The organism is Rhodococcus sp. T9N (genome assembly GCF_024436645.1).
GTDB classification, from domain to species: domain Bacteria; phylum Actinomycetota; class Actinomycetes; order Mycobacteriales; family Mycobacteriaceae; genus Rhodococcus_F; species Rhodococcus_F qingshengii.
This window is the reverse complement of sequence record NZ_JAMSKS010000031.1, coordinates 1-56,975: the sequence shown is the minus strand read 5'-3', so window position 1 is coordinate 56,975 and position 56,975 is coordinate 1. Positions and strand designations below refer to the sequence as shown.

The window sequence follows — 56,975 nt, the reverse complement described above, 5'->3', positions numbered from 1 at the left end:
ATGACCTGTTTCCTGACTCCCGACGGTTCACCGTTCTACTGCGGCACGTACTACCCGCCGACGCCTCGCGGCGGAATGCCTTCGTTCACACAGCTTCTCGAAGCGATAGCCGACACCTTCACGAATCGGCGCGACGAGGTCGACAACGCGGCACAGTCGATCGTCACGGAACTTCAGCGCGCGTCGGGCGGGATTCCGTACGGCGGAGCACCCATCGACGCCGAGCTGCTGAACGCGGCGGGTCGGTCGATCCTCGGCGACGAGGACGTCCCGCGCGGGGGATTCGGTGGGGCACCGAAGTTTCCACCGTCGGCACTACTGGAGGGGCTGCTCCGACAGTACGAGCGAACGGGTTCGGGCGAGATCCTCGGCGGCATCGAGCGCACCGCCGAAGCAATGGCACGTGGCGGGATCTACGACCAGTTGGGTGGCGGTTTCTCGCGGTACTCGGTCGATGCCGAGTGGGTGGTTCCGCACTTCGAGAAGATGCTCTACGACAATGCGCTGCTCCTGCGGTTCTACGCGCACTGGGCGCGGCGCACCGGATCGGACCTCGCCACTCGCGTCACCGAGGAGACCGCAAGGTTCCTGCTCTCCGATCTGCTGACCGAGAACGGTTGCTTCGCTTCGGCTCTCGATGCCGACACCGACGGCGTCGAAGGCCTCACGTACGTATGGACGCCGACGCAGCTGGTCGAGGTACTCGGCGCGGAGGACGGGCAGTGGGCGTCGGAGTTGTTCCGGGTCACCGATACCGGAACCTTCGAAGAGGGTGCGTCGGTACTGCAGTTGCTCCGTGACCCCGACGACTGGTCGCGCTGGCAGACGATCTCCGACGCTCTACGCGCCGTCCGGGCTCAGCGTCCACAGCCCGGCCGCGACGACAAGGTGGTGACGGCCTGGAACGGGCTGACCGTCACGGCCTTGACGGAAGCCGGACTTGCCCTGGACCGACCCGACTGGATCACCGCGGCGGCCGAGTGCGCAGGCGCTCTTCTCGACCTTCACCTGGTGGACGGTCACTTGCGTCGCGCTTCCCTCGGCGGGGCTGTCGGCGCCCCGACGGGCGTGCTCGAGGATTACGCAATGTTGGCCACCGGCCTCCTGGCTCTATACCAGGCAACGGGATTGGCGCGGTGGCTCGATGCGGCGCAGCAGTTGCTCGACGTCACTGTCGACCACTTCGCTGATCCGTCCGAGCCGGGAAGCTGGTTCGACACGGCCGATTTCGCGGAGTCGCTCGTGACTCGGCCCCGAGACCCGTTGGACGGCGCGACGCCGTCCGGTGCGTCGAGCGTCGCGGAGGCTCTGTTGACCGCAGCGGCGTTGACCGATGCCGAGCGCTCTTCTCGTTACGCCCAGGCCGCGGCGGACGCGCTGGCGAGGGCCACGCTGCCGCTCGAGCGTGCGCCTCGGTCGGCGGGGCACTGGCTCGCGGTGGCGGAAGCGTCGTTGCGTGGTCCGATACAGGTGGCCGTCGTCGGGGAAGGTTCGCTGTTGGCCGATGCCCGGCGGCTTGCCCCGGGTGGTGCAGTGGTTGTCGGCGGAGCGCCGGATTCTTCACCGCTGCTTGCAGATCGACCCCTCGTCGACGGAGGTGAAGCCGCGTACATCTGTCGGGGATTCGTGTGTGATCGGCCGGTGACGACGGTGGTGGAACTGGCGAGTCAGTTGAACACGACGAGCCATACCGCGATGTAGTGGCAGATCGCTGCGACGACCGTCGCGGCGTGGAAGAACTCGTGATGCCCGAACGTCGTGGGCCACGGGTTTGGCCATTTCGTCGCGTACAGAATTGCGCCGACGCTGTAGAAGATTCCGCCGACGAGCAGCAGCACCATAGGCGCCACACCGACCTGGTGCGTCAGTTCACCGACCACGGGAACGATCGCCCAACCGAGGAGCAGGTAGAGCGGGACTCCCACCCATTTCGGGGCGGTGGGCCAGAGCATCTTGAGTGCGACGCCGGCGAGCGCGCCTGCCCACACGATCGCGAGGATGATCTTGCCGGTGTGAGTCGGGAGGCCGAGCATGGCGAACGGTGTGTAGCTGCCGGCGATGAAGAGAAAGATCATCGAATGGTCCGCACGCTTCATCCACGTACGGCCCTTGACCGTCTGCCACTGGATGCGGTGATACGTCGCACTGATGCCGAAGAGGCCGCAGATCGTGACGCTGTAGATCGCGGTTGCCCAAGCCGCTTTGGCGCCGACCTGAGCGCCGGCTACGGAGACGAGAACGATGCCTGCGACGACGGAGACACCGAGCGCCCACAGATGGATCCAACCGCGCATGCGTGGTTTGACCGGAAGCTCGTCGAGCCCGAATGCCGTCATGTGCAACCCCTCTCGTTCCGTACTGTTGCGAACCGCGTAACCTACGGTACCGTAGGTTACGCATCAGTAGCATAACCTACCTGCGGGTTTTCCACGCGTACAAAAACCGTGACGGCGCTCGCATGTGCCTGTCACTGCCGGGCGTAGTCTTTGACACCATGGTGATGTCACGGTGAATCTGCGCGGACTGCTGTACAGCATCTACGAGCGACGACTCCTCAGTCATCTCGACGGTCTCGCGCACCCACGGCACGTAGCCGTGATGTGTGACGGAAATCGGCGATGGGCTCGCGAGAACGGCTTCACCGATGTCAGTCACGGGCACCGCATGGGCGCGCTCAAAATTGCCGAATTGCTCGAGTGGTGCGACGCCGCCGGAATCGAGATGGCAACCATCTACCTGCTCTCGACCGAGAACCTGCGCCGCGAGCCGGAAGAGCTCGACACCCTCCTCGAAATCATCACCGACGTCGTCGAAGAGATCTCCGGGCCCGGCAAGAACTGGAGTGTGCAGATCGTCGGGGCTCTCGATCTTCTGCCTCCCGAGCAGTCCAGGCGCTTGCGGGAAGCGGCGGCGGGGACGAGCGGCCGAACCGGGACACATGTCAACGTCGCGATCGGATACGGCGGGCGTCAGGAGATCGCCGACGCCGTCCAATCGCTCCTGCGCGACAAGATCGGTGCGGGCCTGAGCGGAGACGAACTGATCCAGGCCGTCACGGTCGACGGCATCGACGGGCATCTGTACACGTCGGGACAGCCCGATCCGGATCTGGTGATCCGCACCTCCGGGGAGCAGCGGCTCTCCGGATTCCTGTTGTGGCAGAGCGCCTATTCGGAGATCTGGTTCACCGAGGCGTACTGGCCCGAGTTCCGTCGAGTCGACTTTCTTCGAGCATTGCGCGATTACGCGGCGCGCCACCGCCGGTTCGGTGCCTGAGCCGTCTCAGAGCTTGCGCAGCCGCAGCCGGTTGATCGTGTGATCGGCGTCCTTGCGCAGCACCAGGGTTGCGCGGGGGCGGGTGGGGAGAATGTTCTCCACCAGGTTCGGGTGGTTGATCGAGTTCCAGATCTCCTTCGCCGCGATGGTCGCGTCACGGTCGGAGAGGCCGGAGTAGTGGTGAAAGTGGGCGTTCGGATCGGCGAACGACGTGTTGCGTAGCGCGAGGAACCGCTGGATGTACCAGGCTTCGATGTCCTCGATGCGGGCGTCGACGTAGATCGAGAAGTCGAACAGATCGGAGACCATCAGACGCGGGCCGGTCTGCAGGACGTTGAGGCCCTCGATGATGAGGATGTCGGGCTGGCGGATCAGGTGGTACTGGCCCGGGATGATGTCGTACGACGTATGCGAATAGACCGGCGCCGCTACCTCTTCCGCCCCGGACTTGACTTCGGTGACGAAGCGCAACAGCTTGCGGCGATCGTAGCTTTCGGGAAAACCCTTGCGGTGCATGATGCCCCGACGCTGGAGTTCCTTGGTCGGATAGAGGAATCCGTCCGTGGTGACGAGGTCGACGCGCGGATGGTGATCCCAGCGGGCCAGGAGAGCTTGCAGCACACGAGCAGTCGTGGATTTTCCGACCGCGACCGAACCGGCGACGCCGATGACGAAGGGCACCTGACGGTCGGGATGCTTCTCGCCGAGGAAGGTCGCGGTGGCCGCGAACAGTCGTTGGCGTGCCGCTACCTGTAGGTGGATCAGACGTGCGAGGGGGAGATAAACCTCGGCAACTTCTTCGAGATCGATCTGCTCGCCGAGACCACGCAAGCCGTACAACTCGTCCTCGGTCAACACCAGTGGCGTCGACTTACGCAGTGTCCGCCACTGCTTGCGGTCGAACTCGACGTAGGGACTCGATTCGTTGGTGCGCGCCATCAGCCCAGCTCACCGGCACGTAGTGAACCCGGGGCCCGGCGGACGAAACAGCTATGCGAGCAAGCCAGGCGCGTGTGCGCACGATCCGAGTGCATAGTCGGATTGTGCTCGGTGCCACGTCCGGGACTTTCGCCGGGTGGCATTCCGGAGCGAGCGACTAGGCTCGGTGGTTATGGATCCAGACACACTTGTTCGCCAATACCTGCTGCTCGGACTGGGTTTCGACCGTCTCGAAGACGGGTTCGTCGACGCGTTCACCGGTGACCCGGTGCTGCGTAAGCAGATCGAGAGCGCCCCGAAGCCCGATCCGCGTGAACTTGCCCGCACGGCACGTGAATTGCGGGGCGAGTTGGCCGGAAGTGGTCTGAATGCCGAACGCTCCCACTTCGTCGACGTACACCTTCGCGCCCTGGAATGCTCCGGGCGCAAGTTCGCGGGTGAGGACATCGGCTTCGTGGACGAGGTCGAGGCGTACTTCGACGTCCGAATCGAGAAGGGAAACGAGGACGCCTACAGCGACGCTCACCGGTTGATGGGTGAAGTTCTGCCCGGTCCGGGACCGCTGGCGCAGCGGGTGCAGGCCCATCGCAAGGACGACGAGATCCCCGCGGCGAAACTGAACGAGTGCGTCGAGGCAATGTCGAGTGCGCTGCGCGATCTGGTCCGCGGCACGTTCGGGCTTCCCGCGTCGGAAACCGTCGAATACGAAGTGGTGGGGGACAAGCCGTGGTCCGGCTTCAACTACTACCTCGGTGACTACCGCTCCAAGGTTGCGATCAATTCGGATCTGCCGCAGTTCATGGCCAACCTGCCGCGGCTGATCGCGCACGAGTCCTACCCCGGCCATCACACCGAGCATTGCCGTAAGGAAGCCGGTCTGGTCGGTTCGGGCCAGCTCGAGCAGACACTGTTCCTGGTCAACACGCCGCAGTGCATCATGGCCGAAGGCCTCGCGGATTTGGCGCTGGAAGCGATTGTCGGCCCGGACTGGGGTTTGTGGGCGCAGGACATCTACGCCGACCTCGGCTTGTCTTTCGACGGGGAAAAGGCGCAACGGCTCTCCGCCGCGTCGGGGCAACTGCTGAGTGTCCGGCAGGATGCGGCGCTGATGTTGCACGACGAGGGGCGCAGCCTCGACGACGTGGCGCTGTTCCTCGAACGGTGGTCGCTGTCGACGCCGGAACGCGCTCGCCAATCGCTCAAGTTCCTGTCTTCGCCGCTGTGGCGGGCATACACCAGCACGTATGTCGAGGGATACCGGCTGCTCGGGGGCTGGCTGGACGAGGTGCCGGTGGGCGCGGAGCGCACCGAACGCTTCCGCAGGCTGCTCGACGAGCCGCTGGTCCCCAGCTCTCTGCGTGCTGCCTAGTGCCGGGTGGAGACGGCGGGAGCGAACTTCGTAGACTGGACGCATTCGTTTCCGCATCCAGCTTGGAGATTCCTCGATGACCGCTGTGCCCGGCTCCGACGTCAACTCTGCATCACTCGCCGAACTCGACCCCGAAGTCGCCGAGGCGATGGCTGGTGAATTGGCTCGTCAGCGCGACACGCTCGAGATGATCGCGTCGGAGAACTTCGTTCCCCGCTCGGTTCTGCAGGCTCAGGGCAGCGTCCTGACCAACAAGTACGCCGAGGGCTACCCGGGGCGTCGTTACTACGGCGGTTGCGAGCACGTCGACGTCATCGAGGATCTGGCGCGCAACCGTGCGAAGGAACTCTTCGGTGCAGAGTTCGCGAACGTTCAGCCGCACTCGGGCGCACAGGCCAACGCTGCTGTTCTGATGGCACTGATGAACCCGGGTGAGAAGCTGCTCGGCCTCGACCTTGCACACGGCGGTCACCTCACGCACGGCATGAAGCTCAACTTCTCCGGCAAGTTGTACGACGTCGCGTCCTACGGCGTCAGCAAGGAAGATCACCGCATCGACATGGACGAGGTGCGCTCGATCGCCCTCGCCGAGAAGCCGAAGGTCATCGTTGCCGGCTGGTCCGCGTACCCGCGTCAGCAGGACTTCGCGGCGTTCCGTGCGATCGCCGACGAGGTCGGGGCGTACCTGTGGGTGGACATGGCTCACTTCGCCGGACTGGTTGCGGCAGGCCTGCACCCGTCGCCCGTCCCGTACGCAGACGTCGTCTCCTCGACCGTCCACAAGACCCTCGGTGGTCCGCGTTCGGGCCTGATCCTGGCGAAGAAAGAGTGGGCCAAGAAGCTCAACTCCGCTGTCTTCCCCGGTCAGCAGGGTGGACCGCTCATGCACGCCATCGCGGCCAAGGCAGTCACCTTCAAGATCGCTGCCGGTGAAGAGTTCAAGGATCGTCAGGCACGCACCCTTTCCGGTGCGCGCATCCTTGCCGAGCGTCTGGGCAACAAGGACGTCGCAGACCAGGGCATCAGCGTCCTGACCGGCGGCACTGACGTCCACCTCGTGCTCGTGGACCTGCGTAACTCGCAGCTCGACGGCCAGCAGGGTGAGGACCTTCTGCACGAAATCGGCATCACGGTCAACCGCAACGCTGTTCCGTTCGATCCCCGCCCGCCGATGACCACCTCCGGTCTGCGTATCGGTACCGCAGCGTTGGCCACTCGCGGATTCGGCGATGCCGAGTTCACCGAGGTCGCCGACATCATCGGTACCGCTCTGGCCGGCAACGCGGATCTGCCGGCGCTGCGTGCGCGCGTCGCCAAGCTCGCCCTCGACCTTCCGCTGTACGACGGTCTCGAGAACTGGGGCCTGCTCAGCAAGAACGTCTAGGTATTCCTTCACCGACGGCCCGGTCCCTTTCGAGGGGCCGGGCCGCTGGTTTTTTGCCAGTCGCGGATTGTGGCATCGGTCACATGACCGATGGTGGCCGAGTTCGGCGCTTCCTAGCCTGAGAGCATCACCCCTCCGGCGAAGGAAACCCCATGACCGAACAGAATCTGCATTGGCTCTCCGCTACCGAGATGGCGGCGTCGGTCGCGTCGAACAGTCTCTCGCCCAACGAGATTGCCGAAGCGATGATCCAGCGCGTCGACGCCGTCAATCCGTCGATCAACGCGATAGTGCAGTTCGATCGCGAGCAGGTGACGCGCGATGCGGCCGAACTCTCACGGCAACAGGAAGCGGGCGAGAAACTCGGCCCGCTGCACGGCGTTCCGTTCACGATCAAAGATCTGACGGCAGTCGACGGGCTGCCGACCACGTTCGGGATGAAGCCGATGGCCGACAACATCGCGACGGGAAATGCCGTCGTCGTGGACAGGCTGCGAGGCGCCGGCGGACTGTTCCTGGGAAAGACGAACACTCCCGAAAGTGGTTACTACGGTGGCACGGACAACCACCTGTACGGGCCGACGCACAACCCGTGGAAGCTCGGCAACAGCGCGGGCGGGTCCAGTGGCGGTGCGTCGGCTGCCGTGGCTGCAGGCCTCGGGCCACTCGCCGAGGGCAGTGACGGCGCGGGATCGGTGCGTATCCCGTCGGCGCTCTGCGGGGTCGTCGGGTTGAAGCCGACCACCGGCGTCATCCCGCAGACCATCCTGGCCGGGCGCTTCTACAACTGGGCGTATCACGGTCCGATCACCCGGACTGTTGCCGACAACGCGCTGATGCTCGACATCATGGCCGGGCCGGACAATGCGGACCCGCTCTCGATCGAGCGTGCCGAGACCTCGTACGTCGAAGCCTCGAAGGGCGACGTGAAGGGCCTTCGCGTGGCGTGGTCGACGAATCTCGGTCTCGGCCATGTTGATCCGGAGGTGCTGGCGGTGTGTCTCGACGCGTTGTCGGCATTCGAGGAATTGGGTGCCCGGATCACCGAGGCGACCCCGCAGTGGGGAAATCCGTCGGAGTCGATGTGGAACGGCATCTGGGTTCCCGGTTTCGCTTCCGAATACGACTTGCTCGACTGGGAGAACCAGCGCGGCGAGGTCGACGACAACCTGATCGAGATCATGCACGAGGCCGAGCGGCTCACCGGTGTCGACGTCGGGCGGGCCGACGCATTCCGCGGCGTCATGTGGGACACGTGGACCGCGTTCATGAACGACTACGACGTGTTGGTCTCGCCGACCTTGGCTTCGGCCACGTTCCCGCTCAGTCAGTTCGCGCCGTCGTGGCTCGAAGGTGCGTCGTTGCGTGAGCAGTTGCTCGATTGGCTCTTCACCTACCCGTACAACATGCTCAACAACCCCGCGATCACCGTGCCGGCCGGATTCACCGCCGACGGTCGACCGGTGGGGCTGCAGATCGCCGCACGCCACCGCCAGGACGCACTGGTCCTGCGGACTGCCGCGAACTTCGAAGCGGTGCGTCCGTGGGCGGACAGGAAGCCGGCCGGTTCACTGGTGGTGGCCTAGCTCACACGATTGGCTAGATTGGTGTGATGACGTCTGTACTGCCTGATCGCGGCGCTGGACCTGACATGTTCGCGCCGCGATCGCCGGCGGCCGGGGCATACGGCATTCTCGGCCTGTGCGCCGAAGAACTCCGCGCACGTGGACTCGCGTACTCGGCTGCGGCGGTCACGTACCGGGACCCGTCGAGCGGACGGCATCGGGCTCTGGCGAGTTCCGGATACGACGCCAGGGTGCTCGAGTTCCTGCTCGACGACTTCGTCGCCGATCGCAATCTCTTCGGCATCATTCGCGAGGCTTCGGGCGTGCCCGTGTTCTGGCAGGACGTGCCACGATTCGAGCAGGTCGAGATGGTTACCGATGTTCTGCGGCCGTCCGGGTACGCCGAGGGTGCCTCGGTCGCATTGGGGTTCTCCGGCCGTGAGGTGACCGGATTGCTGCACATGAGCTTCGCGGATTCCGGCGTCGTCGATCGCGTACGGGAGGTGGTGGCGGCGTCCAGCGCAGCCTGCTCGCGCGTCGTGGGGGACCAGGTGGCGCTCGATCGTGTCCATCTGAGCCCACGGGAGATTCAAGTACTGCAATTGGTGGCCAGGGGCGCGGGCAATGTCGAGATCGCCGAGGAGTTGTTCGTCAGCCGTCGCACCGTCGCCACCCATCTCGAGAACATCTTCGTCAAGACCGGAACCAATTCGCGGGTTCAGGCAGCGGTGCGCGCCGCCAAGTGGGGTCTGATCGAGTCCTGAGTGACGCCGAATCACACGAGTGGCATTTTGTTACCTGGCGTTCACCAGATGTGCGGCTCGTTCCGTGGCGCGAGTGTCCGATCCGCAGTACCGTCGGCAGTAACGAGTAACCAGAAGTTACTTGTGCGGGAGGTTCTGATCGTGACTGAAACACTCAGTACGAGAGGGCCGGCGCCCGGCCCTTGTTTCAGCTGACACAGCGTCACCTGACACCAGAGCCGTCCGGCCCAGCGAGCTGAGTTTGCGCGGGTGCCGCGCAGACCTAGGAGCCCAACGTGACTGCATCACGCTCCGTCTCTGCCCACTCGGCCCGGGCTGATCAATCAGCCGGGAATCATTCGGGAGATGCACTTCGCACGTACGTCTTGGATACCTCGGTACTACTGTCCGATCCATGGGCTGTCACTCGATTCGCCGAACACCACGTGGTACTCCCACTGGTCGTGATCAGTGAACTCGAAGGCAAACGGCACCACCACGAACTGGGATGGTTCGCCCGAGAATCGCTCCGCATGCTCGACGATCTACGGATCGAATACAGCCGCCTCGACCGTCCGGTGCCGATCGGCACCGAGAACGGGACACTGCAGGTCGAACTCAATCACACCGACCCTGCGGTCCTGCCCGTCGGATTCCGCACGGACAGTAACGATTCGAGGATTCTGGCGTGTGCGCTGAATCTTGCTGCGGAGGGCAAGGATGTGGTCCTCGTCAGCAAGGACATTCCGCTTCGTGTGAAGGCAGGCGCGGTGGGACTACCTGCCGACGAGTACCACGCTCACGACGTCGTGCCCTCCGGATGGACGGGCATGACTGAGCTGGACGTCGCCTCGACGGACATCGACGAGCTGTTCAACGAGGGTTTCCTGGACCTCGACGAAGCGCGAGATCTGCCGTGTCACACGGGTCTTCGCCTGCTCGGTGGTTCGTCGAGCGCCCTCGGTCGGGTGACTCCCGACAAGCGCATCCAGTTGGTGCGCGGTGAGCGCGAGGCGTTCGGGTTGCACGGCCGCTCCGCCGAGCAGCGCATTGCGCTCGATCTCCTCATGGACGAGAGCATCGGCATCATCTCTCTCGGTGGTAAGGCGGGCACCGGTAAGTCGGCCTTGGCTCTGACGGCAGGTCTTGAAGCGGTTCTCGAGCGCCGCACTCAGCGCAAGGTTGTCGTCTTCCGTCCGTTGTATGCCGTTGGCGGACAAGAACTCGGCTACCTTCCCGGTAGTGAGAGCGAGAAGATGGGCCCGTGGGCTCAGGCCGTTTTCGACACTCTCGACGGGTTGGCCTCGCCAGAGGTTCTCGAGGAGGTTCTCGCCCGCGGAATGCTGGAAGTGTTGCCGCTGACGCATATTCGCGGTCGGTCGCTGCACGATTCGTTCGTGATCGTCGACGAAGCGCAGTCGCTCGAACGAAATGTTCTGCTGACAGTGCTTTCTCGTCTGGGAACCGGCTCGCGAGTGGTCCTCACGCACGACGTCGCGCAGCGTGACAACCTGCGAGTGGGCAGGCACGACGGAGTTGCGGCCGTCATCGAGAAGCTCAAGGGGCACCCGCTTTTTGCGCACATCACACTCACGCGCAGTGAGCGTTCGCCGATCGCCGAGTTGGTGACCGACATGCTCGAGGAGTTCGGCCCCACTTCCTGAGAAGTGATCTCCCCGTGCGGACTTCGGTCTGCACGGGGAGATGCCTGGGTTTGAAGTTGTTCAGTTTTGCAGCGGTCCCAGTTCGTTGTCGAGAACTTCCTGCACCACACGCATCGCCGCCAGTCCGGCCGGAGCGCCGCAATACGCGCTCGCGTGGATCACGGTTTCGACGATCTCGGTGCGCGTCAAGCCGTTTCGCAATGCCCCACGTACGTGGCCTTTGAGTTCGTTCTCGGCGCGCAGCGCGATCAGCATCCCCAGATTGATCAGACTGCGACTGCGGCGATCGAGTCCGGGACGCGTCCATACCGAACCCCAGACGTTGGCCGTCACGAAGTTCTGCAGTTCTTCGCTGTCCGTTCCCCGGGTGCGCTCGAAGGCGGCGTCGACGAAATCGGCCCCCATGACTTCGGTGCGCACAGCCAATCCGGCGTCGAAGGAGTCAGGCGTGGTGTTTTCGGACATGGCAGGTTCGCTCGCTTTCGGCAGGTGATTTCAGGCCGGAGCAAGCCTACTTCGTGTCCCGGTCCCGACGACTGCGCGGCCGACCGCGGTCACCACGCCCCACGCGACGTCTCGCAGACTGAAGTAGTCCCGCCAGACGCAGACCTTGCCGTCGCGCAGTTCGAAAGTTCCGCATACCCAGAACTCGATGCGCAGCGGTCCGACGGTGAGGATGTCGGTGCGTTCGGTGAGCACCGTGGACTCGTCGCCGACGATGTGGTGCATCTCCGCCTCGAATTTCAGTGAAGGCTTGGTGACCAGACGAAGCGCTCGCACGACGGTCTTCTTGCCTCGCAGGGTGGGGAGCGAGACGTTCTGCCAGACGATGTCGTCTGTCATCAATTCGGCTGCGGCGTCCACGTCGAAATCGGTGAGGGCCGCGAACATTGCGTTCACCGTGGCTGTCGAACTACTCATGGGGTGTCCTTGGCTGATTATTCGGCCGGTGTTGCCCGGATGAAGGTACCGAGATGATCGTGATCGAAGTACTCCAAGGTTAGCGAGTTTCCGTCGAAGGTGGCCTTCGAGACCGTCCCGGCCGGTGCGTTCTCGCCGCTGAGCGGGAACGTGAAGGTGTTTCCGTCCCAGTGGGTCAGAGGGTACGTCGCGGCCGCGGGACCCATGGTCAAGGTCAGCGCACCGTTCTGCTGCGTCACGAGCGCGGGACCCCAGTACGGATTGCCGTAGTCGCCGGTCAATTGGTCTGTCGGTGGCGCGGGAGCGGGGGAGGCCGGCGGCGTCTTCCCGGCAAGTTCGCCCTCAGGGTCGGCTTGTGAGGCAAAGGACGCTTCGTACAGCGGGCGCCACTCGCGGGTGATCTTCCCGAACTGCACCAGATCGGCGAATTCGGCGGTCAAGGTCTCTGCGACGCCGGTGGGCGTGCCGTTGGTCAGAACGACTATGCCGACGTCAGCGGAGGGAATCGTCACGAAATTGGTCCCGGCACCGAGCAGGAAGGCGCCGGAGTGGCTGGCGGTCACACGGCCTGCCGCGCTGTCGGAAACGTTGAACCCGTAGCCGTAGAAGCCGGAGCGTTCCCCGATTTCCTGCGCATGGCGCGAGACGATTTCCGGGTTGACTGCGGGCACGAGCGCCTCCGTCTGAACGACCTGCTGCCCCTGATACCGACCGCCAGACAGCACCATGTCCAACCACTTGGCCATGTCGTTCACCGAGGAGCTGACTCCACCGGCGGGGGATTGGGCGTCGGCGTCCCGAACCGGCCCTACCTTGTACTTTCCGTCTTCGAGGATGTGGCCGACTGTTCGATTTTCTCGGGCTTGGTAATCGGCGAACCGCGAAGACGTCGAAGTCATACCGAGCGGACCGTAGATCGTGTTCTGCGACAGCGTTTCCCAATCGGTGCCCGCCGCGGCTGCAACGGCCTCTGCACCGGCTGTGACGCCGAAGTTCGTGTACTCGTATGTGATTCGGAATGGATTGAGCGGTAGTTGGCGAAGTTTTTCGAGTACCTGAGCCCGGTTGTAGCCCAGGTCCTCCAGCCCGTCGCCGGCGTGGTCCGGTAACCCCGACCGATGCGTGTAGAGATCGGAGATCGTGAGGTGGTCGGTCACCCACGGATCGGCAAGCGCAAACCCCGGCAGTTTCGAGATCACCGGAGTGTCCCAGTCGACGGTCCCGATTCCGACTTCGTGGGCGACCACCGTGGCCCCGACCGATTTCGACACCGATGCCAGTTGGAACACGGTGTCGGCATCGACGGTGGCGCTCTTACCCAACTCGCGAACCCCGAATCCCTTCGCGTACACAGTCTTACCTCCGTGCACCACGGCCACCGCCATGCCGGGAACACCGGAACTTGCCAAGAGGTCGTTCGCGAGGCCGTCGAGCTTCCCGACCGCGTCGTCGATTTGCCCGTCCGGGATCGGCACCCCGGCGTCGAGACCCGGGCTGGCGTCGCTGACGACCGGCCCGGGCGCCGAGGTGGTGTCTGAATCGGACGAGCATCCGGCGAGCAGGGCGACCGTCAGTACTACCGGAACCGCCGCTGCCGACAGTCGCGAGCTGTTTCTACTGGTGATGGACACGAGATTCTCCCTAGCAGGGTTGTCGTCGGTACCACTCGGTCAATCCAGTATCGGGGAACGGCGGGCTGATATTGGGACAAATCGGGAAACCTTGTAGCTACTTCGGGGTCTTGGTTGTCAGACTGCCGAGAATGGAGCCTTCCGTGACCGGCTTCCAAGGGAGCAACAACGCGACCAGCAGAGCGGTGATCAATGCTGCTCCGACCGTGAAGTACGACGCGATGGCGAAGCCTTCCAGGCATGCGGTCTTCATCGTGTAGATCAGACTGTCCTTCTGCTGCTCGAAGAGCGGACTGATGTCGCGGGAGCGGATTTCGATGACGCTGAGCACGGACTCACGAGCGAAGCCTTTCTCCTGCGCCGACATCACGGCGTCGGGAATGGCGTCGACGATCGGAGCCACCTTGGACGTGTAGTACGAGGCGACGATCGAACCGATGACGGCGACGCCCAGGGTCCCGCCGAGCTCACGCGTCGTGTCGTTGACTGCCGAACCTGCCCCCGCTTCGTCGAGGGGCACCGAGGACATGATGGAGTCGGTCGCCGGTCCCTGGACAATTGCGAGGCCCAGACCCATGAGGACCATCGAGATCACGACGGGTCCGAGGTAGGGCGTCTCGACGGTCGTCCGACCCGCCAGGTACATCCCGCCGCTGAGTACCAGGAGGCCGAACACCATCACTGCAGTCGTGCCGAGTTTCTGTGCCGCCAAGGTGGCGACTGGGGCGCCCACGGCGACAGCTGCAGCGAAAGGCAAAGAGTGGATGCCGAATTCGAGCGGCGAGTACTCCCGAACGCCCTGGAAGTACTGCGTGATCAGGAACAAGAATCCGAACATGCTGAAGTAGCTGACAGCAATAGCCAAGGCGGGGAAAGAAAACCGCCGGATTCGGAAGAGATTCATGTTCAGGATCGGCGCGTCGGTGCGCAGTTCCCATGCGACGAATGCGGCCAACAACACTGTCGCAGAGAGGTATCCCGTGATGCTGAATGTCGACACCCATCCGCGATGTGGTGCGTCGATGATGGTCCACACCAGAATGACGATGCCCAGTAGCGACAAGATTGTTCCGACGAAATCGAATCGGCCGACGTGGAGCGCCTTCGATTCCGGAACAACCAGCAGCACACCCACGATGACCAACAATGCTGCCGGAACATTCATCCAGAACACCGAGTGCCAGGAGAAGTGCTCGAGAAGCCAGCCGCCCGCAGTCGGGCCGATGGCAATCGCGAAGCCGGCCATTGCGGTCCAGGCCGCGATGGCGATGGCTCGTTCTCTGGCGTCGGTGAAGATGTTGGTGATCATGGCCAACGTAGCCGGAAAGACAGCTGCGGCAAAGACACCCATGGCGGCTCGCGCCATGATCACCTGTTCGAGGTTGGAAGCCAAGGCGCCGACGAGCGACATCGCACCGACGCCGATCAAGCCGATGATCATCACTCGGCGGCGTCCGAAGCGGTCACCCAGGTGGCCGAAAGTGAGTAGGAACCCGGCGAAGGTCAACGTGTACGCGTCGACGATCCACTGCAGGTCGCTGACGCTGGCGAACAAGTCGACGCTCATCGTCGGCAGTGCGACGTTGACCACTGTGTTGTCCAGCACGACAAGGAGTTCGGCGAGGCAGATGAAGATCAGCGCAGTGAATCGACGGGACTTGGTCATCATGGGCGCCGAGGGCGCCGGTGCAAGTGTGTGAGACATGTTTGTACGCCATCTCTGCTCCTGCGCGGACGGCAGCAGCGGTTGGAAGAAAGAGGGTTGGTCAGCTCGGGGCCGAGACCAGAGCCTTGAGGTGAGCGCCGATGCGATCGAGAGGCGCCGTGGTGTGCTGAGCTTTTGCCATCAGCGTCGCGCCTTCGATTGACGCGATCACGACGGTTGCCCACTGTGCTGCAGTCTCGGACGGCTGTCCCTGCTGCCAGAAGAACGATGTGAGAAGCGATTCCCACGAGGTGAAGGATTCGCCCGCAGCAGTTAATGCCGCCGGCGTCGACGCGCCCTCCACTGCCGCGGCTGCGACCGGACAGGAGGAGGTGAAATCGCTCTCTACCAAGCTGTTTCGAAATATCGTGACAACCGCGTCGATGATCTCCGGTGGGGAAGACTGAGCGATCATCGAACTGATGGCGGCACTGACGCCCCGGCCGAAGTAGGCAACTGCTTCGCCGGCCAGCTGTCCTTTGCCCTCGGGAAAGTAGTGGTACACCGACCCGCGGGGAGCTCCCGAGCGTTCGACGATCTCGGTGAGCGAGGTCGTCGCGATCCCGTGTTCACGGAAGGCATTGATGGCGCCGACCAGCATCAGAGTGCGGGAATCGGAGTCGGCCATCCCGCCATCGTATGCAATCGCAGTGCTGTTCGAATCATCTGGTGCCGCTGATTCTCTTGGTACTCCCCACTTGCGACGCGCTGCGGCGATCGGACAACGCGTCTGCGGGCCGGTCATGGCAACGAGGCGTCTCGAGGTGTGTTCATCACTGCCTCCCAGTATGTCGATCGGTATAGGAACGAATCTGAGACTAGATGTAACCGACAGACACAGTCAAGTGTTGTGTGCAGGTGGTGGGTATCGACGGAGATTCTTGGTGGCAAGACTCCTCGAACAGTGCTTATATCGTGCGGTATAAAGCTGTTGCTTCGAGCACCAGCTTCGGAGGAGAGGAAACGACATGCCGGTACCGACGTCAGTTGCACGAAAACGAAGAATCGAAGTCGCAGTCGGGAAGTATTTCGCCAATCCGCTGGTCACCGGATTGAATCGGATCGGTTTGATGCCGTCGTTGATGACCGAGATCGAGACGGTTGGACGCCGAACCGGTCTGACCCGCCGAGTGCCCGTTGCGATCACCTACGACGGTGACGAGGCGTGGGTCATTGCGCAGCATGGCACCGGCACGGGGTGGGGTGCCAATATCTCTGCGATGCCGAAGGTTCGGATCCGTCGCCGCGGCGAGTGGGTGGACGGACAGGCCCAGATCATGCCGGACGACGACGTGCCGGCGCGGGTGAAGACATTTGCGTCGGGGAAGATCAGATCGGCGCTGACGGCCTCTGCCTTTCGCGGATTGCAGACCGACCCGGTCAGTGTTCGCATCAAACTCGCACTCGATTCGTCAACCGATTGAATCAACGGGAGTTGAAATGGCCGGTGCGGAATGACCCGGTGCGTTCTCGTCGTTGACGAATGCAGCGGTGGCGCGATCGCCACTCCACACGACGAAGGAGCAGGATCATGCGCATCGGAATCATCGGAGCCGGTCAGATCGGTGGCACGCTCACACGTAGGCTCGCTGCGCTCGGTCACGACGTGCGCGTCTCGAACTCGCGGACACCGGACACGCTTGCAGAACTGGAAGCCGAGACGGGTGCGAAGGCAGTCCGCAGCACCGAGGCCGCCGAGGGTGCCGAGCTGGTCATCGTGAGCATTCCGCAGAAGAACGTGGTTGATCTACCGGCGGGGATTCTCAGCGGTGCGGTCGCAGGTGCCCCGGTCATCGAAACCAACAACTATTACCCGCAACAGCGTGACGGTCTGATCGCCGCCATCGAGGACGGACAGACCGAAAGCGGATGGGTGCAGGAACACCTGGGTGTACCGGTGTTCAAGGCGTTCAACGGAATCTGGTGGAAGCATCTCCTCGAGAAGGGGCTTCCCGAAGGTGCAGAGGGGCGCATTGCGCTACCCATCGCCGGCGACGACGACGCGAACAAGCAGGTCGTCTTCGATCTGATCAATCAGTTGGGCTTCGATCCCGTCGATGCGGGAACGATCGACGATTCCTGGCGTCAGCAGCCGGGAACTCCCGTGTACGGCAAGGATTTCGATCGCGAAGCGACGCTGAAAGCATTGGCCGAGGCGAGCCCCGATCGCACCGACGAGTGGCGGGCAACCACTACGGTGTAGGGAAAAGTGTGGCGGTTTCCGAAGTGGAAACCGCCACTCTTTTGTTTGTTCAGTCCTTGACCTTCGCCATCGCCAGAACGTCGAGACGCTTGTCGAGTTCTTCCTCGCTCAGCTTGTCCGGGACGAGTCCGCGCTCGATGACGACCTGACGGATCGTCTTCTTCTCTTTGAGCGCCTGCTTCGCGACGGCTGCGGCTTCCTCGTAACCGATTGCCGAGTTGAGGGGCGTCACGATCGACGGCGAAGATTCGGCGAGTGTCTTGAGGTGCTCCTCGTGCGCGACCAGTCCGCTGACGCACTTGTCGGCGAACAGTCGAGAGACGTTGGCCAGCAAGGTGAACGACTCCAGCAGGTTGCGGGCCATGACCGGGATGTAGACGTTGAGTTCGAAAGCTCCGGCGGCGCCACCCCACGCGATGGCGGCGTCGTTTCCGATCACCTGAGCCGCAACCTGAGTGGTTGCCTCGGGCAGGACCGGGTTCACCTTTCCGGGCATGATCGAGCTTCCCGGCTGCAGATCAGGGAGTGCGATCTCGCCGAGTCCGGTCAGCGGACCCGATCCCATCCACCGAATGTCGTTGGCAATCTTCGTCAGTGAGACGGCGATGGTCCGCAGCGCGCCCGATGCCTCGACCAGTCCGTCACGCGCGGCCTGCGCTTCGAAGCTGTTCTTCGCCGGAGTCAGCGCGTCGACACCGGTCGACTTGACCAGTTCGGCAACAACTTTGGGCCCGAATCCATCCGGAGCATTGAGACCGGTGCCGACTGCTGTTCCGCCGATCGGCAGCTCGCCGAGGCGGGGGAGTGTTGCGTTGACGCGCTCGATGCCGGCCTCGATCTGACGTGCGTAGCCGCCGAACTCCTGACCGAGCGTGACCGGCACAGCGTCCATCAGATGGGTGCGTCCGGATTTGACGACGGTCTTCCACTCGGTCGCCTTCGTGGCAAGCGCAGCATGCAGATGTTCCAGTGCCGGAACAAGATCGGTGACCGCTGCTTCGGTAGCTGCGACATGCGTGGCGGTGGGGAAGGTGTCGTTGGAGGACTGCGACATGTTGACGTGATCATTGGGATGTACGTCCACACCGGCGGCCTTCGCGATGGATGCGATGACCTCGTTGGCGTTCATGTTCGAACTGGTTCCCGAGCCGGTCTGGAAGACGTCGATGGGGAACTGATCGTCGTGCTTGCCTTCGGCGATCTCGTTCGCGGCGGCGATGATTGCGTCGGCCTTGTCCGCGTCGAGGAGTCCGAGGTCCTTGTTGACCTGCGCACACGCTGCTTTCAGCAGGCCCATTGCGCGGATCTGGGTGCGCTCGAGCGGGCGCCCGCTGATCGGGAAGTTCTCGACTGCACGCTGGGTCTGTGCTCGCCACAGTGCGTCGATGGGCACCCGAACTTCGCCCATGGTGTCGTGTTCGATTCGGAACTGTTGATCGTTGCTCTCCGTCATGGCTCCACATTGCCACTTTTCGAGAGCGGGTAGGGGACTACGTCCCCCGTGAGCGGTTAAGGAGTGCAGGGACTCCCTAACCACTCACGGGGCGGAGCCCATCAGAACGTCGGGGGAACCGCGCCCTCTTCGCCGTCGAAGTCGACGGAGCTGTACTCGCGCAGCTTCTCGAGACGGTGGTACGCGTCGATCATGCGAACGGTGCCGGACTTGCTACGCATCACGATGGACTGCGTGCTGGCGCCGCCGCCGTAGTAGCGGACGCCGCGCAGGAGGTCACCGTCGGTGACGCCGGTGGCGCAGAAGAAGACGTTCTCGCCCGAGACGAGATCTTCGGTGGACAGGATCCGATCGAGATCGTGACCGGCGTCGATGGCCTTCTGACGCTCTTCGTCGTCGGTGGGGGCCAGCTTGCCCTGCAACGATCCACCCATGCAGCGCATGGCTGCTGCGGCGATGATGCCCTCTGGCGTTCCGCCGATGCCCACGAGCATGTCGGTGCCGGACTCCGGACGCGCTGCGGCGATCGCGCCGGCAACGTCACCGTCGGAGATCAGACGGATACGAGCGCCGGTGTCGCGAACGTCCTGGATCAGCTGGTTGTGACGCGGGCGGTCCAGGATGCAGATCGTGATGTCGGAGACCGACGCCTTCTTGACCTTGGCCACGCGCTTGATGTTCTCGGCGATCGGTGCGCTGATGTCGATGACATCTGCGGCATCCGGCCCGACAGCGATCTTCTCCATGTAGAACACGGCCGACGGATCGAACATCGCGCCGCGCTCGGCAACAGCCAGAACAGAGATCGCGTTGGGCATGCCCTTGGACATCAAGGTGGTGCCGTCGACCGGGTCGACGGCGAAGTCACAGTCGGGGCCGTCGCCGTTTCCGACCTCTTCGCCGTTGAACAGCATCGGCGCTTCGTCCTTCTCGCCTTCACCGATGACGACGATGCCGCGCATCGAGACTGAGGAGACGAGCTGACGCATGGCGTCGACGGCTGCTCCGTCGCCGCCTTCCTTGTCGCCGCGGCCTACCCAGCGGCCGGCAGCCATAGCACCGGCTTCGGTGACTCGGACCAATTCGAGTGCGAGGTTACGGTCCGGGGTCTCACGATGAGTGCTGCTGGCCGTCATGTGCGGTGCCTCCTGGCGCGGTCGCGGTCGACGGGGTGTGTCGACGCAGTGGTTTCTTCAGGCGTCATTGTCCCAGATGGGAGCGGCTACGTGCGCTGTCGGGTCGCCGCAGAGACGTTTTGTCTCGCTCGAGGGGGACCGGGAATCGTATCTACTGCGGAGTACCTGGATACTGGGGGTGTGGCATCGAAGAAACCCCGCATTCTCGAAGACAACAAAGACATGGTCTGGTCTCTCGTACCGTTGGTGCTGTTCTGCATCATCATTGCGGGCATCGCCAGCCAGTGCACGTTCAGTCCTGGCGGCCCGACACAGGGGCCTATCCCGAGCGTCGACGTGGACGCAGCTCTGAACTACGACGCGAAGGAACTCGGATTTCCCATCCGTAATCCCGGTGTTCCGGACGGGTGGACTCCGAACTCCGGCAGTCGCAAGATCATCTCCGGCGACGGCGGCGGAGATTCGAGCACTGTGGGATTCATCACGACCAGTGGTCGCTACATCCAGCTGACACAGAGCAACGCCGAGGAATTCCCGTTGGTGTCACATGTTGCCGGTGGACAGCGATTCGCGACCGGAGTCGAGACCGTCGGTGCCGATACGTGGAACGTCTTCGGCGGCGAAGGTGTCGAGTCGATCTGGGTCACGGACGTCGGGGATGTTCGCCTGTTGCTCACGGGCGCGGCGACGCCGGAAGAGTTCCGGATTCTTGCCGAGAAGGTCGGCGCAGCGCAGCCGATCACGCCATAGGATTTGCGGTCGGAGCGGACGCTACTCGTCCGCTTCGGCCAGAGCCTTTTCGACGCGGGCCCTCGCGCCGGCCAAGTGCTCTTCACAGCGCTTGGCCAACGCTTCGCCTCGCTCCCACAGTGAGAGTGACGCGTCGAGGTCCAGACCGCCCTGTTCGAGAATCTTCACGACGCTCACCAGTTCGTCCCGGGCTGCTTCGTAGCCGAGTTCGTTGATGTCGGTGTCGGTGGCGTTGCTCATTTTTCTCTTCCCATCACTGCGGCGCGAACGGCGCCGTCTGCAAGTCGAACTCGAATCTGGGTACCGGGTGGCGCGTCCTCGACCGAGCGCAGAACCTCCGGATCGCCTTCGGCGACAACACGTTGCACGACTGCGTATCCGCGGGCCAGCGTCGCGGCGGGGCCCAGCGTGGTGAGCCGGGCGCGCAGATGCTCGATCGTTCGGGACTCGGAGTCGATCAACCGAGTCACATCGCGTCGTCCGGCGGCTTGGAGCCTTTCGACCTCCTCGGCGCGACGGTCCACCGCGAGCAGCGGCGATGCCATGACCGGTCGAGTGCGCAACTGTTCGATCAGATGAGACTCACGCTTGACCCAGCTGCGCAGTGCCGCAGCGCTGCGGTCACGCAGATCCGCAACCAGGGCAGCTTCCGCAACCGCGTCGGGTACGACGCGCTTGGCCGCGTCCGTGGGTGTGGCTGCGCGCAGGTCGGCGACGTGGTCACTGAGCGGGCTGTCCGGCTCGTGTCCGATGGCACTGACGATCGGCGTCGTGCAGGCCACGATGGCGCGGCACAGCGCTTCGTCGGAGAACGGCAGGAGATCCTCGACGCTACCGCCGCCGCGAGCGAGGATGATGACGTCGACTACCGGGTTGGCGTCGAGTTCCTTCAGCGCTTCGATGATCTGGGGAACAGCAGTCGGACCCTGAACCGCGGTGTTACGCACTGCGATGGCAACTGCTGGCCAACGACGATGGGCGACTGAGACGACATCCTTCTCGGCCGCACTGGCTCGGCCCGTGATCAGGCCGATCGTGCCGGGCAGAAACGGAAGCGGCCGTTTGAGCCGCGGATCGAACAAGCCCTCGGCGGCGAGCAAGGCGCGCAGTCTCTCGATGCGGGCAAGCAGCTCACCGATACCCACGGCGCGAATCTCGGTGACACGCAACGACACCGTTCCGCGTCCGGTGTAGAACGAGAGCTTGCCGAACATCACGACTCGCGAGCCCTCGGTCAACGGCACCGGGGAGTTGTGCAACAACTGCGGTGAGCACGTGATCGACAGCGACATGTCTGCCGACGGATCACGCAGGACGAGGAAGGCCGTTCGGGTGCCGGGGCGTGCATTGATCTGGGTGATCTGACCTTCGACCCAGATACTGCCGAGCCGATCGATCCAGCCGGCGACCTTGGCGGAAACCGTGCGGACCGGCCACGGCTGCTCAGCGCTACTGGCGCCGGACGATCGCTGCGATGAAGCGGGGGGCGTTGCGGAAGTCACTTTGCCTTGGCTGTGGTGATGCGGTTAGTGAGCATGGTCTGGAACGGTGCCCGGGCGAGCGTCGCATTCTCGTAGTCCAGGACTGCGGTCAGCTCGTCGATGCTGAGCGTCCGGATGCGCGCACGGAGCTGTGCGAGTGTGAGGTTGGGGTAGTCGAGTTCGGTGACGATCTCGGGCTCTTCGGCAGGTCCGTCCGTCGTAGCTGCCGTGGATTCGGACTCGGCGACGGGTGCGGGTTCCTCGATGGGGGCAGTCGGCTCGAGCGAGTAGAGCGCGAAGCGACCGGCGTTGGTCGGGGTGTCAGCGGTGGTCGATCCGGTGGAAGGCGTCGGGTCAGCAGGCGCATCGACGTCTTCGTCGAAGACCGCCCACTCGGGCTGTTCGTCCTCGGAAGACCAGTTGATCAGTGCAAATGCCTGATCGCCCTTGATCGCCAGCGAGGTGATCGACTGCTGCACGCGCATGCTTGTCTGCAGCATCTGGCTCACGGCGGTCATCGGCAGGGCGACGGCGGTGGTGGGCAACTTCTTTGCCTCTTCCATCGCGGTGACGGCGAGTCCCGCGGCAACGCGCGCCACGAACGGTGGTCGGATCATTCCCACAGCTTGCCGCAAAGCTCCGACAATCGGTAGCCGACTTGCCTGTGACGGCTGTACTCGTTTACTTCGGAACCTTCGATCGGAGCCCGAAACCGAGGTGTTCACGTTTGCCGGAGTGTCTCACGTTCGAGGTGCCAGTAGGCTGATCACATGTCTTCGGCTGTTCCTCTCAATCTCGGTATCGCGCACTCGGCTGATTCGCCGTCCACCCGCAAGGGCAGCGCCAAGCGCGTGCTCCTCGCCGAGCCTCGCGGCTACTGCGCCGGCGTCGACCGCGCGGTCGAGACCGTCGAGAAGGCCCTCGAGAAGCACGGCGCACCCATCTACGTGCGTAAGGAGATCGTCCACAATCGCCACGTCGTCGAGACGCTCGAAGATCAGGGCGTGATCTTCGTCGACGAAACCGACGAGGTTCCCGAGGGATCGTTGCTCGTGTTCTCGGCGCACGGTGTGTCGCCGGCCGTCCACGACTCGGCTGCCGAGCGGAACCTGCGCACGATCGACGCGACGTGCCCCCTGGTCACGAAGGTGCACCAGGAAGCGAAGCGATTCGCCCGCGACGATTACGACATTCTGCTCATCGGCCACGAAGGCCACGAGGAGGTCGAGGGCACCGCAGGTGAGGCTCCCGATCACGTCACCATCGTCGACGGCCCGGATTCGGTCGACGCGGTCACGGTTCGTGACGAGTCGAAGGTCATCTGGCTTTCCCAGACCACACTGAGCGTCGACGAGACGATGCAGACCGTCGCGCGCCTGCGTGAGCGCTTCCCCAATCTGCAGGACCCGCCGTCCGACGACATCTGTTACGCCACGCAGAACCGTCAGGTCGCGGTCAAGGCGATGGCTCCCGAGTGTGATCTCGTGATCGTGGTGGGTTCGCGGAACTCGTCCAACTCGGTTCGCCTGGTCGAGGTCGCGCTCGGGGCGGGCGCTGCCGCGTCGTACCTGGTCGACTACGCCCGTGAGGTCGATCTCGCGTGGCTCGAGGGTGTCCAGACCGTCGGCATCACGTCGGGTGCATCGGTACCCGAGGTGCTCGTGCGCGGCGTGATCGAACTTCTTGCCGAGCACGGATACAACGACGTTCAACCCGTCACCACTGCCAACGAGACTCTGGTGTTCGCCCTTCCCCGTGAATTGCGAGCAGCGCGCACGTCCTGAAACAAGAAAATGCGGGGCACCTTCCATCTGGAAGGTGCCCCGCATTTTTGTGCTACCGAGCGCGTCTGTTCAGGGCTCTTCGCGATCGCGGTACCGAACTCGCGGCGGCGGATACGCGGGAAGATCGACTCCGGGTGGGCGGCGGCGAGGGGGCAGCGGCGGCGATACGTCGTCACCCGAAGCGAAGAAGGGCTCCATCCGCTCCTCACGTCTGGGCGACGAAGTGGGCTCGGGCGCCCGGCGGCGACCGTACGACGGGTAGTCGTCGTCTGCCACGGGCCGACTGTCGGGCTGGGGGCGACGCGTAGGCGGTTGGTGCGTGCGATCGACCCTGGGTGGCTGAGGGCTTCTCCGAGGCGGCAGCGGACGCTCGTCCTGGATCGGCTCGCGCCTGGGGGTGCTTCGGTAGGCGGGCTGCTCGTCCACCTCGGGGGCGCGGCGACGCGGCGGCCCGGGGACGGGCGCGTCCGAGACTCTGCGTCGACGCCCGGTCTCGGGTGCGGGTTGTTCTCGCGTGGCAGCCGCAGAGGAGTCACGAGTGGTGGCCGCCGAGCGGCGGGAGCGGGTCGAGCGCGCGGGCCCGGTGGGGCGCTGATTGAGCAGGAAGTATCGGAAGCCACCGATGATCAGCACGACCACGGTTGCGGCCAACATGATCGGAAAGCGGTTGACCAACGGGTACGCGATGTTGATCGCGATATCGCGCAGCGCGGTGCTGTTGTCCTTGCCGATGAGCGTGTGCCCGATCGGCACCGCAGCGAAGAGCAGCAACGGCGGTTGGGCCATCGCGGTGAAGAGTGCTTTGTTCGAAGCGGCAACCACAGCGAAGAGACAGCCCAGGAAGTAGAACGTCGAGAACACCGCGGTGAGCTCTCCGCCGCCTCCGGTGGCATCGATCAGTACGCCGACGGCGGTCACACCGGCAGCAAGCAGGATCACTCCCCACCAGGGCAGGCCGGGGACGGTCACGATGAGCGATCGCTTGTCCAGCGGTACCCCGGAGCGAGCACGTTGGGTTGCAGACACATAACGACATTAGCGGTTCTTGCGTTGTCGGCCGTGTTTGTGCGGGTCGTGGCTGGCGCATTTATCGACGCGATGGCGCGATGGTTTCGGGTTCTTCGCCAAACGAACCGGACGGATTGTGTGCAGGGTCACCGGACGCTCGTGGGTTGGGGCACACCGACGAAGCCGTCAGCGTGGGAGATCGGCGGTGTCGGTGGGCTGCTCTACCGTCGGATTCATGAAGATTCTGCACACCTCCGATTGGCATATAGGTCGCACCTTTCACGGCGTCGATCTGTTGGCCGATCAGGCGAGTGTGCTCGGTTCCATCGCAGATTCCGTCCGCGAACACGGCGTCGACGCCGTGGTCGTGCCCGGTGACATCTACGACCGCTCGATTCCCAGTTCCGACGCGGTCACCGTGTGCAATCGAGGCTTCGAGGCAATCCGGGCGGCGGGGGCGGTCATCGTCGCGACGTCCGGCAATCACGATTCCGCGGTGCGGCTCGGAGCCGGGGCATCCTTTGCCGCTGCCGGCGGCTTGCACTTGATCACCCGAGTCGGCCAGATCGGTACTCCGGTGATGCTGAGCGATCAGTTCGGGCCCGTCGCCTTTTACGGGATTCCGTATCTCGAGCCGGAGATCACGCGCGTCGAGTTGGACGTGCCCCGGGCTCGTACTCATTCCGACATCCTCGGAGCGGCCATGTCGCGTGTTCGGCGAGATCTCGCCGAACGAACGGCTGCCGACCCCGCGACTCGATCGGTATTGCTCGCCCATGCCTTCGTCGTGGGCGGTGAGGCCTCTGAATCGGAACGCTCCATCTCGGTCGGCGGAGTGGAGACCGTCGCAGTGGGAGAGTTCGACGGCGTCGACTACGTCGCCCTCGGACACCTACATTCTCCGCAGATGCTCTCGGAGAGTGTGCGGTACTCGGGTTCACCGTTGCCGTATTCGTTCGGTGAACGCAGCCACCGTAAGGCGGCGCTGCTGATCGAACTCGACGCAGCCGGCCTGTCGTCGGTGCAGCGCCTGGATCTCCCGGTCATTCGGGGGCTGAGCCAGGTGACGGGAACTCTCGAGGAACTACTCGGTGAGTCGAAGTACACCGATTCCGAGCAGTGCTACCTCTCCGCATTGCTCACCGACCCGGTCCGTCCCGTCGATGCCATGAGGCAACTTCAGGCACGTTTCCCGTTTGCCGTTCATCTCGAATGGCAAAGGCCGGAAGGGCAATCGGATCTCAAGTACCGCGATGCGGTACGGGGTCGAACCGACATGGAGATCGCCCGCGGCTTTGTCTCGGCAGTGCGTAGTGACCCGTCCGAGCGTGAGGTCACGTTGATGGCCGAAGCGCTCAGCGCTGCCGCGCGCGCCGAGGAGTCCACGGTAGAACTGAGTGAAACCGCGTGAGGCTGCACAAACTCGAAGTCAGCTCTTTCGGGCCCTTCGCCGACACGGTCGAGGTCGACTTCGACCGTTTGGGTGCAGACGGGCTGTTCCTTCTGCACGGTGACACCGGGGCAGGCAAGACCACGATCCTCGACGCGGTTGCGTTTGCCCTGTACGGGCGGGTGCCGGGTGCGCGCAACGAGGGCAAACGGCTACTGTCCGATCACGCGCCCGCCGGTTCGGTGCCGCGCGTGGAACTCGAAGCGACCATCAGTGGTCGCAGAATCAAACTTGTTCGTAGTCCAGAGTATTCGCGCCCGAAGAAGCGTGGCACCGGTTCGATCACAGAGAATGCAAAGGCCACACTGACGTGGTTGGACGGCCGCGGCGAGAATCTTTCGCGCATCCCTGACATCGGTGACGAGATCAACCGCCTCATGGGCATGAGCGCTGATCAGTTCTTCCAGGTGGTGCTCTTGCCGCAGGGTGAGTTCGCCAAATTCCTGCGTGCCGAGAGTGACGAGCGAGGCAAACTGCTCGAGCGTCTGTTCGACACCAAGCGTTTTGTCTCCGTCGAGGCATGGTTCGACGCCAAGCGAAAGGCAAGTGCGACCGCGCTCGCGGCCAGGGAGCAATCCGTGCGGCTGCTGCTCGCGAAGGTCGAGACAGCTGCGGGACTCGAGGTAGGCGCCGAGGCACACCCACTGGAATGGTCGCGCAAACTCCTCGCCGAGGCTCAGGACACCCGCGATACAAGTCTTGCGGAGCTGGTGACCGCGAAAGATGCAGCAGCCGAGGCTAATCGGGTTCTGTCGGCGGCGCAGCGAACCGCAGATCTGGTCGCTCGCCGTAATCGTGCGACCGCTGAACTCGCAGCATTCAATACGGGCGCCGCCCAAAGAGCTGTGATCGGCGCTGAACTCGAGACCGCCAAGCGCGCACTGCCGGTGGCCGCTGTCGCCGGCGATGTGGACGCTGCCGGCTTGCACCTCGCTGCCGCACTCGAATCGATGACCGCAGCGATGTCGACCTACTCCGCAACGGGCGGTCCGGAGATTTTCGTGCCGGAGGTGTGGCCACCCACCGACGACGAGCGTCAACGCGTCGTAGCTCGGATCCGGACCTGGCGTGACGAGATCGTTCGCCTGGACGCAATGGCGGAGGACGCTCGCAGAGCCGATGCGGCAGAAGCCGAGATCGAGAAACTCGGAGTTCGGCGAGACGCTCTGTCCGAGCGCATCGATGCCATCGCGGTTGAACGCACTCAACTGCCAGAGATGGTGCGCTCGGCCGGCCAACGACTGGAGGATGCGCAACGCGCGCACGCGGCTCTGCCCGGCCTCGAAGCTGCACTGGCCAAAGCATCGGATGCTGCGGCAGCGGGTCATGAATTCGTCTCTCTGCGTACGCAAGCCGAGAAGATTCGTGTGCAGGTGTTGGATGCGCGCGACGCCCATCAGAGTGCTCGCGGGCGCTGGCTCGACCTCGTGCAGAAGCGTATCGAGGGCATGGCGGCGGAGTTGGCGAGTTCACTCGCGCCCGGTGACCCATGCCAGGTGTGTGGTTCGCGTGAACACCCTGCGCCGGCGCAGTCTGATGTCGTCACGGTCACCGAGCCCGATCTGGAAGCCGCGTCCGCAGCCGAGCGTGCGGCCGAGAAAGCCCTGAGCAAGGTAGTCGACCACCAGGTAGCCGTCGACCGTGACATCGACCGGGTGATCGCCCGCGGCGGGGACGGCGACGTCGCAGAACTCGACAGGCTCCGCGCCGCGGCTCGGAACGCCGTTGACGAGGCGACCCACTCTGCCGGTCAGGTTGGAGGGTTGGCCGACAAGCTCGGGCATCTCAACGAGCGTGACGGCGAGCTGCAACAGGAATCCGCTTCTCTGACGGCCGAATTGGCGGCACTGACCGAGCGTACGACGACTCTGTCGGCCACGGTCGAGCAGATTCGAGCGGCGATCGTCGCTGCGGTGGGAGAAGATTCGACCATCGCTGCTCAGCGCTCGCGGTTCGAAAGGCTTGCCTCCGCTGCCTCGGCGGCGTCTGAGATGCGTGACGACGCCGTTCGTGCGCAGGCGCGATCGGCGGAACTGTCGACCAAACTGGCCGCTGCGGCGGCCGCTGCTGGATTCGATTCGGTCGAGGCTGCGATCGAAGGGGTGAGATCGCCGGCCCGAATCGCAGCGATCGAAACGGAACTCGCCAAAGCACGCGACCTCGAGGTGGCCGCTCGGACGGTCCTCGACGACCCCGAGGTCGTTGCGGTGAGCGAAGTCGAGACAGTCGACGTCGACGGTCCTCGCGAGCGTGCTCTTCAGTGCGCCGAGGTGGTGAACTCGGCTGTTGCAGCTGCTTCCCTGGCCGAGAACCGTGTGTCGGATCTCGAACGGTTCAGCGGACAACTCGAGAAGGCATACGAAGCGGTTGCACCTGAGCGTGAACTGCACGACGAACTCGCGGCGCTTGCCGACGTGATCGCCGGCAAAGGTCAGAACAGTCGCAAGATGTCGCTGCGAGCGTATGTGCTCGCGTCGCGGTTGGAAGAGATCGCCGTGTCGGCATCGGTTCGGCTGCAGCGGATGTCCGGGGGCAGATACGAGTTCGTGCACAGTGACGAGGCAGGTTCTCGGGGTCGCCGCGGCGGTCTGGGGCTCGACATCCGGGACGACTTCACGGGTGTCGTTCGCTCGGCGAAGACGCTCTCGGGCGGTGAATCATTCTTGGCGTCATTGTCTTTGGCCCTCGGACTTGCCGATGTGGTTGCGGCGGAGTCCGGCGGAATCGTTCTCGACACGATGTTCATCGACGAAGGATTCGGCACTCTCGACGCCGACACCCTCGACTCGGTGATGGCTGTGTTGGACGAGCTTCGCGACGGTGGACGAGTGGTGGGCATCGTCAGTCACGTGGACGAGATGAGGCAGCGAATCCCGAGTCGCCTGCACGTCATTCGCGGACGTGCAGGCTCCTCGGTGAAGGTGATCGCGGGCTGATCAGGCCTTTTTGTTCTCTACCTCTGACTCGGCGTCGTCGTCTTGATCCTCGAGGATGTCCGACGCATCGCCGGCGGGCATCGGCTCGTTGTCGCTTGCGCGTTCGTCGATCTGCTCGCCGATGTACCGGATGACAACTGCTGCCACAGCGGCGACGGGCACTGCGAGGAACGCGCCGACGATGCCGTACAGCGAGCTACCGGCGGCCACGGCAAGCAGCACGATGACGGCGTGGAGTTTCATCGACTTGCTCTGCAGCACAGGCTGAAGGACGTTTCCTTCGATCTGCTGAACGGCCAGGATGATGATCAACACGATGATGGCGGTGGTGAGACCGTTGGCCACCAGCGCAACCAACACGGCCAGGGCGCCGGCGACAAAGGCACCGACGATCGGGATGAAGCCACCGATGAACGTGAGAATTGCCAGCACCGGTGCCAGCGGGACCCCGAGTATCAGCAGTCCGGCGCCGATGAAGACCGCGTCGATCAGACTCACCAGTGCTTGTGTCCTGATGAATCCGCCGAGCGTGTCCCACATGCGGGTGAGGACCTCTTCGAGATGCCGACCGGCACGGCCGCCGCCGACAGCGTGGAGCCAGGGGATGAACCTCGGTCCGTCCTTGATGAAGAAGAAAGCGAGAATCAGGACCAAACCGAGCGTGACCAACAACGAGCTCGCTGTGCTCACGCCGCTGAAAACGCCTGAAGCGATGGCGGTTCCACTTTCCTGCACCTTGGTGATGACGGCATGGACGGCGTTGTCGATCTGGTCGTCCTTCAGGTTCAGCGGCGGACCCTGGAGCCAGTCCTGAACCTGGTTGATGCCCTCGGTGGTCTTGTTCGCGAGCTCGGGGGCCTGGCTGACCACTGACGGAACGATGCCGGCGATCACACCGGCCAGGATTCCGATCGAGAGCACCAGGGTGATGCCGGCTGCCGCGGCCGGTGGCATCCCGCGCTTGATCATGCCGCGGGTCGGCGGCCACATGACTGTCGCAACAACGATAGCCAGAGCCACCGGCAGGATGATGACCCAGAGCTTTTCGATCAGCCAGCCGAAAATCCAGGCGCCCAGCGAAATCGACGCCAACACCAACGACCATTTTGCGAGCCACATACCCCCTTGCCCGATGATCTCGCCGCGGTCGCGCTTGCGCACCCCTGCGGACGTCCCCTTGTCTTGCTCGCTCACTGATCGTCCTTTCCGTCGGCGCAGGGATCTCCTCGCCGATGTGCGAATCCGGTGATCTAGCTGAGCTGATCGTAACGACTGCATGCGATAACTCGTGTGTTGCGCTGCAATACTGTGTTTTGAAGCATGCTGATCGGACTAACATTTCCGTCATGAGAATCGCAGCAGCAGTCGGGGCAGCAGCAATCGTCGTTCTCGGGCTCACCGCGTGTAGCACCGAGGATCAGGACAACGCGCAGAACAAGATCAGCGAGGCAGTCACGAGCGGGCAACAGGCGCTCGAGACGGCGAAACAGTCAGCGGGCAACGCCATCGATCAGGGCAAGACGGCGCTGTTCGTCGCCACGTTCCGTGGGGCTTACGCACCGTTGGCGGAGAACCGCGACGACGCAGACATCGAGGAGATCTTGACGACCACGTGTACCGAGGTCGCCAACGGCACGGACGAGGCGGAGGTCAAGACCAAGATCACCGACCTGGCCGAGAACAACGGCAACAAGCCCACCGACGAGCAGGCCGGCCACATTTACGAACTCGCGAAGGCCACCTGCCCCTGACCGGATTCAGCAGCAGCGGGCGCCTGGGTTGGCGTCGGCTGCTGCGTGACGGCGGCGCCAGAACTCTCGTTCGCTGATTACCGGTGAGTCGGCGTGGTGGCGTCGGGTGTGCTCGACGTAGCGCTGATAGTCGAGATCACCCATCACCGAGCGAACCCACCACAGCGTTCCGCGGAACGCTGTGGTGAGTTTTGCCGTCATGGTCGCCGTCGTCATGGTCAGTGCCCACCTCCGTGTGCGGCGCCGGGCGCCCGGACTTTCCCGGCTTTGATCAGCTCGTCCCATTCTTTCTGGATTTCCTTCTCCGCTGGCGTCGGAATGAAGCTGGCGGGTCCGAAGATTTTCGACGGTTCTTCCGGGGACTCGGTGGTCGGCAGCCCGCCTGCTCGGATTGCCTTGGCACATACGATGATCCCGGCGATGACCACGACGATCACCCGTGACGCGAAGATGATCGACAACGTGCCCTGGATGAAGGTGTTGCGAATGACGGCATCGATGGCCTCCGGAGTCTTCGCGGAACCGTGCGCCGTCTCGCCGGCAGCCTTCGCGTCCTTGAACACGTTGTGCTGAGCCCAGTACCCGATCGCGGGGTTGTCGGAGAAGATCTTCTGGTACGACGCGGTCATGGTTACGACCAGGTCCCACACCAGCGGCACGCCGGGAATCCAGGCCCATTTGAACAGGCCCTTCTTCATGACGATCGTCATGACCACCGTCAGCGCGATCGCGGCGAGTAGCTGGTTGGCGATGCCGAAGAGCGGGAAGAGTGTGTTGATTCCGCCCAGCGGATCGGTGACACCCATGAGCAGAATCGCGCCCCAGGCAGCGACGACGATCAGCGAGCACAGCCACGCGCCGATGCGCCACGACGGGTCCTTGAACTTCTTTGCCGGACCGCCGAAGTTGCCGAGCGAGTCGGAGAGCATGAATCGAGCGACGCGGGTGCCGGCATCGATCGTGGTGAGGATGAAGAGCGCCTCGAACATGATCGCGAAGTGGTACCAGAACGATTTCAGCGAGTCGCCGCCGAAGACGTCGCTGAGCACTTCGGACATTCCGAACGCGAGCGTCGGGGCGCCGCCGGTTCGCGAGATGATCGATTCTTCGCCGACGGCCTCGGCTGCCTGAGTCAGCACGTCCGGTGTGATGGGGGCAGTGCCGAGGGGCAGATTGTTGACGTATTCGGCTGCGGTTTCCGGTGTTCCACCGGTCAGTGCCGCGGGAGCGTTGAGTGCGAAGTACAGGTGCTGATCGAGGATGCAGGCGGTGACCAGAGCCATGATCGCGACAAACGATTCGGTCAGCATGCCGCCGTACCCGATCATCTTGGTCTGGCTTTCCTTCTCGAGCAGCTTTGGCGTCGTACCGGACGCGATCAGTGCGTGGAAGCCCGAGAGTGCGCCACAGGCAATGGTGATGAACAGGAACGGGAACAGTGAACCGGCAAAGGCCGGGCCTTCGCCGTTGGAGGCGAATGGCGTCACTGCCGGCATGTTCAGAGCGGGTCGTGCGACCAGAATTCCGATGGCCAGCAGCGCGATGGTGCCGACCTTCATGAACGTCGACAGGTAGTCGCGCGGTGCCAGGAGCAGCCAGACTGGCAGCACCGATGCGGCGAATCCGTACGCGATCATCAGCCACGCGATGGTGACCTTCGAGAGTGTGAACCAGTCTGCGCCCCAACCGGTATCGGCAACCCATCCGCCGGAGACGATGGCAAGGAGAAGCAGGACGACGCCGATCAGGGAGACCTCGGAAACCTTGCCCGGCCGCAGATACCGCAGGTACACGCCCATGAACAGCGCGATGGGGATGGTCATCGCGATCGAGAACACTCCCCACGGGGACTCGGCGAGCGCATTGACGACCACAAGTCCGAGCACCGCGATGAGGATGATCATGATGACGAACACGCCGATCAGTGCGGCGACGCCGCCGACAAGGCCGAGTTCTTCGCGGGCCATCTGACCGAGGCTGCGCCCGCGGCGCTTCGACGAGATCCACAGGACCATGAAGTCCTGCACCGCCCCGGCGAACACGACGCCGACGATGATCCAGATCGTTCCCGGAAGATATCCCATCTGCGCGGCCAACACGGGTCCGACCAGGGGGCCGGCACCGGCAATTGCCGCGAAGTGGTGACCGAACAGCACCCGACGGTCGGTCGGCATGTAGTCGGCGCCGTTCTCCATGATCTCGGCGGGAGTGGCGACGTCGTCGCGAGGCTTGACGATCTTGCGTTCGATCAACCGCGCATAGAAGCGGTAGGCGATCAGATAGGTACAGATTGCGGCCAACACGAACCACACAGCGCTGATGTGTTCACCGCGGACGATCGCAATCATGTACCAGGCGCCCGCGCCGACCAGTCCGAGAACAAGGAAGACGACGCGCGCAGTCGTGGAGATGGGTGTTTTGTCGATGACGCCGACAGGTGGCAGGTCAGGATCGGTTTTCAGGTACTCGACATTTGGTTCCGGCGCAGTCGTCAAGCTCATCGTCGAACTCCGTCCACTAGTGCACGTGTGGCCGCCGTCACAGCGGGCCATCTGTCACTGTAGGACCAGAAGGGTGAATCCGCGCGATCTGAAACGCGGGAGTCGACCGACGTCAGAATCGGTGAGCGTCGGCGTCGATCCAATCGGTGAGCCAGCTCTGCGGCGGGGAGTCGAGCAGTTCGCCCGGCATCAGCCAGTCGAACAGGTCGGCATAGGTGCGAGTGGTGAGACCGTCGACGCGGCGGTTGAGCATTCCCGGTTGCAGTTGGTCGAAGGAATCGATGCCCATCGACGCGATCATCTGTTGCGCGCTGGCGACGGTTGCCTTCTGGAATCGGTAGACGCGCTCGCTCTTGTCGGGGATGTCGAGTGCGCGGGTGCGTGCCGGATCCTGAGTGGCAACGCCGACCGGGCAGCGGTTGGTGTGGCACATCTGGGCCTGAATACAGCCCACTGCGAACATCATTGCGCGGGCCGCCATCGTGAAGTCTGCGCCCTGGATGATGCGTTTGACGATGTCGGAACCGCTCGCCACCTTTCCGGAAGCGCCGACTTTCACGAGAGGGCGCAAACCAGTTCCCACCAGAGCGTTGTGCACCAGCATCAGGCCCTCGGTCAACGGCATGCCCATGTGGTCCTCGAACTCCACCGGACCTGCGCCGGTGCCGCCTTCGGAACCGTCCACGATGATGAAGTCGGGCGTGATGCCGCGTTCGATCATCGCCTTGCAGATTCCGAGGAATTCACGACGCGAGCCGACACACAGTTTCATCCCGACCGGCTTGCCTCCCGACAGTTTTCGCAGGGTCGCGATGAAATCGACCAGTTCGACCGGGGTGCTGAACGCGGTGTGCGCGGGTGGCGAAATCACAGTCTGGCCGACGGGTACCCCGCGGGTTTCGGCGATTTCGGGGGAGACCTTGACTCCGGGAAGCACGCCACCCAACCCGGGTTTCGCACCTTGCGAGAGCTTGATCGAAATGGCCTTCACCTGGTCGGAGCCTGCGCGCTCGGCAAAACGGTCAGGATCGAATCGGCCGTCCTCGGTCCGGCATCCGAAGTATCCCGAAGCGATTTCCCAGATCAGATCGCCGCCGTGTTTGCGGTGATACGGACTGATCGCGCCTTCGCCGGTGTCGTGGGCGAAGCCGCCTTTGGCGGCGCCGGCGTTGAGGGCTTCGATTGCGTTGGCGGACAACGACCCGAAGCTCATCGCGGAGACGTTCAGGAGAGCGATGTCGTACGGCTTCGTGCAATCGCGTCCGCCGAGGCGAACTCGGGGAACGGTGTCGGGGGCGGTCCGTGCGCGAATCGAATGCGTCATGAACTCGTAGCCGATCGCATTGACGTCGCGCTCGGTCCCGAAGGGCTCTTCCGCCAGTGTTCCCTTTGCCCGCTCGTAAACCAGATCTCGCGTTTCGCGATCGAATGGCATTCCATCGGTGGATGATTCGACGAAGTACTGCTGGATCTCCGGTCGAATCTTCTCGAGGAGGAATCGCGCGTGCCCCAGGACCGGATAGTTACGGAGGATGCTGTGGGACTTCTGAGTGAGGTCGTAGGTGCCCATGGCCGCCAGCGCGAGTGTGACGACAGCGATCACCCACCATCCGGGCGAGGCGACAATTGCGAGCGCGGCGGTGCCGAGACCCACTATCCATATCAAGAGCACGATCAGCATCCGAGTCACCTCGAGAGCGTAGGCGCTCACTGTGACACGGCAGCGGTAAGTCTCCACTAGGTTCTGCGATAGAGAACCGAATCCGACTCTTTGGGGGAATGATGACCGAACCGCAATATCCGACCGACCCGCAGGATCCGAAGGAGCAGCAGTATCCGGCGGGCCAGCAGTATTCAGCCGGTCAGCAATATTCAGCAGGCCAGGAATATCCGACGGGCCAGCAGTACCCGACCGACCCGCAGTACTCAGCCGGACAGCAGTATCCGACCGGTCAGCAGTACAGCGCAGCCCAGCAGTACAGCGCTGCTCCCACGTACGCGGCGCCTCAGTACGGTCCGCCGAAGTCCAACGCGGGATGGGCCGTCGCGTCGATCATCTTCTTCTGGCCTATCGCGTTCGCCGCGTTCAACCATCTCCACGACATCTACCCGAAGTGGGCGATGGGCGATCACCAGGGCGCGCAGTACGCGTCCGAGCGGGTGAAGAAGCTCGGGCAGATTTCGCTCCTGATAGCCGTCATCTGCTGGGTGCTGTTCATCGCGTTCTACGTGATCTTCCTGGTTGCGATCGTGTCGTCCGTCGATTCGTATACCTACAACTGATCACCTGCCGCGACGTGACGGTGGGGCGAGTACCCGTCACGTCGCCGCGAGGCCGTAGAATCCACAGACCGTGAGCCTTACCCTCGGAATCGTCGGACTGCCCAACGTCGGCAAGTCCACCCTTTTCAATGCACTGACCAACAACGACGTGTTGGCAGCGAACTACCCGTTCGCGACCATCGAACCCAACGTCGGTCTGGTCGAGCTGCCCGATCCGCGGCTGCAGAAGCTCGCCGAGATCTTCGGCTCCGAGCGCATCCTCCCCGCGACCGTGTCGTTCGTCGACATTGCCGGCATCGTCAAGGGCGCGTCCGAGGGCGCAGGCCTGGGTAACAAGTTCCTGGCCAACATCCGTGAAGCGGACGCCATCTGCCAGGTAGTTCGCGTCTTCGCCGACGACGACGTCATCCACGTCGACGGCAAGGTCGACCCGGCCTCCGATATCGAGGTCATCGAGACCGAGCTCGTGATCGCCGACATGCAGACTCTCGAGAAGGCTCTCCCGCGTCTGGACAAGGAAGCTCGCAAGAACAAGGAGCTCAAGCCGGCCCACGACGAGGCACTCAAGGCTCAGGCATTCCTCAACGAGGGCACGACGCTCTTCAGCGTCAAGGACAAGCTCGATTTCTCGTTGCTGCGTGAGCTGAGCCTGCTCACCACCAAGCCCTTCCTGTACGTCTTCAACGCCGACGAGTCGGTGCTCACCGACGAGGCGAAGATCGCGGAACTGCGCGCTTCCGTCGCTCCTGCCGACGCCGTGTTCCTCGACGCGAAGGTCGAGCAGGAACTGCTCGAGCTCGACGAGGAAGATCGCCAGGAAATGCTCGACTCCATTGGTCAGACCGAGCCCGGCCTGCACGCTCTCGCGCGCACCGGCTTCCACACTCTCGGGTTGCAGACCTACCTGACGGCTGGTCCGAAGGAAGCTCGCGCCTGGACGATCCACAAGGGTGACACCGCGCCCCAGGCTGCCGGCGTCATTCACACCGACTTCGAGCGTGGCTTCATCAAGGCTGAAATCGTGTCCTTCGACGATCTCGTCGAGGCGGGTTCCATGGCCGCGGCCAAGGCTGCCGGCAAGGTCCGCATGGAGGGCAAGGAATACGTCATGGCCGACGGCGATGTGGTGGAGTTCCGCTTCAACGTCTAAATCCGCGGCTTCTGGTCCTCACCCCACGGGCATCTCGCTGAGCGTCCGACGGGTGACAAACCGCCGCGCTTTCCCCGACAACGGGTCGGTGAATTCGAGTTCCCTCGCGAGCAATTGGAGTGGGAGAGAATGATCGTCCGGGGCGTCGGGAAGCAGGTCGGGGTATCGCCGGTCGCCCAGGATCCCGGCGCCGAGAGCTGCCAGATGCACCCGCAACTGGTGCATCCGTCCGGAGCGCGGACGTAGAACCGTGTGCAGCACAGCACGTCCGGAGGCACTCACGCCCGTCCCTCGTGCCTCGATCATGGTCTCGGAGTTGGGTTCACGGCTGTCGTCGACGACGACTCGCAACTCGCCGCGTCGAGCTTCGATGTGGTTGCGGTAAACGAGAGGGACGTCGAGCGCTGGTGCATCCCGGCCCCGCCGGGTCGGTCGCGCCGACACCGCCTCGTAGACCTTCGTGACCTGACGCTTCTCGAACAGTGACTGGTACGCGCCGCGCGTCGCGGGGCGGGCCGAGAACAACACCACCCCTGCGGTGCCGCGGTCGAGTCGATGGATCGGGGTCAGATCTGGGTTGTCGAGACGAACCCGCAGGCGGATGAGCGCCGACTCACGCAGGTATCGCCCGCTCGGAGTGGTCGGGAGAAAATGTGGCTTGTCGATGACGACGAGATCGTCGTCGGTGTGCAGGATCTCCTCGTGGAACGGCACCGGGTCCTCCGCCGGCAACTCGCGGTAGTACCAGACGAACCGGTGCGCACTGAGTTCTGTGCTCCGGCAGAGCGACTGGCCGTCGATACCCACGAACTCGCCGTCGTCGAACCGCCGATACAGGTTCTCGGCGTCCAGATGGTCGAACTTGGCCACGACGTACTCGGCGATCGTCGCCCACGGCCCCGAGAGCGGGATGCGTAGGCGCGTCGGGCCAACCCCGTTCTTGACGGGCAGCGGTGGGGACATGGACACGCGGGTCATCATCCCATCGACTACTGGTCAGCGGTGATTCGGTGTGGCCTCGACGGGGACGTCCCCGCGGGGACGCGGAAACCGAACTCACAGCGGTGGTCGGTGTAGATCGTCTACTCGAAAATCAGTAGCGCGGACGAGATGCGGGCCCGTATGGTTCGGCAGAGAAAGATCGCAGTCGAAAAGCACTGCGGGCCATACCTTCTGTAGCTCAATTGGTGAGAGCACCCGACTGTGACTCGGGCGACGGCGGATCGTAACCGCCCAGAGGGACCAGCTCAGATACGGTTGAGGTCGGGCCTCTAGGCGCAGAGGCCGGCGGCCCTTTGCCTGCACAGTTGTCGAACGAGCCTGAGCCGGTATTCCCTGAATCGCCGGACAGCACTCCAGTCGCCGGCCATTTCCGCGTCGGCAAGTAGGTATTCGCAGTTGTCCAACTGATCCTTCAAAGACATCATCAGAATTCACCTCCGATCACCCGAGCAAGTACCTGTCCAGGATGCGGCCGACGGGACCCCGGGGACATCGGCCGTAGTACCTGTTCAGGTACCTGCTTCGGTGCGCGGTGGAGGCTACTTCTTGACCGCAGGTGCAGGTAGTGGCATGCCTCGCTCGGCCAGAACGGCTCGGAGACGATCGGGGTAGTCGGTGATGATCCCGTCGACACCGAGGTCGATCAGGGCGTGCATGGTGGCGGGATCATCGACGGTCCACGGGATGACCTTCATGCCACGCGCATGTGCGCTCGCGATCATGTCGGCTGTCGGATAGAGGGTGAAACCGGGATCCCCGACCTTTCCGCCCTGCGGAGTTCCTTGGACGGGGGAGTAGGCGGAGGCACCAAAGGTTGCTACCGCCGCGATGCCGTCGCCACCGAAATCATCGATGTCCAGACCGCCGAGCCACGGTGACGCTCCGTCCTTGCCTACCTGGAGAAAGTCGCCGTTTGTGAGCGCAACGACGGGGACACTCGGCGCGAGTTGACGGGTGAGCATGAGCGAGCCCCAGTCGAAGCTCTGAATGGTGACGCTGTCCAACAATCCGGCTGCCCGGATCGTATCGAGGACTACAGAGACGAACTGCTCACGCGGGGCGGTCTCGTGAGGCGCTCCCGCTTCCACCTTGGTCTCGATGTTGAGCTTGATTCCGGGTGCGTTGTACGACTTCACCAGGGCAAGCACTTCTTCGAGCGTCTGCATTTTCGCTCCCGGAACATTCTGCTGCTCAGGGTATCCGGCAGGGGGGAGAGCGCCGCAGTCCATGGTCTTGATCTGCTGCAGGCTCAGCGTGTTGACGAATTTGCCGACGTACGGGAACTCCGGGTCACCCGCAGTTGCGGGCTCGGTGTCGAGGCATTTCTTGTTCGAGATCTTACGATCGTGCGTGACGACAGCGATCCCGTCCTCGGTGATCTGGGTATCGAGTTCCAGTGTGCTGACGCCCATTTCGAGGGCATTCGCGAACGCGGCCAGGCTGCTTTCCGTGTACAGGCCGAGCCCGCCGCGGTGGGCTTGGACGTCGAACGTCGAAACCGGCTGGGGCGCTGAACTACCGAACGAACCGGACCAGTCGAGACTGCCGGTTGGCGATGCGGCGGCCGGGGCCGCCAGGGCGGTGAGGGGGAGTGCGACGGTCACGGCGGCGCACGACAATATTCTGCTCAGTTGCATGAAAGGAACGTAGAGGCGTCGAATGGCTCGCCGGGGTTCGTTAGGTAAACTAACGGTAAAGGTCAGGCCGCGTGAATGCGCTGCCCGACGCCGCTCGCGTGGACCTTCATCCACGACGCCAGAAGCTCACACCCGGTCAGTCCGCTCTCGTCGAGAGGTTCGATCGCGTAGCTGATGTGTCTACCGCCGCGAGGGTTCTTGAGCTGAAATCGGTTCAGGTTCAACTTCGTCGGCAGGTAACCAAGTACTTCGAGGAACGCGGTGCGAATACGTCGTAGATCGGTACGCCACTGTTTGGGACTGAAACGAGTCTTCTGCGCATTCTGGAAAGCATTGCTACGAAGTAGTTCCCAAACCTTTCCTGCCCACACGCGTGCCTGCGAGAAGGACATCCAGCGCGTCAAGTCTGCGATATCGCGAATGTAGCTGTCGTCGCTGGCATTACAGATCATGTCCTGCGGGTGCCCGATCCACTTGACCGGAATCCACGGCTGGATCTCGGGTCCGTCGCCGGCAACTCCGTGTCCCTCACAACCTACGATCACGCCCGCCGGTTGTTGAGGATCGGAGATCAGTCCGACTCCGATGACGTTGGCGCTGTTCAGCGTCGGAAGTGCCGAGCGGATCACGGTGCATCCCTGTGAGTATCCGATCAGCATGACCGGGCCGTCTGTCTGTGCGATTTCGGCGGTGAGGGCTTTCACACCCATCGCGGTGCTGTGCCGAAAGCTCAGGCCGCCGTCGGCGACCGGACCGTACGATGCGGGATAAGCGACCCAGCGAGAATCGAATCGACTGTCGAGTTCGTCGGTGACGGCACTGAGGAGTCCGCGCACACGGGCGCCGTGGTCGCCGACGTGGGATTCGCCGGTGCCGCCAACTGCAAGAACGGTTACCTCAGCCATGTCAGCGATCATCCACGTCGATTCTGAGAGGTCTGCATCCAAACCCTGAGAAGAGACTGGCAATCCGTTGTACTGCGAAATCGTTATCGAGCGAGCACCATTTACCCATGACGACGCCGAATCGTTCATCCAGACGAAAATTGTCCGTTGTCGGTGCGGGAAGCGTCGGCACCGCAATTGCGTATGCGTGCCTGATACGCGGATCGGCCGACGCGCTCGCCCTCTACGACACCAACAGCGCAAAGGTCCGGGCCGAAGTTCTCGATCTCAACCACGGCACCCAGTTCACACCGCCGTGCACTGTCGACGGAGGCGATGACATCTCGGTCACCGCGGGATCCGACTTGGTCGTCGTCACCGCGGGCGCCAAACAGCATCCCGGTCAGTCGCGGCTCGAACTTGCCGCGGTGAACGTCAAGATCGCGCAGACACTGACCGAACAACTGTTTGCGGTGTCACCGGACGCGGTCCTTCTCTTCGTCACCAACCCGGTCGACGTGGCGACCTACGCAGCGATCCAGGCCGCGGGACCGTCGTACCGCGGCCGAATTTTCGGATCTGGGACCGTGCTGGACACGGCCCGATTGCGATTCCTGCTGGCTACCGAACTCGGAGTCGCGGTGGAGAACGTTCATGCCTTCATCGTGGGCGAGCACGGGGATTCCGAGATTCCGCTCTGGTCGAGCGCAACCATCGGCGGAGTGCCGGCAACCTCGTTCGTGGGACCGTCGGGTGGCGTCCTCGGCCCCGACCTACGCGCGAAAGTAGCGAAGTCTGTAGTCGAGAGTGCTTACGAGATCATCGAGGGTAAGGGTGCGACCAACCTCGCCATCGGATTGTCGAGCGCATTCATCGCGGAAGTCGTGTTGCGGGACGAACAACGGGTTCTGCCGGTGTCGACTTTGCAGAGCGGCGTCCACGGACTCGAGCACGTTTGCCTGTCCCTTCCCACGATGGTTGGTCGTGCTGGTGCCGGCCGAGTCCTCGAAGTACCGCTATCGGAAAGAGAGGCTTCGGGGCTCCGATCTTCTGCCCGGACATTGCGAGAGGTGCAGGAATCTCTGGGATTGTGAATATCTGTTCTCCTCGATATCCGACATATAGGATCAACAAATGATCAGCTTCCTGATTCGCGCCGCGATCTTCCTGGGTTCTGCCGCTGTCGGGCTTCTAGTTGCGTCGTTGATTCTTTCGGGCTTCTCGGCGCCCACATCCGGATTCATCGTTGCGGTCGTGATCTTTGCGATTGCGCAGTCGGTCCTGGCGCCGTTCATCGCCACGGTGGCAAAGCGCCATGCACCGGCATTTCTCGGCGGAATCGGATTGGTGTCGACATTTGTCGCGCTGTTGGTGGCGTCGCTCTTCTCCAATCTGTCGATCTCCGGTGTCTCGACGTGGATTCTGGGAACCGTCGTCGTGTGGCTGGTAACCGCCGTTGCGACGTTGGTTCTTCCGTTGTTGTTCGTGCGTAAGAAAGTTCAGGAGAAGAAGGCACAGTGACGCGCCCGAACATCGGTATGGACTACGCAGTCCTGGACTGCCCGGATCCGGCTGCATTGGCCAACTTCTACGTCCAGGTCCTCGAGTGGAAAAGTGTTCGCGACGAGGATGATTGGCACGTGATCGAAGGGCCCGGCGGGGAGCGGCTCGCGTTTCAGCTCGCTCCGGATTTTGTTCCGGTGGACTGGCCGACCTCCGGTGTCGGGATCCATCTGGATCTGTTCGTGGATTCTCTCGACCCCGCCGAGGCTTGGGTGACGAACCTTGGAGCGCAGCGGGTGACCGACATTCCGGAGCATCAGACTTTCCGCGTGTACCGCGACCCGGTCGGTCACTATTTCTGCCTGTGCCTGCGGGACTGAGTGTCGACTCGCTCCGATCTCGTCGACCGTGGATAATTCCGAACACTTGTCACGCCCGAGAATTGGAGATCGACGATGGCTTCGCAGAATTCCAACGAATTCCTGGTAGAACGTACGAAGATCGTCAAGGCAGAAGCACCGGTCGTCTTCGCGTTGATCAACGATTTCCATCAGTGGACTCAGTGGTCGCCGTGGGAAGGTCTCGACCCGGCGATGCAGCGTACGTACGCGGGGCCTGACGCGGGCGTCGGGGCTTCGTACGCCTGGGCGGGAAACAAGAAGGCGGGCTCCGGTTCGATGGTGATCACCGAATCCGTCCCGAATGAACGAGTAGTTTTGGACCTGGCCTTCCTCAAGCCGTTCAAGGCGCAGAACGTCACCACGTTTCTCATCTCGCCGAATTCCGGTGAAGTTCAGGTGACGTGGAAGATGACCGGAAAGAAGAATCTGTTCTTCAAGATCTTCGGTTTCATCTTCAGCATGGACAAGCTTGTCGGAAAGGATTTCGAGAAGGGCCTGTCCCAGCTGAAAGCTGCTGCAGAAAAGAGCTGACAAGCCGGTGGTACCGTCTCCCGGTGTTACGGATGACGCCCACCGATGCCCAAACCTTCTGGATTTCGGAGAAGATCCCGAACGATCAGTTGCTGCTCTACTGTTTCGACGGGCAGAGCCAGCACATGGACGAGCTACGACGCTCGGTGGTGGAAAGAGCGTCGCTCGTTCCGGATCTCAATGTTCGGATTCGTGAATCACCGTGGCACCTCGACTATCCGGTGTGGGAGCCCATGCCGGTCGACGCCTCCTTGGTGAGAGTGCATGAGCTGCCCGAAAACTCGTGGCTCTCGTGCATTCACGGAATCGAGAAACTACTCGAGAACCACGTCGACCCGCGCGAGTCCCCGTGGACGCTGCACCTGTTTCACGGCGTCACCGGCGTGCCGCGCTGCAGTGGCCCGGCGCTGATCGCAGTTCTGCAGGTCGCTCATTCTCTGGCGGACGGCAAACGCGCGTCGGCGATTGCTCGCCAGCTGTTCTCGCCGCAACCGCCCGCGAAGCAGAAGACGGACGTGCGGCGTAGCGGATCAGCCGAGATTCTGGGCCGCGCCGCCCTGCGCCTTCCGGGCCAACTTGTTTCGCTGTTCCGCGACGGCCGGGCGGGGCACCGCGCGCAGTTACAGCTGCAGGCGGACACCGAATCGGGAGTTGTTGCGCCGCAGGCGGCGAGCCGTCCCAAGGTGCGCTCGAACATCCCTCCCGGACCGCACCGACTGGTGCGCATGGTCGTGCGGGACAGCGCAGATTTCCGTGGCGACGGCGTATCCGTCACAGTCGGAGCGATGACAGCCATCTCGGTAGCGATGGCGAACTACCTCACCGAGCGAGACGGCTCGGTACCGCCCGAATTGGGAGCTGAGGTGACCATCGCCAAGGCAGGTACACCCACGGCGCGCAATCACTTCCGCAATGCAGGTGTCGGGCTGTTCCCGGAAGTCGATGATCTTCGTGAGCGAGCCCAATTGATCAGGGAGTCGATGGACGAGCGTCGCGCACGTGCGTCCCATCCATCCAGCGCAGCGTCGGATCTCGCGCTGAACGCGGTTCCCGGCCCGCTGGTCCGTTGGGGCGTGCAGCAATACGATTTCACGGCAGTACCCGACGAGGTCACTGGAAACACCGTGGTGTCGAGTGTCGCGCGCGGTGACGCGGATCTGGTGCTCGGAGGCGGCGTCGTTCGGTTCACAGCGGGCTTCCCGAGTTTGTCGCCGGTCATGTCGTTGACCCACGGCGTACACGGGATCGGGGACACTGTGACGATCAGCATCACCAGCAGTCCGGCCTCGATTCCGGACATCGATGTGTACGAGCAGATGATGCACGACGCGATCGACGAGGTGCGCGAAGCGCTGTCGTGACGGCCTGATGTACTGGCTGCATGGGATTCACGCGCGCCGAACTGGAATCGTTCCGAGACGCCGAGATCGAGGATCTGATCGGGCCGGATTGCCGGCTGTTGTTCGTCGGTATCAATCCGGGACTGTGGACGGCGGCGACCGGCGCGCATTTCGCCAGACCGGGTAATCGGTTCTATCCGGCACTGCTGCGGGCAGGCATAATCGAGCATGCGATCGATCCTTCCGCGGGTATGTCGGACGCTGACACACAGCATCTGATCGATCGGGGAGTGGGCATCACCAATTTGGCGGTGCGGGCAACTGCGCGCGCCGATGAATTGACGTCGGAGGAACTCGCAACTGGCGGAGTTCGGGTCCGAAACATCGTGCGCGCAACCAATCCAGTAGTCGTTGCCTTCGCCGGGATCACCGCCTATCGAACAGCTTTCGGTGACAAGAAGGCGAAGGCCGGGCGTCAGGACCGTGATTTCGAGGGGGCAAGACTGTGGATCGTGCCCAATCCCAGTGGTCTCAACGCACACGAGACGGTGGACACCTTGGCAGCGAAATATCGTTCCGCCGCATCCGAAGCCGGAATTCTCTGAGAGAAGTCGCAGTTCCGTTCGGCCAGAACAAGGTACAAGTTAAAGTGCTTGTATGTCTGTTCTATACAACGTCTTTGTAGTGATTCACCTACTCGGCATGGCTGCCCTGGTCGGTAGCTACTTCACCGTCCTCAAGGCTCCTTCGATCACCGAGGTCATGGTGTGGGGTGCCAGGATGCAGTTCGTGTCCGGCCTGATCATCGTCGGGTTGGGCGAAGGCGCCCTGGACAAGAACTACATTCACGCGAAGATCGCTGTGAAGCTGGTGCTTTCGCTGGTCATCGTGGCGCTTGCCGAGATCACCCGGGCGAAGCAGAAGAAGGGCCAGCCCAATCCGAATCTGGTACACGTCGTCGGCGGGTTGTCGATCGTGACCGTCTTCGTGGCCGCGCTCTGGACCTGACAAAGACACAAAAGAGCCCCGGCGATCGAAACTCGCCGGGGCTCTTTGCTGTTGACGTGTCTACAGGCCTGGACGCTTGCCGATCGTCAGGGTCACTTCACCGGTGTGCGCAAAGAAGTCGTTGCCCTTGTCGTCGACGACGATGAAGGCGGGGAAGTCCTCGACGTCGATCTTCCAGACGGCTTCCATCCCGAGTTCGGCGTACTCGAGGATGTCGACCTTCTTGATGCAGTCGAGCGCCAGGCGAGCGGCCGGTCCACCGATCGACCCGAGGTAGAAACCGCCGTGCGAGTTGCAGGCGTCGGTGACCTGCTTGGAGCGGTTTCCCTTGGCCAGCATGATCATCGAGCCACCGGCGGCCTGGAACTGCTCGACGTACGAGTCCATACGGCCGGCCGTGGTCGGGCCGAACGAACCGGACGCCATGCCGTCGGGCGTCTTGGCGGGGCCGGCGTAGTACACCGGGTGATCCTTGAGATACTGCGGCATCTCTTCGCCTGCGTCGAGGCGTTCCTTGATCTTGGCGTGCGCGATGTCGCGTGCCACGACGAGCGGACCGGTCAAGGAGAGACGAGTCTTCACCGGGTGCTTGGAGAGCTCGGCCAGGATCTCCGACATCGGCTTGGTCAGATCGATCTTGACCGCAGCGCCCTTGCCGGTACCCGAAATGCCATCCGTCTCTTCGTCGAGCTGAGCGTCCGTGACCTCGGGCAGGAAACGGCCCGGGTTGAATTCGAGCTGTTCCAGGAACACGCCCTCCGGGGTGATCTTGGCCTTCGCCTGTCGATCTGCCGAGCAGGACACCGCAATGGCGACGGGCAACGAAGCGCCGTGGCGGGGGAGTCGAACGACGCGGACGTCGTGGCAGAAGTACTTACCGCCGAACTGTGCGCCGATGCCGATCTTCTGCGTGAGCTCGAAGACCTTCTTCTCGAGTTCGTGATCGCGGAAGCCGCGGCCCGTGATGGCGCCTTCGGTGGGCAATTCGTCGAGGTAGTGCGCGGACGCGTACTTGGCCGTCTTCATCGCGAACTCGGCCGAGGTACCGCCGACGACGATCGCGAGGTGGTACGGCGGGCAGGCCGCGGTGCCGAGTGAGCGGATCTTCGCCTCGAGGAACTGCATCATCGAGTCGGGGTTCAGGATCGCTTTGGTTTCCTGGTACAGGTAGGACTTGTTGGCGCTTCCGCCGCCCTTGGCCATGAAGAGGAACTTGTACGAGTTCTCATGTCCGGCAGCAGTATCGGCGTACAGCTCGATCTGCGCGGGCAAGTTGTTGCCAGTGTTCTTCTCGTCCCACATCGTGATGGGGGCGTTCTGCGAGTAGCGCAGGTTCAGACGCGTGTAGGCGTCGTAGACACCGCGGGCAATGGACTTCTCGTCGTCGCCGGGGGTGAGCACATGCTGTCCACGCTTGCCCATGACGATGGCGGTTCCGGTGTCCTGGCACATCGGCAGAACGCCGGCAGCGGCGATATTGGCGTTCTTGAGCAGATCGAGCGCGACGAACTTGTCGTTGTTCGACGCTTCGGGATCGTCGAGGATGCTCGCGAGTTGCGTCAGGTGATCCGTGCGCAGGTAATGAGAGATGTCGTGCAGCGCCGTTTCAGTCAGCAAGCGCATCGCTTCCGGCTCGACCTGCAGGAAGGTGCGGCCGTCCGGTCCCTCGACTGTCGACACCCCTTCGGTGGTGAGCAATCGGTACTCGGTGGTGTCATCACCGATCGGCAACAGGTCCTCATAGAGGAAGTCGGCCATCATCTCTCCTGAACAAGGGTGCGTGCGAAGGTCGCATTCAGGTTATCGTTGGGGGTTTCCTTCTCCGAATCGGGGCGGGTGTGAGCTGGAATTATCCGGATGCCACTGGCTCGATCAAGATACTTCGACCAGTTCGGAGAGCTCGACGCCGCGAAATTCGGCAAGTATTTCGGCCTGCTCGGCCACTGCTGCGCGGGCCGATCGTGACCACGTTCCCCACGGGGTGATCGCGACCTTCAGCTTCTTTCCGGATGCTCGTGGTCGCCACAATCCGGTGATCGTGCCACCGACCACCACCGTGCCCGGTCGCCCGAGGGTCGGCCACACCGTCTTCTGGGCGGTCGGATCGGGAACCAGGGTCTCCCGATCCTTGAGCTGTACATACGGATCGAAAGGCCCGAGCAAGCGCGTACTCGAATCGGTGGGGGAGCCGAACAAGTCTTCGCGGTCCTGTTCGAGAATCCACCGCTTCTCGCCGTTTACCTCGATCTCCTCGGCATCGACGGGCCAGTGGGCTTTGACGTCCCTGACCGGAGCATCGAGAAACGACGCGACGTGAGCAGGAGTCGCGGGGCCGTAGAACCGCAGATAACCCCGGATCACGTCGAAGCGGGAATCTGCGTCTGCGCCCGTGGCGCTGAATGGGCGTCGGCGCCAACCCGGAATGCGTTCGAGCACTGGGGGAGATGTGTCCGGCTGTAGCTCGAGGCCTGCCTGGAGTGCCGCGAGCCGGAACGGCATTTCGTACAGATGAGTGGCATTGCACGGGCGGCAGAATCTCAGATAGGGCTCGGTGACCCGCGTGGTCAATTGCGCGGACATCTCGCCCTTGACGGTTGGTTTCGAGACGATGTCCCGCATCGCAGCAGCAACTGTTTGCAGGGCAGTCAGCGTCGGGATGCCGGCGGCCTTCAGGGGCCGATTCGCGTCGTAAATGCGCTTGGCTGCATCGGCTTCGCTGAACGGCGACGTGGCGACGGCGACGGCAGGCAGGTCGCCCCGACGGTAATAGTGGGGGGCTCCGCGCAACGTCCAGGCAAGAGCGAGCTCAGTGGCGTCGACGCGGACGCCGCGGATCCGCAGGGCCCAGGCGGCTCCGTCAGGTCCGGTGTTCTGAATCCCGAGATCGAGAATGCTGCAATCGCTGTGATCGGCGTCACCGACAACCGCTCGGTCGAGTTGATGGCGGTGCCACCGGAAATTAGCTACCTGCGTGAGTGAGGTTGCGCTAGACATGATTTCAGTTTACTGGTGGGTAACCGCAGGATTTGGGGCGGTTGATCAATGCGGCGACAGAATTGGTCAAATTCGACCGATTGGCCGGAATTTTTTCAGTAGCAGACCTTATTAGTCGAAATAATGACCCCATTGTCGGAATCCTTTGCCAACTGGTCGTTCGTATGATTACCGTTACCCACGTCACGGATACATTACAGATGTGACGCAGCTGTCACAGCACTGTCGGGTGCTTTTGGCAGCTGACCTCTGACCTCTCAAGGAGATTCACATGGGTTCAATGGAAGGAATTCTCGGCGCTGTTGTTCAGGGCCTGGGATCACTGTTCAGCGCTGACGGTCTGCTCAAGACCTTCATGGGATCGGTAGAGACCATCTCCAAGGACCCCACCCCCTAATTCAGCGCGACATTGCCACGCCCGCTCCGGGTGTAGTTACTTCAATTTCGACAAACTGCAGGAGGAAACTCATGGGATCTCTCGGTGAAGCCATCGGAAGCGTCAACAACCTCGGTCAGCGTCTCGTCGACGCACTGACCACGCTCAGCGGCGGCACGGTTACGCCCAAGTAAGCGTCGTCTGACGAGAAAGGCTCACGCACTCGGTGCGTGAGCCTTTCCGTGTCGACCGGATCGAGTATTTCCGATCACGTCGGGTTTGCCTGTTCAGGCGGTACCGTTCGAAAGGTTCCGCTGCCGAAGAGAGTGACCCGGATGATCGAGACTCGTGCGTTACGAACGGTTTTCCGTGTCTTCGTGGCGTTGGCCACGGCAGTGTGTGGGCTCCAGCTCCTCACCGCACCGGGTCACGCTCAGTCGGCGGACAGCAGGCTGGTCGACATCTCGGTGTACTCACAGTCGATGGGGCGCGACATTCCGTTGCAGGTCTTGCGGCCGGCTGATACTTCGACGCCTGCTCCGACGCTCTACCTACTCAACGGAGTAGACGGAGGAAAAGACGACGCGACGTGGTCGGTGCGGACCGACGCACCGAAGTTCTTCGCGGACAAGCACGTCAACGTGGTCACGCCTCTCGGTGGAGCATTCAGCTATTACACCGATTGGGAGCGGCCGGACCCCGGCCTCGCGAAATCCGGCAACAACAACGGGGTCAACATGTGGACCACGTTCCTGACGGAAGAACTACCGCCAGTCATTGATTCAATGTTCGCGACGACCGGCGAGAACGCACTGGCAGGCCTGTCGATGGCAGGCACGTCGGTACTGGATCTGGCTATGGCGGCGCCCGCGCTGTACAACAGTGTCGGGTCCTTCAGCGGGTGCGCGATGACGAGTCCGGGCATCGGGCAGAACTTCGTGAAACTCGTGGTCGCCGTGGGTGGGGGTGACGCGGAAAACATGTGGGGTCCGTACGATGGTCCGGGTTGGCCGGCTCACGATCCGGTTGTCAACGCGGACAAGCTACCTCGAGTCCCTATGTACATCACAACAGCAACCGGAATTCCGGGTCCGTACGACACACTTGCCGATCCGCGGATCGACAACGACGTCACAGATTTGGCGTTGCAACTTGTTCTCGGTGGCGGAATCGAGGCGGCAACTCACTACTGCACCACCCAGCTTGCGGACAGGACGAACGCATTGGTTATGAACAACATTCGCTACAACTTCAAGCCGGCAGGAACGCATTCATGGGGATACTGGGAAGACGACTTACACGACTCGTGGCCGATGATCGCCGCGTCGCTCGGCGTGTGAGGCCCCATCGAGCAAGCCTTCGACGCGTCGTTCTGGTCGGCGCGCTCGCCTTGATTTCACTACTTGCGTTGCCCTCGACCGCGCTCGCCGACGAGACCCCGAAGATAACGAGTGTCACCGAACTGTCTTCGCGCTTGGTTCTTCTCGACGTCGCGAGTCCCGCCATGGGGCGCACCATGGCGGTGAAAGTGCTGCTTCCTGCCGACCGCTCGGAACCGCGCGGGACGCTGTATCTCCTGGACGGCAATTCCGGGCAGATCGAGGAGAACAACTGGTTGGCCCCGGCTAACGGCGATATCGTCCCGTTCTTTGCCGACAAGAATGTGAACGTCGTACTCCCCATCGGTGGAACCGGCACCATGTACACCGATTGGCAGGAAGACCACCCGAAATTCGGTCGTCTGAAGTGGGAGACGTTCCTGACGAAAGAGCTTCCCCCACTGATCGACACGAGGTTCGCCACCAACGGGCACAACGCAATCGGCGGGATCTCGATGGGTGCAGAAGCCGCTCTGATCCTGGCCCAACGCTCGGCCGGGTTGTACGACGCGGTCGCGGGCTACAGCGGCTGCTACACAACCGTCGGAGGATTCGGCAAGGCGTTGACCGATCTCGTGGTCATCAACGGAAATGCCCGTTCGGAGCAGATGTGGGGTCCGGCCGGCAGCGAGGCTTGGCAAGAGCACGACATTTTCGCCAATGCCGACAAGCTGCGCGGCACCAAGGTGTATCTCGCCTCGGGATCGGGACTACCAGGTCCGCACGAAACTCTCGATACTCCTGCCCTGGGCCGGGTACTGGTCGTCGGCGGGGTCATGGAACTGGGATCGAACCTGTGCACCGACCAGATCACTCAGGTGTTGCGTGATCGCGGAGTCGATGTCACCCGCAGCGCTCAGCCGGTGGGGACGCACGGTTGGCCGTACTGGCGCGACGAACTCGTTCGTTCCTGGCCGATGCTCGAATCTGCGTTGTCCGCTTGAGCAGTTCCTGGCGATGAGTTTTCGTTTCGGGTCGGGTCTATAACCCTGTACACCTGTTTCGTAACCTCTCCGACAAGGACAGAACATGCCTTCCATCACTCCCTGTTTGTGGTTCGACAACCAAGCAGAAGAAGCAGCCAACTTCTACATCTCGGTGTTCGGTTCCGGGCAGATACTCGGAATCGAACGGTACGTCGAGGGATCGCCCTCCGGAATGCCGGCAGGCTCGGTGATGACCGTCAGCTTCGAACTCGGCGGTCAGCGATTCACCGGATTGAACGGCGGGCCGATGTTCACGTTCTCGGAAGCAGTGTCTTTCGAGATTCCGTGCGTCGATCAGGCTGAGGTCGATCACTACTGGTCCCGGCTGACCGAGGGTGGGGAAGAGGGCCCGTGCGGCTGGGCCAAGGACAAGTTCGGATTGTCCTGGCAGGTAGTCCCGAATCGTCTTCTCGAACTGATGAAGGATCCGGATCGGGCCAAGGCGCAACGCGCCACGGACGCGATGATGAAGATGAAGAAGATCGACATCGCGGAGCTCGAACGGGCAGCAGAGGCGTCCTGAACACGATCTGGCCGATGGGCGACAGCCTTCGTTAGCTGATGCTAGCCTTCCCTAATTCTCGCTGAGCGTTGGAGGAGTGCTGGTAACCATGCGAATCAAAGTCTCTCGAATGAAGATTGCAGTCACCGCCTTGGCGGCCTCGCTCGCCGTCGCCGGACTTGCCGGCTGCAGCAGCGACAGCGCTGACGCACCCGCGGAGGCGGGAGCAACCGTCTCGACCATGTTCGGTGACGTCGAGGTCCCGGCCAACCCGCAGCGCGTCGTTGCGCTCGGTTGGTCGGACGCCGAGACGGCACTTGCCCTCGGAACACAGCCGGTCGGTGTCGCGGACTGGATGGCGTTCGGTGGCAAGGGCGTCGGACCCTGGATTGCGGACGAGTTCACCACGGACCCGAAGATCCTCGGAACGATGGACTTGAGCGTCGAAGACGTCATCGCGCTCGAACCGGACCTCATTCTGTGGACGCGAAGCGACAACACGCAGGCCACCTACGACAAGCTCAGTGCCATCGCGCCGACGGTCGGGCCGCCTCCAGGTCTCGCCACGGCCTACGGGACGACGGTCGAGCAGCAGACCGAACTCGTCGCCAAGGCACTCGGCAAAGAATCGGAAGGCAAGGCGCTACTCGACGGCCTCGACGCCAAGTTCGACGCCGCGATTGCCGCCAATCCGAACTTCGCGGGCAAGACCGCGGCGGTCGGCGCCTACAGTTCCGACGGTTACGGCGCGTACGTACCCGGCGACGCACGCGCAGACTTCATGACCCGCCTCGGCTTCACGATCCCGACGGCGATCACCGAAAAAGCCACCGGAAACTTCTACATCCCGGTCGCCAACGAGAACCTGAACCTGTTCGACGCGGATCTCACGGTGCTGTTTCCGATCTTCCTCGACAGCAGTGCGTTTGCGAACGATCCGCTACTGCGCGCAATCCCGTCGGCTCAGGAGGGACATCTGTTGATCCTCGATGACCCGGCACTCGTCAATGCGTTCTCGAGTGGCTCGGTACCGGGGTTGACCTACGCAATCGACAACGCCGTTCCGAAGTTTGCGAGCACGCTCGGCGCCTGATCAGAGCTGTTTCGGGACCTGCCCGTCACTGTGAGCGTGTTCGCAAACAGTGGCGGGCAGTTCTCGTGCGCCGGTACACTGGACAAAGTGAACTTTCAGCTAACGAGCGGCGGCCCAGTGGAGATCGAAGCGACCGCTCCTCGTTTTCCGCGGATGCATGCATACGTGGATATCGCTGTTGTGATCGTGGTGCTGGTGGGAACCAATCTGATCGCGCATTTCACCACCGCCTGGGCAAGCATCGCGACGGTACCCATCTCTGCTCTCGTCCTGTTGGCGCTCACCAAGCGCCGGGGAATGGGTTGGGCGGAATTGGGGCTGTCCCCTCGCGATCTCCGACGGGGTTCGAAGTACGCCCTTGCCGCCGTCGGCCTGGTCCTGACCGTTGTCGCCGTCGGCGCGTTGCTTCCGCTCACACGCCCCTTCTTCATGGCGGATCGCTACGCCACAATTTCCGGCGCGATCGTCGCGTCGATGATCGTGATCCCGCTGCAGACCGTCATTCCCGAAGAGTTGGCTTTCCGTGGCGTCCTGCACGGCACGTTGAACCGGGTCAGTGGATTCCGCGGCGTCGCCGCTGCCGGTTCTCTGATGTTCGGACTGTGGCACATCGCGTCGTCGATGGGTTTGACCAGTGGTAACGAAGGGCTGTCCGGCTTTCTCGGTACCGGAGTCGTCGGCCAGGTCGCCGGCATCCTCGGAGCTGTTCTCGCCACCGCTGCGGCCGGTCTCGTATTCACCTGGCTTCGTCATCGCAGCGGCAGCCTCATTGCGCCGATTGCTCTGCATTGGTCGTTGAACGGTGCAGGTGCGCTGGCTGCGGCTCTTGTTTGGCATGCAACTCTTGCTTGATCCCAATATCTGACAAAAAGGACAGCATTCGCCGCGCGGCGCCGGGTAGTTTTGTGCTTTGCTCAGTAAGTGACGCACCTTCATCGAGGCCATGTCTTCCACATCTCCGGTCGTCCGACGGTAGAGGATGCGGCGCAGTCGCTCGTCTCGATCCCCGACGGCGTCTTGGCGATCGACGATGCCGGAACGATCGTCTACTGCGGAGAATTCGAATCGCTCCCCGGAGACCTCGCGGGCGGCGAAATTCACGACCACCGACCGGGTTTCCTGCTGCCCGGATTCGTCGATGCACACATTCATTTCCCGCAGACCTACGCCGGCGACGCCTACGGCGGCGGCCAACTCCTCGAGTGGCTCGACCTGTGCGTCTTTCCCTCCGAATCGAGATTCGCTGATCCGGAATTCGCCCAGCACGCTGCCGAGGCCTTCTGCGCTCGCCGAATCGCCACGGGAACCACGGCCGCGATGGTGTTCGGATCGGCCTTCCCGCACGCGCAGGACGCCCTGTTCTCGGAAACTCTGGAACGCGGCCTTCGAGTGGTCAGCGGACGCGGGATTCAGACCACCGGCCCGGCCTCCGCCGCTGCACTGATCACCTCGGAAGAGGACGCGATCAGACTCACCCGCGAGGAGATCGACAAGTGGCACGCGGCCGACACCGGCGACGTGAACACTGCGCTCATTCACGTCGCAGTGGTTCCCCGCTTCTCTCTCGCGGTGACAACACGGACGCTGAAGGACTTGGGGGAGTTGTACGACTCCGTCCGTGACCGGGGCGTCTACTTCCACAGTCATCTCAACGAGAACAATCGGCCCGGAACCGGCGAGGTGGCGACCACACTCGCCGAGTACGAGGTCGAGACCTATCTCGACACGTACGACGGCAAGTTCCTCCCCGGCTCACAGGTCGGCGGAAAGAGCTTCCTGGGTCCACGCGCGATACTCGCGCACTCGGTGCACTGCCAGGACTCCGAACTCGCACGAATGGCCGAGACCGGAACCTCGATCGCACATTGCCCTACGTCCCAGCAGTTTCTCGGCTCCGGCACCATGCCGTGGAAACGAACCGTTGCGTCAGGGGTCAACATCGCGATCGGATCGGACTTCGGTGGCGGCGACGAGTGCCTGCTCACCCGAGTCCTCGGCGACGCCTTCAAGGTTCACATCTCCGAAGCCGGAGACGACGGAGTGTCGATGCACCCTGCCGAACTGCTGTTCACCGGAACACTCGCCGGTGCTCGCGCGCTGGACATGGAGAACCGGATCGGCAACTTCGACGAGGGCAAAGAGGCCGACTTCCTGGTGATCGATCCGTCCGGGTGGCCGCCGCTCGCCGGGCTCGTCAACTACGGAACGCGTTCGGATGATCCGATACTCGCCCGCGACCAGACGCTCTTCGGGCTCCTGATGGCGATGCGCGAGCCCGCGATTGCGCACGTGTACGTGCAAGGGCGCCGGATATCGGGCTGACGTGTCCGCAACTGCCATCACCGGGTACCACCGAACGAGTTCGGGATTCCGGGCGTGGGTCGAGCGTGCGGCCGAGACCGCCGGTCGATTCGACGGCTACCTGAGCTGTGGCATCAGTGATCAACCGGAACCGGTGTCGCACGGCGTGTCCGTCACTTTCGACAGTGCCGACGATCTTCATCGTTGGCTGGAGTCGACTGATCGCCGCGATCTCGAAAGATCAGCTGCTGCAACGGGAATTCTGGCGCAGACGAGTGATCTCGTTCTGATCGACGGCGTGCTGCCGCCGCCCGGTATCGGTGTGTACGACCACGCCGTCGTCGTGGGTAAGGAGAACGAGTTTCTGCGAACGCAACGACACCTCATCGATCTCAGTTCGCGATTCTCCGGCTACGAGTCGGTGATGTTGTTGCGGTCGGTCACCGACTCCACCCAGTGGAAGTCCGTCCTTCGGTTTCGGACAGAGCAGCAGTTGGCGGTGTGGATGGCGTCGCCCGAGAGGGCCGCAGCACTACCGAAACTGCGGGCCGAGTTGGCCGAGGACTTCACCGAGACCACGCGGTCGACACCGTTCGGCACCATTCTGCGTACGGAGAACGGGCAGACTCGCGCGACGCCGAATTGGAAGACGGCGATGATCATCCTGCTCGTCCTCTATCCGACGGTGATGACGCTGTCGAGGTTTCTCGGGCCGCTGCTCGACGGGATCGGAGCGCCGCCGTGGCTGTCGATGTGGTTGAGCCAGATAGTCAGCGTCGGCGCCATGACGTGGTTCCTGATGCCGACGGTCACGAGATGGTTCCGTCATTGGCTGGACCCGGTCGACGGCGCCGTTCCCCGCACCAACTGGCGCGGCGTCGCGGCGGTAATTGCGGTGTACGCAGTGACTCTGACGCTCTTCGCGTCGGTGAAGTGGCTGCAGTTCTGGGACTACTTCGACTGAATCCGGCCTCGGCGGAAGTAGGTGAGTGGCCCGAAGAAGTTGACGAAGATGATCGCCGCCCACTTCTTCTTGCTGCCGTTGACCGTATTGGCAGGGCGTCGCGCCAGGTCTGTCCACGCGGCGATCGCCAACAGGGACTGAATCGTTGCGAGCACGGCGACGACGCGGCGTTGCGCGGGTGACAGCTCACTCCAGGACTTCTTCTTTGTGAGGTTCATGAACTCCACTGTGCCCTCGAACGTCCAATCGGTGTCGAGATCCGGTTGTTATCGGTGCCGGGAGTTCCTCAAATCAGTGTGAATAGCGTCACCATGACGACCGATAGGTACGGTCTCGCGGACCGTCGGGACGGTCGTTTTCGGCGTAAAGATCTCGCTAACCGAAGTTATGGCTGAAAAATTGCGCACACGCTCAGGATGCAATGTGCCCTGGATGGGGAGATTTGGCATCGATTCGCAAGTAAGAGACTTTGACGGCGAATCTCTCAGGGTGGGGAAGTCGAGCCCTCTGTTCTTGCCGCACCGGTACAGCGGTGATGCTGCACGATAACTGCTCTCGGCAACCATGTTCGAATTTTGTCAGGAATGCGCAATATGGTGACAAATTGTTCACCGTGACTGGTTGTTACCTGTGGATATCAGGTCAGTCGAGCGGGCCTGAAATGTAACGTCCCGGACACATTTGGTGTCGTAAAAGTAACGGAAGGGCTCTAGTGTTAGCCCCGGCAGCCAGCCAGTGGCCCGCCATCACGGACAGTTCATCACTGACAGGAGCAATATCAATGCCTACTATCGGTTTCGGCGACATCTCAGACTTCCTCGGCGCTTTCGCTGACCTCTTCGGATTCCTCGACTTCATCTCCGGAAGCGTTGAAGGCCTGTCGGCAGAGTAAGTCCCGCAGAGCAAGAAGTGGGCCCCCGCCCGGGGGGGGGGGGGGCGGGGGGGGGGGGGGGGGGTGGGGGGGGGGGGGGGGGGCGCGCCCCCAATGGGG

At 62.9% G+C, this 56,975-nt stretch carries 54 protein-coding genes and 1 tRNA gene (1 of these 55 running past the window's edge); 32 read left to right on the top strand and 23 right to left on the bottom strand.

The window, feature by feature from the left end; all coding sequences use genetic code 11:
- Positions 1-1,701 carry the 3' portion of a thioredoxin domain-containing protein gene (locus tag M1L53_RS31030; protein ID WP_054188768.1) on the top strand. 327 nt of this gene lie to the left of the window's left edge, so 1,701 of the gene's 2,028 nt are visible here — the last part of the coding sequence; the start codon falls outside the window, past its left edge; it ends in the stop codon at positions 1,699-1,701.
- On the opposite strand, the gene M1L53_RS31025 is transcribed toward M1L53_RS31030, so the two are convergent.
- Positions 1,668-2,336 carry a hemolysin III family protein gene (locus M1L53_RS31025; protein ID WP_003945269.1) on the bottom strand — a complete coding sequence of 223 codons (669 nt, stop codon included), beginning with the start codon at positions 2,334-2,336 and terminating at the stop codon, positions 1,668-1,670. The genes M1L53_RS31030 and M1L53_RS31025 overlap by 34 nt on opposite strands.
- A gap of 172 nt (positions 2,337-2,508) precedes the next feature.
- On the opposite strand from M1L53_RS31025, the gene M1L53_RS31020 reads away from it, so the two are divergent.
- Positions 2,509-3,276 carry an isoprenyl transferase gene (locus M1L53_RS31020; RefSeq protein ID WP_003945211.1) on the top strand — a complete coding sequence of 256 codons (768 nt, stop codon included), beginning with the start codon at positions 2,509-2,511 and terminating at the stop codon, positions 3,274-3,276.
- 6 nt (positions 3,277-3,282) lie between these two features.
- Here M1L53_RS31020 and coaA read toward each other — a convergent pair whose 3' ends face one another.
- Positions 3,283-4,215 carry a type I pantothenate kinase gene (gene coaA / locus M1L53_RS31015; protein ID WP_054188767.1) on the bottom strand — a complete coding sequence of 311 codons (933 nt, stop codon included), beginning with the start codon at positions 4,213-4,215 and terminating at the stop codon, positions 3,283-3,285.
- Between the two features lie 172 nt (positions 4,216-4,387).
- Between coaA and M1L53_RS31010 the strand changes: the two genes are divergently transcribed.
- The 5 genes from M1L53_RS31010 to M1L53_RS30990 all read left to right on the top strand — a co-directional run bounded on the left by M1L53_RS31010 (position 4,388) and on the right by M1L53_RS30990 (position 10,940).
- On the top strand, positions 4,388-5,584 hold the full coding sequence (locus tag M1L53_RS31010; protein WP_054188766.1) for a hypothetical protein: 1,197 nt from the start codon (positions 4,388-4,390) through the stop codon (positions 5,582-5,584).
- A 76-nt stretch (positions 5,585-5,660) separates the two neighbouring features.
- Positions 5,661-6,968, top strand: a complete 1,308-nt coding sequence (gene glyA, locus M1L53_RS31005) for a serine hydroxymethyltransferase (protein WP_003945195.1) — start codon at positions 5,661-5,663, stop codon at positions 6,966-6,968.
- 152 nt (positions 6,969-7,120) lie between these two features.
- Complete coding sequence (locus tag M1L53_RS31000) at positions 7,121-8,554, top strand: amidase (protein ID WP_007726369.1); 1,434 nt, start codon at positions 7,121-7,123, stop codon at positions 8,552-8,554.
- A gap of 26 nt (positions 8,555-8,580) precedes the next feature.
- Positions 8,581-9,297 (top strand): LuxR family transcriptional regulator, encoded by a 717-nt coding sequence (locus tag M1L53_RS30995; protein ID WP_007726367.1) that lies wholly within the window; start codon positions 8,581-8,583, stop codon positions 9,295-9,297.
- 275 nt (positions 9,298-9,572) lie between these two features.
- Positions 9,573-10,940: a PhoH family protein gene (locus M1L53_RS30990; protein WP_007726365.1), complete on the top strand. Its 1,368-nt coding sequence runs from the start codon at positions 9,573-9,575 to the stop codon at positions 10,938-10,940.
- Positions 10,941-11,000: 60 nt separating this feature from the next.
- Here the strand turns inward: M1L53_RS30990 and M1L53_RS30985 are convergent, their stop codons facing one another.
- The 5 genes from M1L53_RS30985 to M1L53_RS30965 all read right to left on the bottom strand — a co-directional run bounded on the left by M1L53_RS30985 (position 11,001) and on the right by M1L53_RS30965 (position 15,825).
- Positions 11,001-11,405 (bottom strand): carboxymuconolactone decarboxylase family protein, encoded by a 405-nt coding sequence (locus tag M1L53_RS30985; RefSeq protein WP_003945227.1) that lies wholly within the window; start codon positions 11,403-11,405, stop codon positions 11,001-11,003.
- 30 nt (positions 11,406-11,435) lie between these two features.
- Entirely contained in the window at positions 11,436-11,861 is a 426-nt protein-coding gene (locus tag M1L53_RS30980; RefSeq protein WP_007726363.1) for a limonene-1,2-epoxide hydrolase family protein, read from the bottom strand.
- Between the two features lie 17 nt (positions 11,862-11,878).
- Positions 11,879-13,492 carry a serine hydrolase gene (locus M1L53_RS30975; protein WP_054188765.1) on the bottom strand — a complete coding sequence of 538 codons (1,614 nt, stop codon included), beginning with the start codon at positions 13,490-13,492 and terminating at the stop codon, positions 11,879-11,881.
- A 97-nt stretch (positions 13,493-13,589) separates the two neighbouring features.
- Entirely contained in the window at positions 13,590-15,161 is a 1,572-nt protein-coding gene (locus M1L53_RS30970) for an MFS transporter (protein ID WP_050656893.1), read from the bottom strand.
- 97 nt (positions 15,162-15,258) lie between these two features.
- Complete coding sequence (locus tag M1L53_RS30965) at positions 15,259-15,825, bottom strand: TetR/AcrR family transcriptional regulator (protein ID WP_003945239.1); 567 nt, start codon at positions 15,823-15,825, stop codon at positions 15,259-15,261.
- A gap of 340 nt (positions 15,826-16,165) precedes the next feature.
- Here M1L53_RS30965 and M1L53_RS30960 point away from each other — a divergent pair, with 340 nt between their 5' ends.
- Together M1L53_RS30960 and M1L53_RS30955 are read left to right on the top strand one after the other, a co-directional pair.
- The gene (locus tag M1L53_RS30960; protein ID WP_054188764.1) at positions 16,166-16,621 is read left to right on the top strand and encodes a nitroreductase family deazaflavin-dependent oxidoreductase; all 456 of its coding nucleotides are present in this window, start codon (positions 16,166-16,168) and stop codon (positions 16,619-16,621) included.
- Positions 16,622-16,680: 59 nt separating this feature from the next.
- Positions 16,681-17,400 carry an NADPH-dependent F420 reductase gene (locus tag M1L53_RS30955; RefSeq protein ID WP_080909223.1) on the top strand — a complete coding sequence of 240 codons (720 nt, stop codon included), beginning with the start codon at positions 16,681-16,683 and terminating at the stop codon, positions 17,398-17,400.
- Positions 17,401-17,449: 49 nt separating this feature from the next.
- Here the strand turns inward: M1L53_RS30955 and M1L53_RS30950 are convergent, their stop codons facing one another.
- Both M1L53_RS30950 and glpX read right to left on the bottom strand, forming a co-directional pair.
- Positions 17,450-18,853, bottom strand: coding sequence for a class II fumarate hydratase (locus tag M1L53_RS30950; RefSeq protein WP_003945220.1), 1,404 nt, complete (start codon positions 18,851-18,853; stop codon positions 17,450-17,452).
- 101 nt (positions 18,854-18,954) lie between these two features.
- The gene (gene glpX, locus M1L53_RS30945) at positions 18,955-19,989 is read right to left on the bottom strand and encodes a class II fructose-bisphosphatase (RefSeq protein ID WP_003945202.1); all 1,035 of its coding nucleotides are present in this window, start codon (positions 19,987-19,989) and stop codon (positions 18,955-18,957) included.
- 180 nt (positions 19,990-20,169) lie between these two features.
- Here glpX and M1L53_RS30940 point away from each other — a divergent pair, with 180 nt between their 5' ends.
- Entirely contained in the window at positions 20,170-20,739 is a 570-nt protein-coding gene (locus tag M1L53_RS30940; protein ID WP_003945206.1) for a DUF4245 domain-containing protein, read from the top strand.
- Between the two features lie 21 nt (positions 20,740-20,760).
- Here the strand turns inward: M1L53_RS30940 and M1L53_RS30935 are convergent, their stop codons facing one another.
- Genes M1L53_RS30935 through M1L53_RS30925 form a run of 3 tightly spaced genes read right to left on the bottom strand, consistent with a single transcriptional unit; the run spans position 20,761 to position 22,837 of the window.
- The gene (locus tag M1L53_RS30935) at positions 20,761-20,979 is read right to left on the bottom strand and encodes an exodeoxyribonuclease VII small subunit (protein WP_003945276.1); all 219 of its coding nucleotides are present in this window, start codon (positions 20,977-20,979) and stop codon (positions 20,761-20,763) included.
- Entirely contained in the window at positions 20,976-22,241 is a 1,266-nt protein-coding gene (gene xseA / locus M1L53_RS30930) for an exodeoxyribonuclease VII large subunit (RefSeq protein WP_042920858.1), read from the bottom strand. Before xseA ends, M1L53_RS30935 begins: the two co-directional genes overlap by 4 nt.
- The gene (locus M1L53_RS30925; RefSeq protein ID WP_030536251.1) at positions 22,238-22,837 is read right to left on the bottom strand and encodes a lipid droplet-associated protein; all 600 of its coding nucleotides are present in this window, start codon (positions 22,835-22,837) and stop codon (positions 22,238-22,240) included. Before M1L53_RS30925 ends, xseA begins: the two co-directional genes overlap by 4 nt.
- A 153-nt stretch (positions 22,838-22,990) precedes the next feature.
- On the opposite strand from M1L53_RS30925, the gene M1L53_RS30920 reads away from it, so the two are divergent.
- Positions 22,991-24,004 (top strand): 4-hydroxy-3-methylbut-2-enyl diphosphate reductase, encoded by a 1,014-nt coding sequence (locus M1L53_RS30920; RefSeq protein WP_003945273.1) that lies wholly within the window; start codon positions 22,991-22,993, stop codon positions 24,002-24,004.
- A gap of 69 nt (positions 24,005-24,073) precedes the next feature.
- Here the strand turns inward: M1L53_RS30920 and M1L53_RS30915 are convergent, their stop codons facing one another.
- Positions 24,074-25,030, bottom strand: coding sequence for a DUF6542 domain-containing protein (locus M1L53_RS30915; protein WP_007726347.1), 957 nt, complete (start codon positions 25,028-25,030; stop codon positions 24,074-24,076).
- A 217-nt stretch (positions 25,031-25,247) separates the two neighbouring features.
- On the opposite strand from M1L53_RS30915, the gene M1L53_RS30910 reads away from it, so the two are divergent.
- Both M1L53_RS30910 and M1L53_RS30905 read left to right on the top strand, forming a co-directional pair.
- Positions 25,248-26,423 carry an exonuclease SbcCD subunit D gene (locus M1L53_RS30910; RefSeq protein WP_054188763.1) on the top strand — a complete coding sequence of 392 codons (1,176 nt, stop codon included), beginning with the start codon at positions 25,248-25,250 and terminating at the stop codon, positions 26,421-26,423.
- Positions 26,420-29,398 (top strand): AAA family ATPase, encoded by a 2,979-nt coding sequence (locus M1L53_RS30905; protein ID WP_054188762.1) that lies wholly within the window; start codon positions 26,420-26,422, stop codon positions 29,396-29,398. Before M1L53_RS30910 ends, M1L53_RS30905 begins: the two co-directional genes overlap by 4 nt.
- Here M1L53_RS30905 and M1L53_RS30900 read toward each other — a convergent pair whose 3' ends face one another.
- Positions 29,399-30,592 (bottom strand): AI-2E family transporter, encoded by a 1,194-nt coding sequence (locus tag M1L53_RS30900; protein ID WP_003945249.1) that lies wholly within the window; start codon positions 30,590-30,592, stop codon positions 29,399-29,401.
- 152 nt (positions 30,593-30,744) lie between these two features.
- Between M1L53_RS30900 and M1L53_RS30895 the strand changes: the two genes are divergently transcribed.
- Positions 30,745-31,149 (top strand): hypothetical protein, encoded by a 405-nt coding sequence (locus M1L53_RS30895; protein ID WP_003945253.1) that lies wholly within the window; start codon positions 30,745-30,747, stop codon positions 31,147-31,149.
- A 6-nt stretch (positions 31,150-31,155) separates the two neighbouring features.
- On the opposite strand, the gene M1L53_RS30890 is transcribed toward M1L53_RS30895, so the two are convergent.
- From M1L53_RS30890 to M1L53_RS30880, 3 genes are all read right to left on the bottom strand, one after another.
- On the bottom strand, positions 31,156-31,365 hold the full coding sequence (locus M1L53_RS30890; RefSeq protein WP_003945213.1) for a YbdD/YjiX family protein: 210 nt from the start codon (positions 31,363-31,365) through the stop codon (positions 31,156-31,158).
- 2 nt (positions 31,366-31,367) lie between these two features.
- Complete coding sequence (locus M1L53_RS30885; RefSeq protein ID WP_054188761.1) at positions 31,368-33,650, bottom strand: carbon starvation CstA family protein; 2,283 nt, start codon at positions 33,648-33,650, stop codon at positions 31,368-31,370.
- 112 nt (positions 33,651-33,762) lie between these two features.
- Positions 33,763-35,340 carry an FMN-binding glutamate synthase family protein gene (locus M1L53_RS30880; protein ID WP_037132028.1) on the bottom strand — a complete coding sequence of 526 codons (1,578 nt, stop codon included), beginning with the start codon at positions 35,338-35,340 and terminating at the stop codon, positions 33,763-33,765.
- 89 nt (positions 35,341-35,429) lie between these two features.
- Here M1L53_RS30880 and M1L53_RS30875 point away from each other — a divergent pair, with 89 nt between their 5' ends.
- Positions 35,430-35,933: a CD225/dispanin family protein gene (locus tag M1L53_RS30875; protein ID WP_030536246.1), complete on the top strand. Its 504-nt coding sequence runs from the start codon at positions 35,430-35,432 to the stop codon at positions 35,931-35,933.
- A gap of 70 nt (positions 35,934-36,003) precedes the next feature.
- On the top strand, positions 36,004-37,083 hold the full coding sequence (ychF, locus tag M1L53_RS30870) for a redox-regulated ATPase YchF (protein WP_054188760.1): 1,080 nt from the start codon (positions 36,004-36,006) through the stop codon (positions 37,081-37,083).
- A gap of 18 nt (positions 37,084-37,101) precedes the next feature.
- Here the strand turns inward: ychF and M1L53_RS30865 are convergent, their stop codons facing one another.
- Positions 37,102-38,064 (bottom strand): pseudouridine synthase, encoded by a 963-nt coding sequence (locus tag M1L53_RS30865; RefSeq protein ID WP_054188759.1) that lies wholly within the window; start codon positions 38,062-38,064, stop codon positions 37,102-37,104.
- Between the two features lie 188 nt (positions 38,065-38,252).
- On the opposite strand from M1L53_RS30865, the gene M1L53_RS30860 reads away from it, so the two are divergent.
- A tRNA-His gene (locus M1L53_RS30860) sits at positions 38,253-38,328 on the top strand.
- A 296-nt stretch (positions 38,329-38,624) separates the two neighbouring features.
- Here the strand turns inward: M1L53_RS30860 and M1L53_RS30855 are convergent.
- A complete protein-coding gene (locus M1L53_RS30855; protein WP_185744469.1) occupies positions 38,625-39,722 on the bottom strand; it encodes a glycerophosphodiester phosphodiesterase family protein in 1,098 nt (365 codons plus the stop codon).
- Between the two features lie 62 nt (positions 39,723-39,784).
- Positions 39,785-40,627, bottom strand: a complete 843-nt coding sequence (locus M1L53_RS30850; protein WP_054188948.1) for a PE-PPE domain-containing protein — start codon at positions 40,625-40,627, stop codon at positions 39,785-39,787.
- Positions 40,628-40,734: 107 nt separating this feature from the next.
- On the opposite strand from M1L53_RS30850, the gene M1L53_RS30845 reads away from it, so the two are divergent.
- The 7 genes from M1L53_RS30845 to M1L53_RS30815 all read left to right on the top strand — a co-directional run bounded on the left by M1L53_RS30845 (position 40,735) and on the right by M1L53_RS30815 (position 45,389).
- Complete coding sequence (locus M1L53_RS30845) at positions 40,735-41,700, top strand: L-lactate dehydrogenase (protein WP_054188758.1); 966 nt, start codon at positions 40,735-40,737, stop codon at positions 41,698-41,700.
- A gap of 40 nt (positions 41,701-41,740) precedes the next feature.
- A complete protein-coding gene (locus M1L53_RS30840) occupies positions 41,741-42,127 on the top strand; it encodes a phage holin family protein (RefSeq protein WP_003945275.1) in 387 nt (128 codons plus the stop codon).
- Entirely contained in the window at positions 42,124-42,489 is a 366-nt protein-coding gene (locus M1L53_RS30835) for a VOC family protein (protein WP_007726323.1), read from the top strand. Before M1L53_RS30840 ends, M1L53_RS30835 begins: the two co-directional genes overlap by 4 nt.
- Positions 42,490-42,564: 75 nt before the next feature.
- Complete coding sequence (locus M1L53_RS30830) at positions 42,565-43,041, top strand: SRPBCC family protein (protein WP_030536240.1); 477 nt, start codon at positions 42,565-42,567, stop codon at positions 43,039-43,041.
- A gap of 32 nt (positions 43,042-43,073) precedes the next feature.
- Entirely contained in the window at positions 43,074-44,402 is a 1,329-nt protein-coding gene (locus M1L53_RS30825) for a WS/DGAT domain-containing protein (protein WP_054188757.1), read from the top strand.
- 20 nt (positions 44,403-44,422) lie between these two features.
- Positions 44,423-44,986, top strand: coding sequence for a mismatch-specific DNA-glycosylase (locus M1L53_RS30820; RefSeq protein WP_054188756.1), 564 nt, complete (start codon positions 44,423-44,425; stop codon positions 44,984-44,986).
- Between the two features lie 52 nt (positions 44,987-45,038).
- A complete protein-coding gene (locus tag M1L53_RS30815) occupies positions 45,039-45,389 on the top strand; it encodes a hypothetical protein (protein ID WP_003945214.1) in 351 nt (116 codons plus the stop codon).
- 60 nt (positions 45,390-45,449) lie between these two features.
- On the opposite strand, the gene M1L53_RS30810 is transcribed toward M1L53_RS30815, so the two are convergent.
- Both M1L53_RS30810 and M1L53_RS30805 read right to left on the bottom strand, forming a co-directional pair.
- Complete coding sequence (locus M1L53_RS30810) at positions 45,450-47,147, bottom strand: fumarate hydratase (RefSeq protein WP_007726313.1); 1,698 nt, start codon at positions 47,145-47,147, stop codon at positions 45,450-45,452.
- Positions 47,148-47,261: 114 nt separating this feature from the next.
- On the bottom strand, positions 47,262-48,383 hold the full coding sequence (locus M1L53_RS30805; RefSeq protein WP_054188755.1) for a winged helix DNA-binding domain-containing protein: 1,122 nt from the start codon (positions 48,381-48,383) through the stop codon (positions 47,262-47,264).
- Between the two features lie 271 nt (positions 48,384-48,654).
- Here M1L53_RS30805 and M1L53_RS30800 point away from each other — a divergent pair, with 271 nt between their 5' ends.
- The 8 genes from M1L53_RS30800 to M1L53_RS30765 all read left to right on the top strand — a co-directional run bounded on the left by M1L53_RS30800 (position 48,655) and on the right by M1L53_RS30765 (position 55,984).
- Complete coding sequence (locus tag M1L53_RS30800; protein ID WP_019744544.1) at positions 48,655-48,780, top strand: hypothetical protein; 126 nt, start codon at positions 48,655-48,657, stop codon at positions 48,778-48,780.
- Between the two features lie 314 nt (positions 48,781-49,094).
- The gene (locus M1L53_RS30795; RefSeq protein ID WP_054188754.1) at positions 49,095-50,099 is read left to right on the top strand and encodes an alpha/beta hydrolase family protein; all 1,005 of its coding nucleotides are present in this window, start codon (positions 49,095-49,097) and stop codon (positions 50,097-50,099) included.
- Complete coding sequence (locus M1L53_RS30790) at positions 50,096-51,082, top strand: alpha/beta hydrolase family protein (RefSeq protein WP_232319108.1); 987 nt, start codon at positions 50,096-50,098, stop codon at positions 51,080-51,082. Before M1L53_RS30795 ends, M1L53_RS30790 begins: the two co-directional genes overlap by 4 nt.
- 85 nt (positions 51,083-51,167) lie before the next feature.
- The gene (locus M1L53_RS30785; RefSeq protein WP_047270334.1) at positions 51,168-51,647 is read left to right on the top strand and encodes a VOC family protein; all 480 of its coding nucleotides are present in this window, start codon (positions 51,168-51,170) and stop codon (positions 51,645-51,647) included.
- Between the two features lie 109 nt (positions 51,648-51,756).
- Positions 51,757-52,719, top strand: a complete 963-nt coding sequence (locus tag M1L53_RS30780) for an iron-siderophore ABC transporter substrate-binding protein (protein WP_232319107.1) — start codon at positions 51,757-51,759, stop codon at positions 52,717-52,719.
- A gap of 153 nt (positions 52,720-52,872) precedes the next feature.
- Entirely contained in the window at positions 52,873-53,571 is a 699-nt protein-coding gene (locus tag M1L53_RS30775; RefSeq protein WP_051720844.1) for a CPBP family intramembrane glutamic endopeptidase, read from the top strand.
- Positions 53,572-53,640: 69 nt separating this feature from the next.
- Positions 53,641-55,041, top strand: a complete 1,401-nt coding sequence (locus M1L53_RS30770; protein WP_003945240.1) for an amidohydrolase family protein — start codon at positions 53,641-53,643, stop codon at positions 55,039-55,041.
- 1 nt (position 55,042) lies between these two features.
- Complete coding sequence (locus M1L53_RS30765) at positions 55,043-55,984, top strand: antibiotic biosynthesis monooxygenase (protein ID WP_007726302.1); 942 nt, start codon at positions 55,043-55,045, stop codon at positions 55,982-55,984.
- Here M1L53_RS30765 and M1L53_RS30760 read toward each other — a convergent pair.
- Positions 55,972-56,202, bottom strand: a complete 231-nt coding sequence (locus M1L53_RS30760) for a PLD nuclease N-terminal domain-containing protein (RefSeq protein WP_007726301.1) — start codon at positions 56,200-56,202, stop codon at positions 55,972-55,974. The two genes, M1L53_RS30765 and M1L53_RS30760, sit on opposite strands and share 13 nt — an antisense overlap.
- Positions 56,203-56,975: the final 773 nt, after the last annotated feature.

Excerpts from the sequence above, each read along its gene's own strand:
- M1L53_RS30955 (WP_080909223.1), top strand. The coding sequence starts at position 16,681 with ATGCAGCGGTGGCGCGATCGCCACTCCACACGACGAAGGAGCAGGATC.
- M1L53_RS30965 (WP_003945239.1), bottom strand. The coding sequence starts at position 15,825 with ATGGCCGACTCCGATTCCCGCACTCTGATGCTGGTCGGCGCCATCAAT.
- M1L53_RS30760 (WP_007726301.1), bottom strand. The coding sequence starts at position 56,202 with ATGAACCTCACAAAGAAGAAGTCCTGGAGTGAGCTGTCACCCGCGCAA.
- M1L53_RS30980 (WP_007726363.1), bottom strand. The coding sequence starts at position 11,861 with ATGAGTAGTTCGACAGCCACGGTGAACGCAATGTTCGCGGCCCTCACC.
- M1L53_RS30795 (WP_054188754.1), top strand. The coding sequence starts at position 49,095 with ATGATCGAGACTCGTGCGTTACGAACGGTTTTCCGTGTCTTCGTGGCG.
- M1L53_RS30830 (WP_030536240.1), top strand. The coding sequence starts at position 42,565 with ATGGCTTCGCAGAATTCCAACGAATTCCTGGTAGAACGTACGAAGATC.
- coaA (WP_054188767.1), bottom strand. The coding sequence starts at position 4,215 with ATGGCGCGCACCAACGAATCGAGTCCCTACGTCGAGTTCGACCGCAAG.
- M1L53_RS30780 (WP_232319107.1), top strand. The coding sequence starts at position 51,757 with ATGAAGATTGCAGTCACCGCCTTGGCGGCCTCGCTCGCCGTCGCCGGA.
- M1L53_RS30885 (WP_054188761.1), bottom strand. The coding sequence starts at position 33,650 with ATGAGCTTGACGACTGCGCCGGAACCAAATGTCGAGTACCTGAAAACC.
- M1L53_RS30985 (WP_003945227.1), bottom strand. The coding sequence starts at position 11,405 with ATGTCCGAAAACACCACGCCTGACTCCTTCGACGCCGGATTGGCTGTG.
- M1L53_RS30785 (WP_047270334.1), top strand. The coding sequence starts at position 51,168 with ATGCCTTCCATCACTCCCTGTTTGTGGTTCGACAACCAAGCAGAAGAA.
- M1L53_RS30875 (WP_030536246.1), top strand. The coding sequence starts at position 35,430 with ATGATGACCGAACCGCAATATCCGACCGACCCGCAGGATCCGAAGGAG.
- M1L53_RS31025 (WP_003945269.1), bottom strand. The coding sequence starts at position 2,336 with ATGACGGCATTCGGGCTCGACGAGCTTCCGGTCAAACCACGCATGCGC.
- M1L53_RS30840 (WP_003945275.1), top strand. The coding sequence starts at position 41,741 with ATGATCAGCTTCCTGATTCGCGCCGCGATCTTCCTGGGTTCTGCCGCT.
- M1L53_RS30775 (WP_051720844.1), top strand. The coding sequence starts at position 52,873 with ATGCATGCATACGTGGATATCGCTGTTGTGATCGTGGTGCTGGTGGGA.
- M1L53_RS31010 (WP_054188766.1), top strand. The coding sequence starts at position 4,388 with ATGGATCCAGACACACTTGTTCGCCAATACCTGCTGCTCGGACTGGGT.
- M1L53_RS30810 (WP_007726313.1), bottom strand. The coding sequence starts at position 47,147 with ATGGCCGACTTCCTCTATGAGGACCTGTTGCCGATCGGTGATGACACC.
- M1L53_RS31000 (WP_007726369.1), top strand. The coding sequence starts at position 7,121 with ATGACCGAACAGAATCTGCATTGGCTCTCCGCTACCGAGATGGCGGCG.
- M1L53_RS30895 (WP_003945253.1), top strand. The coding sequence starts at position 30,745 with ATGAGAATCGCAGCAGCAGTCGGGGCAGCAGCAATCGTCGTTCTCGGG.
- M1L53_RS30910 (WP_054188763.1), top strand. The coding sequence starts at position 25,248 with ATGAAGATTCTGCACACCTCCGATTGGCATATAGGTCGCACCTTTCAC.
- M1L53_RS30845 (WP_054188758.1), top strand. The coding sequence starts at position 40,735 with ATGACGACGCCGAATCGTTCATCCAGACGAAAATTGTCCGTTGTCGGT.
- M1L53_RS30825 (WP_054188757.1), top strand. The coding sequence starts at position 43,074 with ATGACGCCCACCGATGCCCAAACCTTCTGGATTTCGGAGAAGATCCCG.
- M1L53_RS30920 (WP_003945273.1), top strand. The coding sequence starts at position 22,991 with ATGTCTTCGGCTGTTCCTCTCAATCTCGGTATCGCGCACTCGGCTGAT.
- M1L53_RS30800 (WP_019744544.1), top strand. The coding sequence starts at position 48,655 with ATGGGTTCAATGGAAGGAATTCTCGGCGCTGTTGTTCAGGGCCTGGGA.
- glpX (WP_003945202.1), bottom strand. The coding sequence starts at position 19,989 with ATGACGGCCAGCAGCACTCATCGTGAGACCCCGGACCGTAACCTCGCA.
- M1L53_RS30960 (WP_054188764.1), top strand. The coding sequence starts at position 16,166 with ATGCCGGTACCGACGTCAGTTGCACGAAAACGAAGAATCGAAGTCGCA.
- M1L53_RS30850 (WP_054188948.1), bottom strand. The coding sequence starts at position 40,627 with ATGGCTGAGGTAACCGTTCTTGCAGTTGGCGGCACCGGCGAATCCCAC.
- M1L53_RS30950 (WP_003945220.1), bottom strand. The coding sequence starts at position 18,853 with ATGACGGAGAGCAACGATCAACAGTTCCGAATCGAACACGACACCATG.
- M1L53_RS30935 (WP_003945276.1), bottom strand. The coding sequence starts at position 20,979 with ATGAGCAACGCCACCGACACCGACATCAACGAACTCGGCTACGAAGCA.
- M1L53_RS30890 (WP_003945213.1), bottom strand. The coding sequence starts at position 31,365 with ATGACGACGGCGACCATGACGGCAAAACTCACCACAGCGTTCCGCGGA.
- M1L53_RS30820 (WP_054188756.1), top strand. The coding sequence starts at position 44,423 with ATGGGATTCACGCGCGCCGAACTGGAATCGTTCCGAGACGCCGAGATC.
- M1L53_RS30970 (WP_050656893.1), bottom strand. The coding sequence starts at position 15,161 with ATGATGACCAAGTCCCGTCGATTCACTGCGCTGATCTTCATCTGCCTC.
- M1L53_RS30805 (WP_054188755.1), bottom strand. The coding sequence starts at position 48,383 with ATGTCTAGCGCAACCTCACTCACGCAGGTAGCTAATTTCCGGTGGCAC.
- M1L53_RS30855 (WP_185744469.1), bottom strand. The coding sequence starts at position 39,722 with ATGCAACTGAGCAGAATATTGTCGTGCGCCGCCGTGACCGTCGCACTC.
- M1L53_RS30815 (WP_003945214.1), top strand. The coding sequence starts at position 45,039 with ATGTCTGTTCTATACAACGTCTTTGTAGTGATTCACCTACTCGGCATG.
- M1L53_RS30865 (WP_054188759.1), bottom strand. The coding sequence starts at position 38,064 with ATGATGACCCGCGTGTCCATGTCCCCACCGCTGCCCGTCAAGAACGGG.
- M1L53_RS30995 (WP_007726367.1), top strand. The coding sequence starts at position 8,581 with ATGACGTCTGTACTGCCTGATCGCGGCGCTGGACCTGACATGTTCGCG.
- glyA (WP_003945195.1), top strand. The coding sequence starts at position 5,661 with ATGACCGCTGTGCCCGGCTCCGACGTCAACTCTGCATCACTCGCCGAA.
- M1L53_RS30925 (WP_030536251.1), bottom strand. The coding sequence starts at position 22,837 with ATGATCCGACCACCGTTCGTGGCGCGCGTTGCCGCGGGACTCGCCGTC.